The organism is Thalassospira sp. Z349TD_5 (assembly GCF_056173045.1).
In genome coordinates this window covers 1,228,893-1,286,563 of sequence record NZ_CM149654.1, presented here as the reverse complement: position 1 = coordinate 1,286,563, position 57,671 = coordinate 1,228,893, and the positions used below count along the sequence as shown (strand labels likewise).

At 54.1% G+C, this 57,671-nt stretch carries 51 protein-coding genes (1 of these 51 only partly in view); 26 read left to right on the top strand and 25 right to left on the bottom strand.

Annotation, left to right across the window (positions count from 1 at the left end):
• Positions 1 to 109: the 3' end of a hybrid sensor histidine kinase/response regulator gene (locus AC0VXT_RS05750; RefSeq protein ID WP_475547873.1), read on the top strand. 2,849 nt of this gene lie to the left of the window's left edge; the window shows 109 of its 2,958 coding nt (coding positions 2,850-2,958); the start codon falls outside the window, past its left edge; the stop codon is at positions 107 to 109.
• Between the two features lie 68 nt (positions 110 to 177).
• Here AC0VXT_RS05750 and AC0VXT_RS05745 read toward each other — a convergent pair whose 3' ends face one another.
• The 3 genes from AC0VXT_RS05745 to AC0VXT_RS05735 form a co-directional block, all read right to left on the bottom strand.
• A complete protein-coding gene (locus tag AC0VXT_RS05745) occupies positions 178 to 2,745 on the bottom strand; it encodes a response regulator (RefSeq protein ID WP_475547872.1) in 2,568 nt (855 codons plus the stop codon).
• 258 nt (positions 2,746 to 3,003) lie between these two features.
• Positions 3,004 to 4,563 carry a YbaY family lipoprotein gene (locus AC0VXT_RS05740; RefSeq protein WP_475547871.1) on the bottom strand — a complete coding sequence of 520 codons (1,560 nt, stop codon included), beginning with the start codon at positions 4,561 to 4,563 and terminating at the stop codon, positions 3,004 to 3,006.
• Between the two features lie 254 nt (positions 4,564 to 4,817).
• On the bottom strand, positions 4,818 to 5,708 hold the full coding sequence (locus AC0VXT_RS05735) for an SMP-30/gluconolactonase/LRE family protein (RefSeq protein ID WP_475547870.1): 891 nt from the start codon (positions 5,706 to 5,708) through the stop codon (positions 4,818 to 4,820).
• Between the two features lie 285 nt (positions 5,709 to 5,993).
• Here AC0VXT_RS05735 and AC0VXT_RS05730 point away from each other — a divergent pair, with 285 nt between their 5' ends.
• From AC0VXT_RS05730 to fhuB, 4 genes are read left to right on the top strand one after another with little or no spacing between them, the layout of a single operon-like run.
• Entirely contained in the window at positions 5,994 to 6,770 is a 777-nt protein-coding gene (locus AC0VXT_RS05730; RefSeq protein ID WP_475547869.1) for an ABC transporter ATP-binding protein, read from the top strand.
• 10 nt (positions 6,771 to 6,780) lie between these two features.
• Positions 6,781 to 7,704, top strand: coding sequence for an iron-siderophore ABC transporter substrate-binding protein (locus tag AC0VXT_RS05725; RefSeq protein WP_475547868.1), 924 nt, complete (start codon positions 6,781 to 6,783; stop codon positions 7,702 to 7,704).
• 3 nt (positions 7,705 to 7,707) lie between these two features.
• On the top strand, positions 7,708 to 8,652 hold the full coding sequence (locus AC0VXT_RS05720; RefSeq protein WP_475547867.1) for an ABC transporter substrate-binding protein: 945 nt from the start codon (positions 7,708 to 7,710) through the stop codon (positions 8,650 to 8,652).
• Entirely contained in the window at positions 8,649 to 10,670 is a 2,022-nt protein-coding gene (fhuB, locus tag AC0VXT_RS05715) for a Fe(3+)-hydroxamate ABC transporter permease FhuB (protein ID WP_475547866.1), read from the top strand. Before AC0VXT_RS05720 ends, fhuB begins: the two co-directional genes overlap by 4 nt.
• A gap of 61 nt (positions 10,671 to 10,731) precedes the next feature.
• On the opposite strand, the gene AC0VXT_RS05710 is transcribed toward fhuB, so the two are convergent.
• From AC0VXT_RS05710 to kdgD, 10 genes are all read right to left on the bottom strand, one after another.
• Positions 10,732 to 11,133: a GFA family protein gene (locus tag AC0VXT_RS05710; RefSeq protein ID WP_475547865.1), complete on the bottom strand. Its 402-nt coding sequence runs from the start codon at positions 11,131 to 11,133 to the stop codon at positions 10,732 to 10,734.
• Positions 11,134 to 11,236: 103 nt separating this feature from the next.
• On the bottom strand, positions 11,237 to 11,647 hold the full coding sequence (locus AC0VXT_RS05705; RefSeq protein WP_475547864.1) for a hypothetical protein: 411 nt from the start codon (positions 11,645 to 11,647) through the stop codon (positions 11,237 to 11,239).
• A 65-nt stretch (positions 11,648 to 11,712) separates the two neighbouring features.
• The gene (locus AC0VXT_RS05700; protein ID WP_475547863.1) at positions 11,713 to 14,127 is read right to left on the bottom strand and encodes a TonB-dependent receptor; all 2,415 of its coding nucleotides are present in this window, start codon (positions 14,125 to 14,127) and stop codon (positions 11,713 to 11,715) included.
• 86 nt (positions 14,128 to 14,213) lie between these two features.
• Positions 14,214 to 15,308 carry a FecR family protein gene (locus AC0VXT_RS05695; protein ID WP_475547862.1) on the bottom strand — a complete coding sequence of 365 codons (1,095 nt, stop codon included), beginning with the start codon at positions 15,306 to 15,308 and terminating at the stop codon, positions 14,214 to 14,216.
• A gap of 89 nt (positions 15,309 to 15,397) precedes the next feature.
• Complete coding sequence (locus tag AC0VXT_RS05690; RefSeq protein WP_475547861.1) at positions 15,398 to 15,922, bottom strand: RNA polymerase sigma factor; 525 nt, start codon at positions 15,920 to 15,922, stop codon at positions 15,398 to 15,400.
• A gap of 158 nt (positions 15,923 to 16,080) precedes the next feature.
• Positions 16,081 to 16,875, bottom strand: a complete 795-nt coding sequence (locus AC0VXT_RS05685; RefSeq protein WP_475547860.1) for an NAD-dependent epimerase/dehydratase family protein — start codon at positions 16,873 to 16,875, stop codon at positions 16,081 to 16,083.
• Positions 16,876 to 16,909: 34 nt separating this feature from the next.
• Complete coding sequence (locus tag AC0VXT_RS05680; RefSeq protein ID WP_475547859.1) at positions 16,910 to 18,199, bottom strand: TRAP transporter large permease; 1,290 nt, start codon at positions 18,197 to 18,199, stop codon at positions 16,910 to 16,912.
• Entirely contained in the window at positions 18,200 to 18,745 is a 546-nt protein-coding gene (locus AC0VXT_RS05675; protein WP_475547858.1) for a TRAP transporter small permease, read from the bottom strand. It abuts the gene before it with no gap.
• Positions 18,746 to 18,841: 96 nt separating this feature from the next.
• Positions 18,842 to 19,834 carry a TRAP transporter substrate-binding protein gene (locus AC0VXT_RS05670; RefSeq protein ID WP_475547857.1) on the bottom strand — a complete coding sequence of 331 codons (993 nt, stop codon included), beginning with the start codon at positions 19,832 to 19,834 and terminating at the stop codon, positions 18,842 to 18,844.
• Positions 19,835 to 20,088: 254 nt separating this feature from the next.
• A complete protein-coding gene (kdgD, locus tag AC0VXT_RS05665; RefSeq protein ID WP_475547856.1) occupies positions 20,089 to 21,015 on the bottom strand; it encodes a 5-dehydro-4-deoxyglucarate dehydratase in 927 nt (308 codons plus the stop codon).
• 292 nt (positions 21,016 to 21,307) lie between these two features.
• Here kdgD and AC0VXT_RS05660 point away from each other — a divergent pair, with 292 nt between their 5' ends.
• On the top strand, positions 21,308 to 22,072 hold the full coding sequence (locus AC0VXT_RS05660) for a 2-keto-4-pentenoate hydratase (protein ID WP_475547855.1): 765 nt from the start codon (positions 21,308 to 21,310) through the stop codon (positions 22,070 to 22,072).
• 97 nt (positions 22,073 to 22,169) lie between these two features.
• On the opposite strand, the gene AC0VXT_RS05655 is transcribed toward AC0VXT_RS05660, so the two are convergent.
• The 3 genes from AC0VXT_RS05655 to AC0VXT_RS05645 form a co-directional block, all read right to left on the bottom strand.
• The gene (locus tag AC0VXT_RS05655) at positions 22,170 to 23,069 is read right to left on the bottom strand and encodes an SMP-30/gluconolactonase/LRE family protein (RefSeq protein WP_475547854.1); all 900 of its coding nucleotides are present in this window, start codon (positions 23,067 to 23,069) and stop codon (positions 22,170 to 22,172) included.
• A 250-nt stretch (positions 23,070 to 23,319) separates the two neighbouring features.
• On the bottom strand, positions 23,320 to 24,036 hold the full coding sequence (locus AC0VXT_RS05650) for a FadR/GntR family transcriptional regulator (RefSeq protein ID WP_475547853.1): 717 nt from the start codon (positions 24,034 to 24,036) through the stop codon (positions 23,320 to 23,322).
• A gap of 95 nt (positions 24,037 to 24,131) precedes the next feature.
• Positions 24,132 to 25,118 carry an aldose 1-epimerase gene (locus AC0VXT_RS05645; protein ID WP_475547852.1) on the bottom strand — a complete coding sequence of 329 codons (987 nt, stop codon included), beginning with the start codon at positions 25,116 to 25,118 and terminating at the stop codon, positions 24,132 to 24,134.
• A gap of 162 nt (positions 25,119 to 25,280) precedes the next feature.
• On the opposite strand from AC0VXT_RS05645, the gene AC0VXT_RS05640 reads away from it, so the two are divergent.
• Positions 25,281 to 26,012 (top strand): FadR/GntR family transcriptional regulator, encoded by a 732-nt coding sequence (locus AC0VXT_RS05640; RefSeq protein WP_475547851.1) that lies wholly within the window; start codon positions 25,281 to 25,283, stop codon positions 26,010 to 26,012.
• A 59-nt stretch (positions 26,013 to 26,071) separates the two neighbouring features.
• Here the strand turns inward: AC0VXT_RS05640 and AC0VXT_RS05635 are convergent, their stop codons facing one another.
• Entirely contained in the window at positions 26,072 to 26,839 is a 768-nt protein-coding gene (locus tag AC0VXT_RS05635) for an HAD family hydrolase (protein ID WP_475547850.1), read from the bottom strand.
• Positions 26,840 to 27,032: 193 nt separating this feature from the next.
• Between AC0VXT_RS05635 and AC0VXT_RS05630 the strand changes: the two genes are divergently transcribed.
• Positions 27,033 to 28,631, top strand: coding sequence for an FGGY-family carbohydrate kinase (locus tag AC0VXT_RS05630; protein WP_475547849.1), 1,599 nt, complete (start codon positions 27,033 to 27,035; stop codon positions 28,629 to 28,631).
• A gap of 232 nt (positions 28,632 to 28,863) precedes the next feature.
• On the opposite strand, the gene AC0VXT_RS05625 is transcribed toward AC0VXT_RS05630, so the two are convergent.
• Both AC0VXT_RS05625 and AC0VXT_RS05620 read right to left on the bottom strand, forming a co-directional pair.
• Positions 28,864 to 32,010: an efflux RND transporter permease subunit gene (locus AC0VXT_RS05625; protein ID WP_475547848.1), complete on the bottom strand. Its 3,147-nt coding sequence runs from the start codon at positions 32,008 to 32,010 to the stop codon at positions 28,864 to 28,866.
• 11 nt (positions 32,011 to 32,021) lie between these two features.
• On the bottom strand, positions 32,022 to 33,176 hold the full coding sequence (locus AC0VXT_RS05620; protein ID WP_475547847.1) for an efflux RND transporter periplasmic adaptor subunit: 1,155 nt from the start codon (positions 33,174 to 33,176) through the stop codon (positions 32,022 to 32,024).
• Between the two features lie 182 nt (positions 33,177 to 33,358).
• On the opposite strand from AC0VXT_RS05620, the gene AC0VXT_RS05615 reads away from it, so the two are divergent.
• The 6 genes from AC0VXT_RS05615 (at position 33,359) to AC0VXT_RS05590 (ending at position 38,749) form a co-directional block, all read left to right on the top strand.
• Positions 33,359 to 34,027, top strand: coding sequence for a TetR/AcrR family transcriptional regulator (locus AC0VXT_RS05615; RefSeq protein WP_101302387.1), 669 nt, complete (start codon positions 33,359 to 33,361; stop codon positions 34,025 to 34,027).
• Positions 34,028 to 34,256: 229 nt separating this feature from the next.
• Positions 34,257 to 35,420: a hypothetical protein gene (locus AC0VXT_RS05610; protein ID WP_475547846.1), complete on the top strand. Its 1,164-nt coding sequence runs from the start codon at positions 34,257 to 34,259 to the stop codon at positions 35,418 to 35,420.
• On the top strand, positions 35,410 to 35,805 hold the full coding sequence (locus tag AC0VXT_RS05605; protein ID WP_475547845.1) for a VOC family protein: 396 nt from the start codon (positions 35,410 to 35,412) through the stop codon (positions 35,803 to 35,805). The genes AC0VXT_RS05610 and AC0VXT_RS05605 overlap by 11 nt, the downstream gene beginning before the upstream one ends.
• 118 nt (positions 35,806 to 35,923) lie before the next feature.
• The gene (locus tag AC0VXT_RS05600; protein ID WP_417824359.1) at positions 35,924 to 36,910 is read left to right on the top strand and encodes an ABC transporter substrate-binding protein; all 987 of its coding nucleotides are present in this window, start codon (positions 35,924 to 35,926) and stop codon (positions 36,908 to 36,910) included.
• 116 nt (positions 36,911 to 37,026) lie between these two features.
• Positions 37,027 to 37,812, top strand: coding sequence for an ABC transporter ATP-binding protein (locus AC0VXT_RS05595; protein ID WP_475547844.1), 786 nt, complete (start codon positions 37,027 to 37,029; stop codon positions 37,810 to 37,812).
• Between the two features lie 4 nt (positions 37,813 to 37,816).
• On the top strand, positions 37,817 to 38,749 hold the full coding sequence (locus AC0VXT_RS05590) for an ABC transporter permease (protein WP_417824361.1): 933 nt from the start codon (positions 37,817 to 37,819) through the stop codon (positions 38,747 to 38,749).
• Between the two features lie 94 nt (positions 38,750 to 38,843).
• On the opposite strand, the gene AC0VXT_RS05585 is transcribed toward AC0VXT_RS05590, so the two are convergent.
• From AC0VXT_RS05585 to AC0VXT_RS05575, 3 genes are all read right to left on the bottom strand, one after another.
• Positions 38,844 to 41,276, bottom strand: a complete 2,433-nt coding sequence (locus AC0VXT_RS05585) for a TonB-dependent siderophore receptor (RefSeq protein ID WP_475547843.1) — start codon at positions 41,274 to 41,276, stop codon at positions 38,844 to 38,846.
• 256 nt (positions 41,277 to 41,532) lie between these two features.
• Positions 41,533 to 42,714, bottom strand: coding sequence for a FecR family protein (locus tag AC0VXT_RS05580; RefSeq protein ID WP_475547842.1), 1,182 nt, complete (start codon positions 42,712 to 42,714; stop codon positions 41,533 to 41,535).
• Positions 42,715 to 42,853: 139 nt separating this feature from the next.
• Positions 42,854 to 43,369 carry a sigma-70 family RNA polymerase sigma factor gene (locus tag AC0VXT_RS05575; RefSeq protein WP_475547841.1) on the bottom strand — a complete coding sequence of 172 codons (516 nt, stop codon included), beginning with the start codon at positions 43,367 to 43,369 and terminating at the stop codon, positions 42,854 to 42,856.
• Between the two features lie 193 nt (positions 43,370 to 43,562).
• Between AC0VXT_RS05575 and AC0VXT_RS05570 the strand changes: the two genes are divergently transcribed.
• Both AC0VXT_RS05570 and AC0VXT_RS05565 read left to right on the top strand, forming a co-directional pair.
• Complete coding sequence (locus AC0VXT_RS05570) at positions 43,563 to 43,949, top strand: c-type cytochrome (RefSeq protein ID WP_475547840.1); 387 nt, start codon at positions 43,563 to 43,565, stop codon at positions 43,947 to 43,949.
• Between the two features lie 324 nt (positions 43,950 to 44,273).
• Positions 44,274 to 45,086, top strand: a complete 813-nt coding sequence (locus AC0VXT_RS05565; protein ID WP_475547839.1) for an alpha/beta fold hydrolase — start codon at positions 44,274 to 44,276, stop codon at positions 45,084 to 45,086.
• Here the strand turns inward: AC0VXT_RS05565 and AC0VXT_RS05560 are convergent.
• Positions 45,033 to 45,407: an arylamine N-acetyltransferase gene (locus AC0VXT_RS05560; RefSeq protein WP_475547838.1), complete on the bottom strand. Its 375-nt coding sequence runs from the start codon at positions 45,405 to 45,407 to the stop codon at positions 45,033 to 45,035. The two genes, AC0VXT_RS05565 and AC0VXT_RS05560, sit on opposite strands and share 54 nt — an antisense overlap.
• A gap of 353 nt (positions 45,408 to 45,760) precedes the next feature.
• Between AC0VXT_RS05560 and AC0VXT_RS05555 the strand changes: the two genes are divergently transcribed.
• The 3 genes from AC0VXT_RS05555 to AC0VXT_RS05545 all read left to right on the top strand — a co-directional run bounded on the left by AC0VXT_RS05555 (position 45,761) and on the right by AC0VXT_RS05545 (position 49,199).
• Positions 45,761 to 47,518 (top strand): autotransporter outer membrane beta-barrel domain-containing protein, encoded by a 1,758-nt coding sequence (locus AC0VXT_RS05555; RefSeq protein WP_475547837.1) that lies wholly within the window; start codon positions 45,761 to 45,763, stop codon positions 47,516 to 47,518.
• Positions 47,519 to 47,738: 220 nt separating this feature from the next.
• Positions 47,739 to 48,116: a c-type cytochrome gene (locus AC0VXT_RS05550; RefSeq protein WP_475547836.1), complete on the top strand. Its 378-nt coding sequence runs from the start codon at positions 47,739 to 47,741 to the stop codon at positions 48,114 to 48,116.
• Positions 48,117 to 48,404: 288 nt separating this feature from the next.
• A complete protein-coding gene (locus AC0VXT_RS05545) occupies positions 48,405 to 49,199 on the top strand; it encodes an alpha/beta fold hydrolase (RefSeq protein ID WP_475547835.1) in 795 nt (264 codons plus the stop codon).
• A 34-nt stretch (positions 49,200 to 49,233) separates the two neighbouring features.
• Here the strand turns inward: AC0VXT_RS05545 and AC0VXT_RS05540 are convergent, their stop codons facing one another.
• Positions 49,234 to 49,506 carry a hypothetical protein gene (locus AC0VXT_RS05540; protein ID WP_475547834.1) on the bottom strand — a complete coding sequence of 91 codons (273 nt, stop codon included), beginning with the start codon at positions 49,504 to 49,506 and terminating at the stop codon, positions 49,234 to 49,236.
• Here AC0VXT_RS05540 and AC0VXT_RS05535 point away from each other — a divergent pair.
• The 7 genes from AC0VXT_RS05535 (at position 49,493) to AC0VXT_RS05505 (ending at position 56,661) form a co-directional block, all read left to right on the top strand.
• Entirely contained in the window at positions 49,493 to 50,182 is a 690-nt protein-coding gene (locus AC0VXT_RS05535; RefSeq protein WP_475547833.1) for a substrate-binding periplasmic protein, read from the top strand. The genes AC0VXT_RS05540 and AC0VXT_RS05535 overlap by 14 nt on opposite strands.
• Before the next feature lie 319 nt (positions 50,183 to 50,501).
• Positions 50,502 to 51,224: a FadR/GntR family transcriptional regulator gene (locus AC0VXT_RS05530; protein ID WP_022732118.1), complete on the top strand. Its 723-nt coding sequence runs from the start codon at positions 50,502 to 50,504 to the stop codon at positions 51,222 to 51,224.
• Positions 51,208 to 52,407: a PLP-dependent transferase gene (locus AC0VXT_RS05525; protein WP_475547832.1), complete on the top strand. Its 1,200-nt coding sequence runs from the start codon at positions 51,208 to 51,210 to the stop codon at positions 52,405 to 52,407. Before AC0VXT_RS05530 ends, AC0VXT_RS05525 begins: the two co-directional genes overlap by 17 nt.
• A 49-nt stretch (positions 52,408 to 52,456) precedes the next feature.
• Positions 52,457 to 53,725: an ABC transporter substrate-binding protein gene (locus tag AC0VXT_RS05520; protein WP_475547831.1), complete on the top strand. Its 1,269-nt coding sequence runs from the start codon at positions 52,457 to 52,459 to the stop codon at positions 53,723 to 53,725.
• Positions 53,726 to 53,852: 127 nt separating this feature from the next.
• Positions 53,853 to 54,662 (top strand): carbohydrate ABC transporter permease, encoded by an 810-nt coding sequence (locus AC0VXT_RS05515; protein ID WP_475547830.1) that lies wholly within the window; start codon positions 53,853 to 53,855, stop codon positions 54,660 to 54,662.
• Between the two features lie 12 nt (positions 54,663 to 54,674).
• Entirely contained in the window at positions 54,675 to 55,526 is an 852-nt protein-coding gene (locus AC0VXT_RS05510) for a carbohydrate ABC transporter permease (protein ID WP_022732114.1), read from the top strand.
• Positions 55,527 to 55,539: 13 nt separating this feature from the next.
• Positions 55,540 to 56,661, top strand: coding sequence for an ABC transporter ATP-binding protein (locus AC0VXT_RS05505; protein WP_475547829.1), 1,122 nt, complete (start codon positions 55,540 to 55,542; stop codon positions 56,659 to 56,661).
• Positions 56,662 to 56,740: 79 nt separating this feature from the next.
• Here the strand turns inward: AC0VXT_RS05505 and AC0VXT_RS05500 are convergent, their stop codons facing one another.
• Positions 56,741 to 57,664, bottom strand: coding sequence for an arylamine N-acetyltransferase family protein (locus AC0VXT_RS05500; RefSeq protein ID WP_475547828.1), 924 nt, complete (start codon positions 57,662 to 57,664; stop codon positions 56,741 to 56,743).
• Between the last annotated feature and the right edge of the window lie 7 nt (positions 57,665 to 57,671).

Sequence of the window (57,671 nt, the reverse complement as noted above, 5' to 3'; positions counted from 1 at the left end):
GCTGGAACAGCTTGCCGCAAACGAAGACCTTGAAGCAATCAGCGCCTTGATGCCGGAATTCGATCAGGTTCTTGCCCGCACGCTTGAGGAACTTGATGCAATCGAATGACCACCACTTTCACGCGCCAATAAAACCGCATCATCACATGGGGAAAACCAAACTTCAGTCGGCACACCTCATACCGTTTCTGTATCGGTGGTTTCAATCTGTTCAAGAAGTGTTTCCACCGCAGAAATGCGTGTGCGCGTCAATGTTAGAAGCTGTTCAATGACTTCATGTGATGCAGGATTTTCTGCTTCGCTTTCATGAGCCAGAATATTTTCGACATTCTGGGCCAAGGCTTTAAACATTTTCGCATCTTTGGCAGGCCCAATGATGGAAACCATGCCGCTGATGGCCAGCGTTTCGCGAACAATATCAGGTAAAGCTTCACGGCTTGGCCCGTCCCTCAACGCGCCAAGCAACCGGTTCGCATCAGTCACGAATGCTTCAAGCGCATTGACATATCCGCTAATGCGCCCGCCAAAATGCTCGGTAACCGCATCGGTATTAAAGTCAAGGTTCTCGGCCAATTGCAACAATTCCGGTGACAGGTTTTCCGACGCCTGACGACTTTTCCTCTGTTTTGCCCGGATTACATGTCCAGACATTGCATTGACAATTTCGCGCATCACAAACGGTTTGATCACCACATCATTTGCCCCGGATTCAAGGCTACGGTGATGTAGTCCGGCGGTACTATTCGCGGTCATCATAAGAATGGGAATATCTTCGAAGCCGAGTTGACGAATACGTTGAACAGTATCAAAGCCGTTCAAATCAGGCATATGGACATCCATCAAGACAACATCGATCTTGTCTCTGTTCTTTTGAACTGCGCTGATTGCATCATAGCCTCCTGTTGCGGTTAAAACCCGTGCCCCGCTTCGGGACATGAATTCCTTGGCCACTTCGCGGTGCATCTGATTATCGTCAACAATCAGAACCGTATTCCCCGACAAGGGTTCAACCGTTTCATTTCTGGACGTCGGGTCAAACACCGGTTCGTGCATATGTGCTGTCGCATCGGCCACCGCATCCAATAACATTGTCAATGTAACCGGTTTGGTCAAAAACCCATTTAGGATGCGACCACGATCCTCTACATTTTTCGACAGGAAAGAACGGTTATGCGCCGAAATCATGACAATGATCGGTGTAGCCCCACCAACTTGCAGTTCACGTACCTGCTTACTGGTTTCCCAGCCATCCAGCCCCTTCATCCGCCAGTCGATCAGAAGCACATCGTAGGGCTCCCTTAACCCATGCTTGAACTGCATCATGTGCAAGGCCGCCTCACCAGAGGCGGCAACATCTGCGTTCCAACCGATCACGGTTGCCAATTGCTGAAACACTTCGCGCGACGCTTCATTGTCATCAACAATCAAGACCCGCAAATTTTTCAAATGCGATGGCACGACAAAACCGGTCTCAAAAGTCGCGATGCGTTCTACTGGAGCTTTGAAAACCGTTCCCGCAAATTGTTGATACTTGTGATCAACAAACAGCTCCCCGCCCAACTGGGTCGCAATCCTGCGTGCAATCTCAAGATCCAGGCTCATGTCGGGTATCGTCGTGCCCGCGCCTTTGTCTTTGGTCAAGACCTCGACGCTTAGTTCGGAACTTTCATCATCCGGCGTCAGAAGACGTACCCTGACAAGAACCGTTTTACCCTGTTCTCCTCCGACAGCATGAAGAACGAGATGGTAAACAATCTTGACCAGTAATTCCCTGTGGAAAGTAATTGATTTGGCAACGCTCTGGTCTGTGTCAAACAGGATTTCGTTATTTTCAATGTCATGGCTTTGGCCAAGGACAAATGAAATATCGTTCAGCAGCTCGTCCAATCCAAATGTGACGAGGTTTTCCTTCATATGTTTGCTGTCTATTTCCAGAAAAGAGACAAGAGAATCCAGCCTGGTAACGGCTTCGTGGTATATTTTCTGTAACGTGCGGACATGGGCATTTTCCTCAAGCTCGCTCCCCGGAGCACTTGCCAGATCCAGAATCCCTGAGGCATTCTGAAAACGTGTTCGCAAGTCGTAATTCAATTCCCGAAGAAGCAAACGATCATCATCGTGCAGACGCAATTCTTCGCGCGCTTCGATTGCCATGGGCACAGAATATGGTTTTGGCGCATCTGCATTGGGTGAGATAAGAACCAAATTGAAGACCTTCTCTGTGCCCTGCAACCCAATGGGCACAAAAGAAACATGCCCCGTATAAAGATGCTTGCCGTCAATAAAAATTCGTTGATCATCAAGCATGAGTTTACGAAAAATATCGCCTTCTGCATCGAGCATTCCGTTTGGCATAATGGGACGTGTTCCGTCGCCAACTGCGAATTCCGCCTCAACAATCCCGGTATCATCAAACCCGAGTATTTGCTGTGCCCGAAAGTTGCAGGATACAACCTTCCCGGACGCGTTCAAAATCAATGCAGGCGCAGGAATGCTTTCCGTGTAACGGTCAAACGCGCCGCTATCAAATAAATCATCCCATGTGGTCGTGTTCCTATCTGACGAACTGTTTGACAAGTCCAAAACGGTACACACACTTGCAATAAAGGCCAGAACCAGAACGCCCGTCACCGCCAATAACATTGCTCCATCAACACCAAACGATAATGTCGCGAGACAGGCACCGGCAACCAACGCCGCCAGCCAAAGAATCAGAACTTTTGTTTTTGTCAAACCGTTCAGCATGCGCTTCCTAAAAAGAAACCTGTACACCAGATCAGAAGAACAGAGCCTCAACCCAAGGATTTATTCTATCAGCTTTGGTAAACAATTTATCCCGCTCTAAAGAGTAGGTCCGTTTTAAAAGTGGCGAGGCTATATCTCCATCATATATGGTGTCGCGCCCCATTTGACGTCAACCAACATGAAACGGAAAACCCTGCACACGTTAGTGTACAGGGTTCTGTTTTGTATCCGTATTTCTATGTTTGACTTAAATCGTCTTTAACAAGTGTTCTCAGACAACCAGCCGATAAACACCCCATCCTGTTCAAGCCGCTCGTGACTGAAACAGTCCCCACCGGGATAGGCCCCGTTGGCCGGGGTAAACAGAACCTGATTTTCACCGGGCAGGATGTTGGTGGTGGCCTCGACCAATTCGGTGTGGGCCGTACCAAACCCGTCAGACGGCACTAGACAGTCATATCGTCCGCCATTGCCATTAACCGTACGCACCCCGACCATGCCATGGTTGGTCGGCCAGGCTTTCAGTACCGACACCAGATCCCCCGGATTCTCCACGATACATGCATTGATGGCCGGCCACAGGTCTTCGAAATAACGGGTCCATTCATCGTTCCCCGGTTTTTTCAAATCAACGGCCTTAACAAGTGGGAAGTTGCCCGGTGCCAGAGCAAGTGACATCGCATTCGCCGAAACCGCACAGCGCGTGCTCCCCATCGGGCTTTGCCATGTGGCTTCCTGGCCTTTGCCGCGCAAATCGTACTGATCATTGCCGTATTCATAGCCAGATGCTGTACGCTTCTGATCGAGTGCAATCGGTTCACGGCCGGGGAATTCAATCACAACCGTGTTTGCCTGATCGTCAAATCGGGCGGAAAAACGACCCTTGTCCTCACAGACAAAAATCTGCGGTCCGGCAAGGGGGACAGCACTGCTTTCGCTGAGTTTTGCGTCAATCCGTGACAATGCCACCTTGCTTTGGGCAAGTGCGCCGCTGATTTCATGTTCGTCAGGTTCACTTGCTTCGCCGTTGATGGTTTTGCTGCCGTCTGAAAAACGCCCCATCGCGAAATCAAGCTCAAGCGTGTATTGCAACGCGCTGTCTGATGTATTCCCGCCGAAATTGGTGCGTTCGGCGTCCTCGGCAAACCGCAACAAGGTGCCATTGCGATAATAAAACTTCACATCCGAACGACCATATTTCCCAAGGTCGCGATGCTCTTCGACATAGACCGGGACATCATCGGTCGTGACGTATGCCTGATAGCTGACCGTATTGTCGCCATCGCGGTATTGACCGGGGATGACCCGCAAATCGCCAAGTCGGCTTTCGATTGCGGCCACATCGCGCGATACATCCGATCCATTCGTTTTGCGCGCGCCGTCTGACATCGGTCGGGCGATCTGCTTGACCATGATCTCGACGTCACTTGGGGCATTGCCGGTAATGACGCGGTATGCCTGATCATTGCGAAACACAAGATCGCCGTTCTTGTTTATGATCGACGCTTCGACAACATAGGTGAAGCGCGCATCAATCTTGGCAGGATCATAGGGCAGGACAAAGACCATCGGCGGGTTTGAAACCGGATTGGACACGGACGCAATTTCTGTTGCCGGTGCGTCGGCGCGCGACACATCCAAAAGCCGGACAACAAGGCTATTGCTGTCGGGGGATAAGGCAATGCGTTCCCGGTAGGTCACCGTCCCGGTCACTTTTGCTGTATGAGATTGCATCCCCGCGCACCCGGCCATCAGCATCACCATGCTGATTGCACATATCGTGCGCAGCGATCCCCAAGTAAAAGAAAGTCGTTTCATTCTGGCCCCAGTTTGCTCGTATTTTGCTGGCGATTTTTTTTAAGTTCGTTAATCGTGCCGCCAAACATACGTAAAACCAAGGCTAAAAATAGGCAGAGCACCGAAATCAGCCAAATTACATCAATTGGTCATGTAGCAAGACAGAGACAAAGCATCTGGCGATCTATCAGGAAAGGATCCCTGACTTTCAAAACATGCCTAAAATCAGAAATCGGGATATTTAATCCTCATACAATTTCCTCGACCAGTTTGCCTTACCCGGCAAACCGCGTGCAGGCCTGCCCGGCAACATCAGTCCGGATCGACAGAAGCGCCCCTTCCAGCGGATTGCCATTGCCCTCCAACCCGACTGCGGCCGAGGTGATATAAAGCGTTTTAAGGTCCGGACCACCAAACACGCAACTGGTGGGCTGTGTGACCGGCAGTTCGATAATCCGGTCAACCTCCCCGGCCGGGTTAAACCGAATCAGGCATCCCCCGCCCCAGCGCGCATTCCAGATATAGCCATCTGCATCCATCGCCGATCCGTCCATATTGCCGCGGTCCTGCGGGCCAAAGAATCCGCGCGGGTTGGATGGCACGCCGGTTTTCATGTCAAAATCATAGACGTTCAGCGTGTTTTTGATGGTGTCGCCAAAGAACATCTTCGTCCCATCATCCGACCACAGCAAGGTGTTCGAGATACCGATATAGGATTCAAATCGCGTTACATCGCCATCGGCCGTAATCTGATTCAAGGTTCCGGTTGAAACCGTCACTGGCAAATCTTCACCGTTCGGGCCAATGTTGTTTTGCATGGTGCCGTGCCAAAAACGCCCCATCGGATCAACCCGGCTTTCATTCGAACGGTTGCCCGCATGATCGGAATCCGGGGCGACAAACGGCGTGGTTTCCCCACTTTCGGCATCCAGAAACGCCAAGCCATCCGCCAAGGCGACCAAAAGTCCGTCATTTTCACGCGGGACAATTGCGGCCACCGGCTGGTCAAACGTCCAGCTGCGCGAACCACCATCATTGGGGCGCAGTGCATAGGCCGTCTTGCCAACAATATCGACCCAATACAAAACGCCATCCTTGGCATCCCAATGCGGCCCCTCGCCCAAGCTGCAGCGTAAGTTCGGCAAGACCGTTTTAACGTCGGACATGGTGTCTCCCTGATCATTCCTTGCGGTTTTCCGCTTTGTTTTATCGTCTGCGCCCCTGCCCGTCAGCATGGAAAACAAGATCGACAATCATTGACCCATATTGCTACCCGGAATGGGAATTGCTGAAAAGTCATTTTGTATGATGATTGGCATTTTTCAATTTGCAATCGCAACTCGGTTGCATTTACTGCGAGTAATTGATAGGCATTCTCATATTGGGAAGGCGCGCGAGCCATGCTTCGCTGATCGTCTTACCCCATTCCCGTTTTTGCGAGTTCCCGGCACATGTTCGATCTGAAAGACGTCACCTTTAAAAGTGATGGAAAACATCCCAAAACGCTGCTTGATGACATCACGGTCAGCTTCCCGACCGGGGCATTTAGCGCGATTGTCGGCCACAACGGATCGGGCAAAAGCACGTTGCTTAAACTGCTGGCGCGCAAAAACAAACCGGCATCGGGCGACATCACGCTTGATCGCGCCGCCCTTGCCGGGCATGGCACACGCGACTTTGCACGCAAGGTGGCCTATTTGCCGCAAAACCCGGTGGTCCCACCGCATTTAAGTGTGCGCGAACTGGTTGCGTTTGGCCGGTATCCATGGCGCGGCGCATTTGGCCGATATCGGACCGAAGACCACGCCATAATCGACCGCGCCATGGAAATGACCCATGTCACCGAATTTTCCGACCGCCTGGTCGCCAGCCTGTCGGGGGGCGAACGCCAACGGGTTTGGCTGGCGATGCTTCTGGCGCAGGACGCACCCGTCCTGTTGCTGGATGAACCGACATCGGCCCTTGATGTCGGGCATCAGCGCGACATCCTGCATCTGATTGCCACGCTTAAAGACGACATTGGCCTGACGGTGATTGCAGTTTTGCATGACATCGACATGGTTGGGCGGTTTGCCGATCATATTCTGGCCCTGTGCGGCGGACGGACCTGCTGGCAGGGGGATGCCCAAAACTTCATGCGCGGCGATATCCTGCGCGACATTTTCCAAACTGAAATCGACGTCATCGCGGTGCCGGGCAGCACCCGTTTCGTCAGCTATGTTGCATAGGAACGCTAGCATGCAAAAGTTCTTTGCGGCCACCTGCCTGTTTGTGCTGGGCGGGTTTGCCCCGATTTCTGCCGGGGCGGAAACATTCCCCCACGAACTGGGCAGCGCCACCTTTGACGTCACACCAACCCGCTTTGCCACATCGAACTGGTCGCTGACCGAAAGCCTGTTGGCACTGGGGATTGATCCGGTGGCCATCCCCGAAGCCGATGGCTATCGCACCTGGGTGGTCGAACCCGAACTGCCCGAAACATTTGCCGATCTTGGCACCCGCCGCGAGCCCAATTTCGAGGCCCTTCGCGATGCCAAACCCGACGCCATCCTGATCAGTTCGGACGTTGCGATGGCCTATGACAAACTGTCGGGCTTTGCCCCGACACTGGTCTATTCGATTTATAATACAAATACCGGCGAGCCTGCCATCGACCGGGCCGAGGCATTGCTCCGCAACCTTGGAAAACTCGCGGGAAAATCCGACACCGCCGAACAGGTCATCGCATCCGCCAATGACCGGATCGCGGCTGCGGCGACCCGCATACGGACATCGGTCGGCGATGATGCGACATTTGCCATCGTGCGCATTCTCGATGACGCGCATTTTCGCATCCATGGCAAAAATTCACTGTTCGGGTCTGTTTTAAACCGGATGGGATTTGCCAATGCCTGGACCGGGGACGTCAACAGTTGGGCCTTTCGCAATGGCGATGTGTCCGACCTTGCCAAGCTGGGCGATGTGCAATTTGCCCATGTTGAACCGGTCCCGCCCGCCGCCAAGGCAAAGCTGTTTAATTCCGCCATCTGGAAGGCCATGCCGTTTGCGCGCAATGGTCATGTCTATGACGTTCCGGCAAGCTGGTCGTTTGGCGGGGTATTGTCTGGTGCACGGTTTGCCGAACAGCTTGCCGATGCGGTTACTGCTGCCAACGGATCCTGAGTAATGAAAATCCTGCGCCTGTTTGTTTCCTGCCTTGCCATTCTTGGTGTTTTGGGCGTCTTGCCCGTGTTCCTTACTGGCCGCGCATCCGCCGAACCCATTGTCATTGAACATGAACGCGGGATGCTGACCCTTGATCACCCGGCCAAACGGATTGCCGTAACCAACTGGGCCTTTACCGAAACCGTGATGGCGCTGGGGCTTGATCCGGTCGCGATTGCCGATCCGGCCGATTACCGTGAATGGGTTGCCAAACCTGACTTGCCGGAAAACTTCACCGATATCGGACAGCGCGGATCGCCAAACCTTGAAGCCCTGCGTGCGGCCAAGCCCGACCTGATCCTGATCAGTCAGGAACTGGAAATGGCCTATGAAAACCTCTCGGACATTGCGCCGGTGATGGTTCTGTCGGTTTATGACGACGGCAATGTCGCGTTTGATACCGCCAGCGATATGATGCGTAAAGTTGCCAAGGCCATCGGGCGTGAGGCAGAAGGCGAGGCATACCTTAAACAAGTTGATGAAAAACTTGCCGAGTATGGCGCGCGGGTGCGTGCGGTTCTTGGCGACGGCAACAAGATTACAATTGCCAGCTTCTATTCAGAAACCAACATCGGCGTGTTTGGTGCCCCATCCCTGCCCGGTTCAGTCTTAAAGCGTATGGATGTCCCAATGTCCTATGACGGACCGGTATCAAAATGGGGCTTTGCCCGTGGCGGGCTTGAAATCCTAGCCCCGCTGGCCAAAACCACCTTGGTCTATACCAACCCAATCCCCGACGTGATTTATCAGAAAGTCTGGTCATCCCCGATGTGGAAAGTCATGGATTTCGTACGCAACAATCGGGTCTATGAGCTGCCGGTCGTCTGGGCCTATGGCGGGGTGGCATCAGGCTTGCGCTTTGCCCGGCTTTTGGCCGAAAGCCTTGAAAGCGGCCCCGTGCAATGAGCCCGACCGCCCATCTGGACATGAAACGTGCATTTCCCCGCACGCCGACCATCTTGCTTGGCGTTCTAGCGCTGTGTTGTCTTGGCGTGCTGATTGCTGATTTCTGGCCGTTTTTGCAACGCGGTCTTGCCGGTCAGGTGATCCTGTCACCCGATGAAACCGACTTTGACCAGATCCTGTTTCATTACAGCACCCTGCCGCGTCTTGCGATGGCGTTTCTGTGCGGCGCTGGGCTTGCCCTTGCCGGGGCGGCAATCCAGACGGTTTTGCGTAATCCGCTGGCATCGCCGACCACCCTTGGTGTCGGGGCCGGTGTTGAATTTGCCCTGACGATCTTCATCCTGATTGCCCCGGCCTCCGCCGCGATGTTTCAGGAGGCCTTCGCGCTTGCCGGGGGGATGATTGCGCTTGGGGCTGTGTACCTGATCGCAGCCAAACGCGGCAATGCGACTTTGTGGCTTATTCTGGCGGGGATGATTGTTAATCTGTTGCTGCAATCGGGCACGCAGGTTTTGCTGTTGTTTAACGAACAGTATTTGCAATCGGTCTTTATGTGGGGGGCCGGTGATCTGGCCCAGAATGGCTGGGATGCCACCCTGTTTGTGCTGCCGCGTGTTGCGGTTGGCATGATTGCGGTATTGGCGCTGTCACGCCCATTGGACCTTTTGGCGCTTGGCGATGATACCGCCAGTTCACTGGGGGCCAAGGTCACGGTTTTGCGCCTGTTGATCCTTGGTTTTGCCGTGTTCATCACCGCATCGGTGATTTCAGCCGCTGGCATGATCGGCTTTGTCGGTTTGGCTGTGCCCGCCGCCTTGCGGATTGCCGGATTGACCCGGTCGCGCGATCTTATGATCTATTCGGTATTTACCGGTGGATTTGCGTTGCTGTTCATTGATTTCATTGTGCGTCAGTTTAACGGGTTAGGCGGTGACATCTTGCCGACCGGGGCGGCAACGGCCTTGTTTGGCGCACCGTTTATCATCCTGATCCTGCGCAAAGCCCGGATCATGCCCGGAAACCAAAGCGACGATCAGCACAGCGACCAACAGATCATTTCCAAAACCGGGTTGAGCATCCTTTTGACCGTCACCCTTATTGTTGGTGTGGTGTTCTCGCTGTTTACATCGCTTGACGGGAATGGTTTTGCCGTTCTGGGCTGGACCAGCCCATGGGGCGATAGCAGCTTTGATATCCTCACAGGACGGGCGGAACGGACCTTTGCCGCGATGATTTGCGGGGCCGCCCTTGCCGTCTCAGGCACCCTTATTCAACGCGTTGGACGCAATCCGCTGGCCAGTCCGGAAATCACCGGGGTCAGTTCGGCCACCGCATTGGCGATTATCATCGCACTGGCCATTTTCGGGGTTGGACAGCGCGCTGATCTGATGCTGGTCGGGGCGTTTGGCGGGATCATTTCGTTGATCGTGTTACTCGCCCTATGTCGTAAATTCACCCATGCGCCGCATTACATGTTGCTGAACGGCCTGGCACTCACCGCTATTCTCGGGGCCATCGTGCGCATTGTGCTGACCCGCAGTGGCACACAGACATCAATGCTGCTGTCGTGGCTGGCGGGTACGACCTATTTCACCAATATGGAGGAGGTGATGATTGTCGCGGGTGTTACCGGTGTCTTGCTGATTGTTGCGATTGCCCTGCGCCGTCCGCTTGAGTTGGCATCCCTTGGCACGGATCAATCGGTGTCGCTTGGCCTTGGCATTTCAACGTTCCAGTTCGCCATGATGTTGCTGGCCGCCATTCTGGCCGCCGCGGCAACGCTTCTGGTTGGGCCGCTCAGCTTTGTCGGGCTGATGGCACCGCATCTGGCGCGCGTGGCCGGATATAGGCTGGCAGGTGGGCATTTGCTGGGATCGGTTTTGATCGGGGTCAATGTAATGATGGTGGCCGAATGGCTGGCACGCAACATGCTGTATCCACAACAATTGCCAACCGGCCTGATTGCCGCATTGATCGGGACCAGCTATTTCCTGATCCTCGCCGCACGCAAACGATAGTTGCCGACACAGGCGTCTCCGGTTTCCCTAACGCCTGTGTCGCCGGATCCGTACGTCGGCATCAATTTGACGGGATGTAGTCACCGTCAAACTTGATCAAGTCATCCTTGATCTCATACCAATCGGGTTTGGATGCGGTATGGATATGAACCGACGGACGAATTTTCGGATCATCATCCAGTGCTGATGCCGCAACCACATAGATTTTCTCCGGCGACATATCGCCCAAAGATGTCCCGCATTCCTTACAAAAGCAACGTTCAAACTTTCCATCCGGCCCTTTGTAAAGGCCAATCAACTCTTTACCCGACAGGAGATGAAAATCATCGGCCTTGCCAATCACCACCGCAGAAAACACCCCGGCAGCCTTACGACAGCGTGAACAGTGACAGTAACTCAGCGATGACGGTTCACCGGAAATCTCGAACCTGACATTCCCGCACAGACAGCTTCCCTTGATCATTTCACATCCCGATTTTATGCTTCAAAGGAAAAGAACATATCATGAACATTTAGCGCCTGCCAGCAACAATACCCCTGATGCGCGTCCATCATCCTTTTTGGTTTCACTCACCCAATTCAGGCGGCCAATTCTTTGCCATCTCGAATGCGCTATCCAGCGTTCGTGCATATTTCATTGGAAATGGCAGAATGCGGGCGAAGTTGCTGTTCTCAACTTCTTCGGTATGATCATGCACATGGCCATCACCGTGATGATGGTCTTGTTCGACACGGATCACACCCTTGGCAAACACCGTCAAGCGATCGTGGTTTTGCTTAAACCATGCAGCGGCCTGTTTGCGGGTTTCGTGATCCTGTTCCGTCATGCCTTTGACCAGCATGATCAGAACGGCCGGTTCGCTGCGTTTTGCAAAATCATCAAGCGCTTTGATATAGGCAGCCCCATCAGCGGGGCTTTGCGCATCAATCATTTCAAACAAAACGATATCGGTTCCATGGGTACTTGATCTGAACATCTGCTCCCTTAATGCCAATGGCCCGGCAGATTTCCCGCCGGGCCTGAATTCAAATGGAATAGGACTTAAAATTCGCGCCGGAACCCCAACATAACGGTTCGGCCATGTCCGGCGACGGAATAGCCACGCAGGGCGGTTGCCGCCGGGTTTTCATAGCTGGCGTCAAAGATGTTTTCGACCCCAAACCGCGCCGTCCCACCCAGCATCGGATAATTTGCCGACAGGTTAAAGACGAGGCTGGATTTGATCTTTGCATCTTCGATTTTATTGCGCGGGGCGGTGTATGTGCCGTCAAACCGCATGTTCAGATCATCCCAGACGTAGCTGTCAACATAGCCGGTAAAACGGAACGGCGATGGAATGCGGTTATTGGGCAACCAGTCATCAAGATCGCCGTCCTCGTCGGTGTCATAACGTCCTTCAACATAGGATGCCAAGGCACCGACAAAGGTCTCTTCGCTGATGTCGTATTCGGCACTGAGTTCGGCGCCAAGAATGCGTTCTTTTTCCTGACTGAGCTTGTTGGTTGACGAATCAAAGTTATCGCCGCGCTCATTGGTACTCATATAAACAGCGCCCGTGGTGCGAAAATCGGTCCCAGCATAGCGTGCGGCCAGCTCATAGGTTTTGACCTTGGACGCCTCAACATCGATATCGGCGAAATCAAGCGGAATGCCGGTCAATCCGGCCCGGCGGGTATAGGCCCCAACATCGGGAACAGAGAACCCTTCGCTGTAACTGAGCGAGGTATCAATTTTATCAGTCCAGTGCACCACTGCCGAGGCGTTATAGGTCACCGCATCATAGGTCGTGTTGCCACCAGTAAAATCGGCTGTTCCGAAATAGGCCTGCCCGACACCGCCGACATAGCGCATATAGTTCGGGCGGGTGAAATCCTTGACCGTCAGGTTATATTTTTCATAGCGCACCCCACCCGACAGGTCGAGGTATTCGGTCACCGGCGCGGACAGTTGGGCAAAGACCGCCTTGCCATCCTGCGTCATTGGGGCACCAATATCGCGCCCACTGACCGCGCGGTATTTGACATCATCATATGTCAGGTCCCCACCCCAACTAACCGTCATGCCGTCATAGATCATATCAAGCGACGTATCAGTCGAAAGCTTGACCCCGGTTTTCACTGTATCGATCACCGACTGGCCCAGCGGGTCTTCGGTTGCGGGGCTACCGGGCAGTGCGACCAGCGCAAAGTTATAGGTCGCGTGATATTGCGCGCTCGCGGCCTGTTTATAGCTGTCATTGTAAAACAGCTTAAGATCGCCAACGCCAAGCTTGCCAAAGTCATATTCATATCCGGCGGTGAAATACTGGCTTTCATCCTCAAGCGGCTGGGCATTATACGGCGCGTTATAATCAACTGAAATCGGATCGGTGGTCAGATCAGGATAATATTCAATGTCCTGACGAAACCGAACAACTTCGCTCGACAGAAACAGACGATGCCCATCAGCCAGCGTCAGGCCAGTTTTTGCAAAAATATTGAGGTCCTCGGCATTATCAAAACCGCCCTGCCCCAGCATTGCATCGGACGGCATCTGATTGCCATAGCCATCGTAATAGTTTTCTGATTTGGCGCCGGTGATGCTGGCAGCGTAATCCACCGCACCAACACCGCCACTTCCCGACAGGGTCAGGGATGGGGCAAGACTGTCACCAACATCTTCGGTAAAGGCCTTGATATGACCATCAACCGAAAAGGTGTTTACCCCGGCCTCGCCGGTTTTGGTGATGATGTTGATGGTTGCCCCGGTGGCACCATCACCGTTCATGGCGTTTGATCCGGGGATGACTTCGATGCTTTCGATCTGGGCGACATCAATCATCGACAGAATGCGGCTTGAATTACGAAGCGGCGTATTGCGCGAAATCCCGTCGACCAGCACCTGCACATCACGCCCCCGGAATGTTTCGGTACTGCCAATCAGGCTTTGATCATCAAACATAAAGCCCGGAACGGAATTGCGAATGACGTTGGTGATATCGCTTGTTTTCGCCAGCTGGGCGTCAATCTGATCGCGACCAATCACCACAACGGATGGCGACATCGATGTGATGGAACGGCGCGACCGCGTGGCACTTACGACGATGTCAGGAAGGACCATCGAGCTATCGGTTTGCTGTGCCGCCAGTGGGAAAACCCGCACGCTGTCTTCGGTAACGAATTCAAAGCTATGCCCGGACCCTGCCAGCAAAGCCGTCAAGGCGGCTTGTGCGTTGAACTCCCCGCTGACCGACGGGCTGTTAAGCCCCGAAAGGTTGCCCTGAACAATCAGTTGAAGACCGAACTGCCCGGTCAATTGATCAAGTGCCGTCCGCAAATCGCCCGCAGTGATCGCCACCACTTGCGGTGTGCTTGCGCCAGATTGCGCAAATGCGTTTGGTGTTGAAATCCCCAGCACGGCGGCAACCAGCGCACTGGTACCCAGCATGCGTGCTTTTGTCATTTTCGTGTTTTTCACGCGTTTTCCCCAAGATCAGAAATAATAATGCAACTCACTATTATCCTCATGACGCATGGGGACGGGGTTTGAGGATGTCGGTTATGCTATTTTTTTGAAATTATTTCGAAGCCACCCGGAAAGGATTGCTTTTTAAGTGCGTAAGCACCGAGCACTGCGGCAATTGCACTTTGCGGTTTGCTGAGGTCAAAGCTGCCGGTGACATAGACATCGCCCAAAAGTGGATCAAGAACATAGGTTTCATCGGCGATCAGGGGCGTGATTTTTGCCAGAAGTTCTTCAAGTGGCATGTCTTCTGCGATCCATCGGCCATCGCGCCATGCGGCCAACCGATCAATGTCGTAGGCGCCATAGCGCATATCGCCCTGTGCGCCCTGCCATGCAGCATGTCCGGCGGACAATTGCGCCAATCGAAGATCGCCGCTTAGAACATCAACCACACCTTCGCGGACTTCGACCCGCGGATGACCCGCCCAGTTTGACGCGGCAAATTCCGTACCCACCGCACGCGCCACCAGATCACCGACACCAACGCGAAGCGGACGTGATGTGTCCTTTGTCACCTTGATATAAATACCGCCCTGCAGCACCGTGATATCGCGGAACTCCGGCGTATAATCGATGTTTAACCGTGTGCCCGGTTCCATCCAGATTTGCGACCCGTCGGGCAAGTCATGGATTTGCGAAATGGCATTGGCCGACTTTTCCGCCATCAGGTCGGGATCAGGGCGCACCGCACCAAAAACAAACAATGCGACAATCACCATCAAGGTCGCCACCGCGATAACGGGTCTGAATTTCCGGTTTACCGGACGCATGCCCGGCAACCGCCCCGGCCCACCACCCAGAGCACCAAGGCGTTCAAGATCATCGCGAATGCCATCAAGATCCGTTTGATCAAGCGCACGCGGCATATCTTTTGATACGTTATGTGATGATCGGTTTTGATCAACCGCAAGCGGCCCGGCAGGGCCTTTGGCGTCGGCGGCCACAATTTCCATACTGCGCCATGTCTGGCGCGCCCGGTCGAGCAACCCCAAATTTTGCGGCGATGCCGCCAGCCAGTGATCAAACGCAACCTGCTCGGCGCGGTCAAGATCACCGCCGTCAAACCGGACGGCCCAAAAATCGGCAATGTCCTTGTCGCATGTGCAATCGTCAGGATAACGGAATTCTGTCATGGCAATTTTGCGGCCCGGCCTTTGATAAAGTGTCTTATTGGTTAAATGACGTTCGGAACGGGGAAATGAGGATATCAAGGAACAATCCCCTAATTCTCATGTCTCGCCAAGACTTCCCGACAATGCTTTAACGCAGTTCGCAAATGCTTTTCCACCATATTACGACTAACCCCAAGCTTTTCTGCCGCCTCGGCCGGGGTCAGATGGTCACGTTTGCACAAAAGAAACGCTTCGCGACAGCGTGGTGGCAAACTTTCAACCGCCGTTGCAATGATATCAAGCCGTTGACGATCTGAACTGATTTGTTCGGGTGTCGCGTAAAGATCACCGCTGCCCGTCATCTCGGAGATGTCGGCAGGATCGCTAAATTCCAGCGGGTTGCGGCTTTTCCGGCGCAGAACATCAATCGCCAGATTGGTCGCCATGCGCATCAAATAGGCCGGCGGATTTTCGACTTCTTTGGGGTCAACATCCCGGCGGCGCAATTGCACATAAAGATCCTGCAACACGTCCTGGCTTTCCTCACGCGTGGGCAGGTATTTTTCCACCTGACGCAGAAGACGCGGATGATATTGTTGGTAAATTCCATCCCAGAAACGGTCACTGGCCGCCATACTCATACACCGGCATAATCAATAATGATAACGGTTATCATTTTCAATGACGGTTATAGTCGATGAGAAACAATCGTCAATCCCAAAGATGAAAGGCCCGCACATGCGGGCCTTTCAGGCATCTTACCAAATCAGATTATTGGTGCCGTTTTCTCAACTCAGTCTTCGAAATGACCTGTCGAAGCAAAAGGTCCACCTTGATAAATCACTGCCGGGTCATGGCGGTCTTCGGCCTCAGAGGCGGCTTCAATTTCCGCGCGAAACTGCTCGGAGCTGTCTTGGGGGTTCCATCCCAAAAATGCGGCGTGGTCGTTGCTCCACCATTTTGCTGCGTTGTTTGAAACGCCATACATCACCAAATGGCCGGTCATCGGTGCATCAAATACCGCCTTCATCAGAGAAATGAAATCGCGCGGGCTCATCCAGGTTGACAGCATCCGGCGATTACGCGGCTTTTCAAAGCACGACCCGATACGAAGCGACACGGTTTCCACATCGAACTTGTCGTTATAGTAACTCGCCAATGCCTCGCCGTAGCATTTGGTCACGCCATACAGGCTATCGGGGCGCTGTTCGGAGGCCTCATCAAGTTTGGTGGTGCGCTTGTGAAAACCAATGGCATGGTTTGAACTGGCAAACAGGATGCGGGGTTTGCCATTCTTGCGCGCCCCTTCATACAGGTTATAGGTGCCCAGCAAATTGGCCTGAAGCAGGTCATCAAACGCGGCTTCAATCGAAATACCGCCCAGATGAACGATACCGTCAACATCCTTGGTCAGTTCATGCACGGCAGCACGGTCGGCAAGGTCACACTGAACGACTTCCTCGTTCGGCCCGGCCGGGTCCATCGGGGAAAGGTCCGACAGGCGAAGCACATCGGCATAGCCTTTAAGGCCTTCGCGACAGATTTTACCAAGGTTGCCGGCGGCACCGGTAATCAGCAAACGTTTCATCGTATTCCTCTTTGATATGCGTCTTGATCCGCGATCAGTTACCGCCAAACACAAGGTTGGGCAAGGTCATTGAAATCGCTGGAATATAGGTTGTCAGGATCAGGGCTGTCAGGATCGCCAGATAAAATGGCCAGATCGAGCGCACCGCGTGTTCGATTTTAACCCCGCCAATCGCACAGCCGACAAACAGGCAAGACCCCACCGGCGGCGTGCACAGGCCAAGGCCCAAGTTCATCATCAGCACCATGCCAAACTGGATCGGGTCCATACCAAACTGCACCGCCAACGGCAGGAAGATCGGCGTACAAATCAGGATCAGGGCCGCCATATCCATGATCATGCCCGCCACAAGCAACATGACATTGATCATCAACAGAACCATGATCGGATTGTCCGTGATCGCTGTGATGGCATAGGCCAACTCATCGGGCACCCGGTAAAATGCGAGCATATAGCCATAGGCCGAGGCACAGCCAACCAGCAGCATCACAAGCGATGTGGTCTTGGCCGACTGTTTGACTGCGGCGATAAACCCGTCCCAATTCAATTCACGGTAGACAAAGCCGGTAATGATCAGCGCATAGGCCACCCCGATGGCACCAGATTCCGTCACGGTGAACACACCGCTTAGAACCCCGCCAACAATGATCACGGCAGTAAAAAAGCCCGGAAGAGCACGCACCGCTGTGCGCCAAACCACCGACCAGCCAGGGAAGGGCTGCGACGGGTAACCATGTTTGATCGCGACAAGCCACGTCGCTAAGCCTAGCAACAGGCACATGATAATGCCCGGCACCACACCGGCCATAAACAGCTTGGAAATTGAAATCCCGCCACCGGCCGCCACCGCATAAAGGATCATATTGTGGCTGGGCGGGATCATGATCCCGGCGATGGAGGATGTGACCGTCACGTTGACCGCGTAATCGGCCCGATACCCTTCCTTTTTCATCACTGGAATAAGGATAGAACCAAGGGCGGAGGTATCGGCAACGGCGGATCCCGAAATACCACCAAATAGCATGGATGAAAACACGTTCACAATGCCAAGCCCGCCCCGGCGACTGCCGACCAGTGCTGTGGCAAATTGCACCAGCCGGTTGGCGATCCCGCCATGAAGCATCAGCTCCCCGGCAAAGATGAAAAACGGAATGGCCAGCAATGAATATGAACTAACACCTGAACCGATCCGCTGAAAAGCAATCAGGCTCGGAAGACCTTCAAAGAAAAACGCGCCAAGGGCGGCAACACCAAGCGCGATGGCAACGGGCATGCCAATGATAATACCAATCGCAAACACGCCCAACAGAATGGTCATGCCCATTTATTCAACATCCTCGTTCAAAATTTTCTCGTTGTAGAATTTGGCATTGGAAATTGTTTTCCAGTGGCAAAGGATTTTAAGGATATGGACAAGGCTGTAAAACGCGATACCGGCCCCACACACAGCCATCGGTACCGAACGCCAACCGTCGGAAATATGGATGATCGGCATCTTCTTGGCCCAGTTAAAGGCCATTAAATCCACCCCACCGATCAGCATCCAGTAGCCAAACCACGCCATCGCACAATAGCTAAAAACAGCAATCCCTGCCGCCACCCTTGATGGCAAAGCGTCACGGAAAAACGACACCGCTAAATGGCTATTGTCGCGCATGCCAGCAGCAGCGACCGGAAATGTAATAAGAACAATAAGGATCAGGGAAACTTGCTCAACCCAAGTTGGCGTAGCGTTAAGGACATAACGCCCAAACACAAGCCAGGCAAAGGTAGGGATCAAAGATATCAGCGCCAAACCACCAATTAGGTTAAGCACGCCAGCAAGACTGCCGCCCAGTCGGTCAAGCCCGTTAACAAGCCGAAAAAACATCGAACCGCCGCCAGAATGTAGTTAATTAAAAACAGAAGTAAGCCATCGGGCAAGAAAGGGCAGCGAAATGCTCGCTGCCCTTATTGATACGATCTCTTACTTCTGCGCATCCTGAATGGCTTTGACCAGATCTGCAAGATCCGGGTTCGCCTCAATGAAGCTTGCGTAAACTGGTTTCATTGCGTCTTGGAAGGCAGATTTATCTGCGATTTCGTTGACTTCGATACCTGCGTCGATGACTTTCTGCTTGGACTGTTCTGCACGTTCTGCCCAAGCTGCACGCTGTACGGTGACCGATGCATCAGCTGCTTCTTGGACGGTTTTCTTCTCATCGTCCGACAGGCTGTCATAGAGCGCCTTGTTGATGCACAGGCATTCCGGAAGGATCAGGTGCTGGGTGACTGAGTAGAATTTCGCTGCTTCGAAATGGCCCGAGCTGTCATAGGACGGATAGTTGTTTTCCGCCCCATCGATCACGCCGGTCTGCAACGACTGATAGACCGCGCTGTAAGCCAGTGGAGTTGCATTCCCACCAAGGGCTGCGACCATCTGAACATACAGATCGTTGCTCATCACACGGAACTTAAGACCTTTAAGGTCAGCCGGGGTGTTGATCGGGTGCTTGGTGTTATAGAAAGAACGCGCACCAGAATCATACCAACCAAGCGGCTGCAGGCCGACAGCGGCAAGACCGTCAGCAATCTGCTGACCGGCAGGACCATCCATCACCTTATGCATGGAATCGACATCTTTGAAGATGAATGGCAGCGAAACAACGTTTGCTTCGGGGGCTACTTCACCCAACGGACCGAGGTTGAACACAGCCCAGTCCAAACCACCAAGACGCACCTGCTGGATCGCATCGGGCTGATCACCCAAAACGCCGCCATGGTAAACCTTGGCTTCAAGGTCACCACCGGATTTTTCATTGATCAGCTTTGCAAATTCTTCCATGCCGGTCGAAACCGGGTATTCCGGCGGATGAATATTCCAGCCGCGCCATTCGTTTGCCTGCGCACCTGATGCAAGCGCCATCGATACGGCCGCTGCCGCAATCGTAAGGGTCGTGGTTTTCAAAAAGTTATTCATTGGAGTCCTCCCGAGACTTTTTGTTGTGCTACGTTAAAGCCTTATTTTCCCTTACAGGAACTTATTGTTGTTAGATAACATTACAATTTGTAACTTGTAATTACAAGCGCAAGGTTAATTAACAACTAGTCTAATAGTTCTACTGTCGTTTGCTGCGCACCGATTGTTATTGTGGTGTCGCAAATAGCCACCCCGGCAGAACCACCTGCCGGGAACAGGAAGGGTCCGTTAAACCAACGGACCCGCCCCCTGACCTAGGCTGCGCGCAAAGCCCCATCGCCGAACGCCTTGCGGATGACCTCTGCCAGCATATCGTGTTCTTCGACGTTCAGGTCCGTCAGTGGACTGCGCACCGGGCCAGTATCGCGTCCGATGACGCGCATGCCCGCCTTGACGATGGAAACGGCATAGCCCCGTCCACGATTACGGATATCAAGATACGGATAGAAGAAATCCATCGTGATCCGATCCATGGTGGCATGATCGTCGCGCGTCAATGCGTCATAGAAGTCCAGCGCCTGTTGCGGCAGAAAATTGAAAATTGCCGATGAATAGGTTGTCATGCCCGCGGCCTTATAAGCCTTGGCAAAGACTTCTGCGGTCGGCATCCCACCGATATAAGAAAGACGATCACCCATCGTGGTGCAGACCTTGGTCACCATTTCGATATTACCGTGACCGTCCTTGAACCCGACAAGATTCGGACAGACATCACACAACTTCGAAAGCGTCTCAGCCGAGAGAAGCGAATTATCGCGGTTATAGACAATCACCCCGATATCGACCGCATCACAGACCGCCTTGACCCGGTCATACATGCCGATCTGTTCGGCCCCGATCAGATATTGCGGTAACAAGAGCAATCCGTCCGCACCGGCCCTTTCACATGCCTGTGCAAGTTCAACCGCCATCGCCGTACCATAACCGCACCCGGCAATGATCGGCGTATCACCGGCAACTTCTTTCGCCGCACGGACTGTTTCGACAACCTCAGCCGGGGTCAGGGAAAAGAATTCCCCGGTACCGCCTGCGGCAAACAATGCTGTTGCCGGGAATTGCGACAACCAGCCGACATGTTCGCGATAGGTCGCAAGGTCAAGCGCGCCCTGTGTGTCAAAAGGCGTCACCGGAAAGGATAATAACCCGGCGCCAATCGCCTTTTTCATCTCAAGATAATGCATCAACGGTCCTTCAATTCTTTAATACGGCGTAATATCTATGACGAATCTATAAATTCATCATATTACTTTGTCAAACATATTACCAAAATATCTATTCCAACGCAGAATACCTTGAAATTTGCGGTATTTTCAGCGGTCTCAGGGCCATTCTACTTTGGTATGATGACTGGAATTTTACCACCAACCGCCCGAATCGACAAAATTGGTATGATGACTTTAATGTCGATTCCCTTTAAGCTCCGTCACCCCGCAACGCCCTGAAGAAACAGCGAAAACAGCGAGAACAACTGGAATGACCAACATCACCGAGGCAAGCCGCATCCTTGCCACTGCCTTTACCGCGCACCAACTGATTGATCCGTTGCCAGCCGATCTTGCCCCCGACAGTTTTGACGCGGCCTATGACATTCAAAATGAAACCCTGAAACAGACCGGCGCCAAACAGGCGGGCTGGAAAATTGCCGTCGCCACCCGTGCGGCACAGGAAAAAATCGGAAGTGACGGCCCGTTGATTGGCCCGCTGCTTGATGGACGTATCCTCAAAGACGGTGCGCAGCTGACCACCAATGACCTGCATTTCCCCAACATCGAGGCGGAAATTGCTGTGGTCATGGCAAGTAGCCCCGCAGCAGGCACCACGCCCGATAGCATCCTTGATCACATCAAAAGCGTGCATCTGGCGATTGAGATCGCCGACCGGCGCTTTCACGAAAAGCAAAACCCGCTGCAAACTTTGGCCGATCTAAACTCAACCGGCTATTTCGTGCTGGGTACGGAAATTGAAAACTGGCGCGATATGAACTTTATCGGCGGCACCGTCACCACCAAAAGCAACGGCGAAATCCTTGCGACCAACAGCGATCCCGCTGCCTGGCCGGAAATCTTTAATGGCTTGGCGTATCTTGTGAACTTCCTTGCCGAACGCGACAAGGTGCTGAAACCCGGCGACGTCATCACGACCGGCGCCTGTGCCACCCCCACCATCAGCCCACATGGCAAAATCGAAGCAATCTTTGATGGTTTGGGAACGGTCACAGCCGAGATTGCAAAAGTCTGATTATTTCAGAACCACACACAGAATCGACAAAGGCCATGCAGCATTCCCTGCATGGCCTTTGATTTTGATACCTTTGCACGTCGTGCGCGTTGGTGTTTTAGCTTGCCTCAACAAAGCGATGCACGGGTACACCCGGCACATCAACACGCAATGTCACGATCTTGCCCGCATCGGGGAACTCCGCACGTTTTTCCGCACTGTAGTTTTCCTGATGGCTGGTGACATACAGCGTTTTCATATCCGGCCCGCCAAAGCACGGCATGGTCGGGTTGGGCATGGGCATCGCGATTGACAGCAGCAATGTGCCATCCGGGGCAAACCGGTTCAGATTGCCTGCCGACACACCCGCCGACCAATAGCAGCCTTCCATATCAACAGCACCGCCATCCGGGCGCCCCAGCGTATCATCAAGATCAAGATACCGCTGACAATTGCCAATCGCGCCGGTCTTGGCATCAAAGTCCCATCGATTGACCCATGGACCACGGGAATCCGAATGGTACATTTTTCCGCCATCAGGTGACCAAGCCAAACCGTTGGAAATCTTGAAACCTGTGACTTTCTCGTCAACGGCGCCATCGGCAGTGATGCGATACAGCGATGCAATTGCCTGCTTGTCGGCATTGTCATCCATCGTGCCAACCCAGAACGCCCCGTCCGGGCCTATCTTGCCATCGTTGGTGCGACTGTGAATGCCGTCTTCGATCCGCGCGAGCGGGGTACGCACATCCGTCTGCGGATCAAGGAAAATGATATCCTTGCGCAGGGCGACGATGATGCGGCCCCGATCGGTCAGGCCAAAACAGCCCAATTCACTTTCGAATTTCCATGTCTTGCGCGCACCGGTTTCGACATCAAGCGCATGAAGCGCACCATTAAGGATGTCAGTCCAATACAGCCGGTTGTTTGCAGCGTCCCAGTTCGGGCATTCGCCCAGTGTAAATGTCTCATCAAGCAGAATGCGCGGCTCGTTGAGCCCGCCAGTTACACCTGACATCTGTTCCCTCCCCGGAAATTCATCATATCACATTGACGCCATCCGGTTTGCCGGGGCACCCCGAACTTGTCAACAAAATTAGCAATTTTTATTTACAGGAATTCTGACACGTCTGACTTTAAAGACACCCACCTGACACAGGAAAAACAGATGCCATTTTGCCGTCGCGCACGATACTGTTGATGCCCGGGAACGGTGTATAATATCTGATTTCAAGATGATGAACCGACGTTATGCGGCGAAATGCCGCTTAAATATCGCGGGCGTGATCGGTGACACGCTGGCGGGCCTGATGCAAATGATAGCGCATCAAAAGTTCGGCACTATCGCCATCCCCACCGACAATCGCATCATAAATCTGGCGATGTTCGTTGAGCACTTTTTGCGCGCGCTCTTTCGATCCGCCGCGCGTGATGTTTAACGCCACCATCATGCTTTTGCTCATGACGTCATGAAGCGACGTCAGGATGGTGACAAAGATTTCATTGCCGCTGGCGCGCGCAATTGTCATATGAAAATCAAGATCGGCCTTGTCGGCGATATCGCCTGCGGCAATGCCATCTTCAAGCATTTTCAAGGCGTTCTGAATGTCACGATGATGACGCAGACTGGCACGATTGGCCGCCATGCGCGCGGTGACACCCTCAATCGCAATGCGGGCTTCAAAACAGCGCAGCAACCCTGCAACGTCACTGACACCACCAAATTCGATCAATCCTTGTGGCGGGCGTCGCTTGACAAAGGACCCAACCCCTTGGCGAGCATACACCAACCCGTCCGACTGGAGCTTGCGCAAAGCTTCGCGCACAACAGGGCGCGACACGCCAAAGGATGCGCAAATCTCGTTCTCGGACGGAAGCTTGGTCCCCTCGCCCAGATTGCCAGAGACGATCTGTTCCAAGATCTGACCATAAAGCTGGTCTGCAAGTTTTTCACGCTTCTGAAGTTTAAGTTGCAAACCGTTCATCCCCCGAACCACCCCTATTGAACTTGTTATCTTGTCATTTTCACTTGTAAGTTTTATCGGTAAATGACAGGCGGGTAAAGGGCCGTTCGCACCGATCAATCCACCAGTGAATAATCACGGTTTGGCGCAACACCGATATCATCGTCATCAACAAGACCACTGTCGGGACGTTCAATCAGGCTTGGGGTCAGCGTCATGGCACCAATCAATGTTTCATTTTTATCAAGAACCATCACATCCCCAAGTTCCTTGAATTCCGGATAATTATGGACATTGGGCACATGTGATACCGGCTCAACACAGAATGTCTTGCCGTCTTCGGGGATGTAAAATTGCAGGTTAGATAAACTGTCACTGGCCGACAGATGCAAACGATACCCCGCATTATCCCACATCATCTTGGCCTCGCCCTCCCAGCCGGAATAATGCACATCCAGCCCCATATGGTGGCGGATCATTTTACCGTCGGAGAAATCCCGACCAAGGTCGATCACGGTGCGTGTGGTCGGCAACATGTCGTCGTCAGTGGAAAAACAATCAGTCGCGACAAATGCGACCGATGCGCCCTCGCCGCCCGGGAACCACGGGTGCAATCCGATGCCATAGGGCATTGGCGTTCGGCCAAGATGACGCACACCGATTTCAATCGTCACATCGTCCTGCGTGACTTTGAATTCCTGCCACGCGACATAGACAAACCCGCTGCTGGGATCGTCATGCTTGTGATTGAGCCGCAAGGCATCAACGGTCGGACGTTCAATTTTCCATTCCGTCCCGCGACCGAACCCATGAATGGCATGCGGGCTGGGCGGACGGTTGGCCGGAACATTGACAATCCGGCCATCAAATTCAAACTGCGAAAATGCCAGCCGATTGGCAAAGGGCACCATCGGGAAACAGCCCAAAGACGACGGATTGCCAGACTTAAGGGCTTGTTCTGTCACCGGACGCAAAAGATTGATCGTGCCATTCCCGTCAGGACGGATCCAGTCAATCCGCGATATCGCACCGCCATTGGCAACGATCCCGATCTGAAAAGGTCCACTGTTCCAACGATATTCCGGCGCGTCCTTTTTGGACATGGCAGATGCCTTTATTCTGTTTAAAATCATATGATGACTTTACATCACCGATGACGTTCGACTATTTGAAGATGGTAAAACAAATCGCGCCAAGCAAAGATTAACGTCAGACCGTCATTTTACATCCGGTTGTCTTTACACCGGATTTACCGGACACGCAAAATGAACAAGACCCGTGCGTCAAACACGCCCCGCAAAGTTTCGCTGACCGAAAAGGTCATTGCAAGCCTGCGCCACGAAATCGAAAGCGGTCAGCGCGAACCGGGCAGCAAACTGCCGACCGAACCGGTCCTGACCCAGACATTTGGCGTCAGCCGAACCGTGGTTCGCGAAGCCATCGCGGCGTTAAAGGCTGATGGATTGCTTGAACCGCGCCAAGGGGCCGGTGTGTTTGTCCTCTCTCCCGAACCGCGCGGCAATGACAAATCAATTTTTGCCGTTGACTACGCACAGGTATCTGACGTTCTTGAAGTCCTAGAACTGCGCATGGCGGTCGAGATTGAGGCTGCGGGCCTTGCCTGCACCCGAAGCTCGGTCGCACAGCAGGCAAAAATCTACGAAGCCATGCAAAAAATGGAAGATGCCGCCACCCGCGGCGAGCCAACCGAACTGGCCGATTTTGAATTCCACAGCGCGATTGCAGCAGCCACCAACAATCGCCGCTATGCCGAGTTTCTCGAACATCTTGGCGATAAAACCATCCCGCGTGCGCAGCTGCGCCGTCGCCCACCCGAAGTCGAAGATCAGAAAAACTATATGCAGATGATCCTGGGGGAGCATCGTTGCATCTATGATGCCATTGCCACCCGCGATGATGACAGTGCCCGCAAAGCAATGCGCGCCCATCTTAGCCAAAGCCAGACCCGTTATCAGAAACTTCTGACCCAGCGATAAGGCGGCGCTCCCAAATCGACGTGATCGGGAATGGGGTATATAGCCTTCAGATGATGCGGCTAAGCATCACCAAGGGCATTGGAAAGTTCCATCATATCGGACAACACAATATCCGCCCCGGCATCATAAAGCCGGTTGGCTGCCTCTGCCCGATCATCGGCATAATGGCCACCGCCGACAAAGCCGATGCATTTCATGCCCGCAGCAACCGCCGCCGTCACACCGGCAACGGAATCTTCAACAACAATCGCCTGATTGGGAGCATACCCCATGTCATCGGCGGCATATAAAAACAGGTCCGGTGCCGGTTTGCCGTTGGCAACAAAGTCGGCACTGTAAATCCGCCCGTCAAACCACGGACCAAGTCCGGTGACATCCATGGTTTTTCCCAGACGTTCGATGGAACTGCTTGATGAAATGCAAAACCCAAGCTGGCGTTTCTTTAACGCCGCCAGAACGCTATCAATCCCGTCGATTTTAACAAGCTCATGATCATAGCGGGCAAACAGCAGGTCATAGTAGAACGGCTTGAACTGATCGCGAATGTCCTTGCCGGTTTCATCGCGAATATGATCAATCGGGGCTGAACTTGACCGCCCGGTAAAGCGGGCGGCGACTTCCGCCAATGTCAATGGCGCGCCAAAATGGGCAAGCACATCGACAAGTGTCGCAAGCGAGATCGGCTCACTGTTGACAAGAACGCCGTCGCAATCAAACAGAACGGCATCACAATCGGCAAACAGCTCTCGGATCGCCGCCCCCGAAGGAGCAGATACATTTGCGTGATCGTTTACAGTCTCGTTTACAGTCTCATTTTCTGGGGCCATGTTAAACCTGGCTTGTTACATTTATATGATAGCCATGAGCCTATCGAATGATCCGATTGACCGTCAACAAAAATGAACATTTGACCATTAACTGAACTTTTGATCAAATCAGCTACCAAATGCCAAACCAAAAGAATAACCGGCGGCCGTCAAAACGTCTGTCAGCCGAGAAAAGCGGAGGAAAAAGACCCACATGAGCCACAACGAAACCTGTTTTATTGGTGTGGATGTTGGCACCGGAAGTGCGCGCGCAGGTGTCTTTGACGCCAATGGCAAGTTGCTTGGAAGTGCAGCCCACCCGATTGCCATGAACCGTCCAAAGCCCGATTTTGTCGAACAGGATTCGGAAAATATCTGGCAGTCAGTCTGCAATTCGGTCCGTGATGCCATGACCCAATCGGCCTCCTCCGCCGACCAGATTGCCGCCATCGGGTTTGATGCGACCTGTTCACTGGTCATCCGCGATCAGGGCAACCGCCCGCTTGGCGTAACCCCGAATGGGGCCGATAACTGGGACGTCATTGTCTGGATGGATCACCGTGCGGTGCGCGAGGCCGAGGAATGCACCGCCACCGGATCACGGGTCCTTGAATATATCGGTGGCACCATGTCCCCGGAAATGGAAGTGCCCAAACTGATGTGGCTTAACCGCCACCACCCCGATCACTGGAACAAGATGGGCGCGGCTTATGATCTGGCCGATTTCCTGTCATTCCGTGCAACCGGTAATACCGCACGGTCGTGTTGCACAGTAACCTGCAAATGGACCCACCTTGCCCATCAGGATGATCCGTGGGACCGCGATTTCCTGTCGGTTATTGGACTTGATGATTTCAACAAAAAAACCGGGATCGATGCCAAGGCGCTTGCGGTTGGCGACCGGATCGGCACGTTGTCGCAACAAGGTGCCGATGATCTTGGTCTAACCACGAACTGCGTTGTGGGTGCCGGACTAATTGATGCCCATGCCGGTGCGCTCGGCACGCTTGGTGAGTATCTTGATGGCAACCTTGATCAGCATTTTGCGATGATTGCCGGCACATCGACCTGCCACATGGCACTGTCATCCGAACCGCGCTTCATCAAAGGTGTCTGGGGTCCTTATTTCGGGGCGATTGCGCCGGGGCTTTGGCTGAACGAAGGCGGGCAGTCGGCCACCGGTGCTTTGCTTGACCACATTGTGGCAATGCATCCGTTTTCCCATGACATGGGCCGTGATGCCCATAAGCTGGCCGGTGAAAAGCTGTTGCCGATGATGGGACATCAAACCGATCTGGCGCCGCGTCTTCATGTTTTGCCTGATTTTCATGGCAACCGGTCGCCACTGGCCGACCCCGAAGCACTTGGCGTGATTTCCGGGCTGACACTTGATCAAAGCGAAGAAAGCTTTTTAAAGCTGTATTGGGCAACGGCCTGTGCGATTGCCTATGGCACGCGCCACATCATCGATGCGCTAAATGACACCGGATATGACATCACCCACATCCACCTAAGCGGCGGACATACGGCAAGTGCCGTTCTGGTCAAACTTTATGCCGATGTCACCGGATGCACGGTTGTGATGTCTGATTGTCAGGAACCTGTATTGCTGGGATCGGCCATGCTGGCGGCGGGTGCGCTTGATGATGCCGATGGCATCGACGGCCTTGCAAAGGCGGCGCGCAAAATGGCGGGCAAGGAAACATCCTACACCCCCGACCCAACGGCCAAGGCCGATCATGACCGTCGATACACCATTTTCCACATGATGCACGCGCAGCGTCAGGCGCTTGACGAAATCAGTAAAAACTAAAGTAAAACCGGGGTATTAGGCCCCATGGGCTGCTCATTGATCCTCCGGCCTATCCAAAAGCTGCTTGACGGCTCTTTTGGATAGGGTCAAAACAAAAGGGCCGATGCGTTTGCATCGGCCCTTTCTTTCGCACGCGCAACGGCGGGGTCGGGGGATCATGCAGATTTAAATATCTGCACCGTCACGGCGCGATGCCTTTCAGGGCCGGTCTTAATAAGACCGGCCCTGAATTTTATTCAGCCGGATGTTCGTGGGCGGCTTTGACATCACCGCGTTTCGAACGGCTTTTGGCAAAGGTCCCGACAATCAGCACGAAGAACAGCGGCACAAAGAAGATCGCAAGCAACGTCGCCGCAATCATCCCGCCCAGCACCCCGGTGCCAACTGCGACACGCGCAGCCGCACCAGCACCGGTACTGATCGCCAATGGCACGACACCAAGGGTGAAGGCCATCGAGGTCATGATGATCGGACGCAGACGCTGACGTGCGGCTTCGACCGTTGCCTCAAGAAGCCCCATGCCCTGATCGTAAAGTTCGCGGGCGAACTCGACAATCAGGATGGCGTTCTTGGCCGACAGACCAATCGTGGTCAGGATCGCAACCTGAAAATAAACGTCATCTGGCAACCCACGCAGCAAGGCTGCGATCACGGCACCAAGGACGCCCAAAGGCACGACCATCATCACGGAAATCGGGATTGCCCAGCTTTCATACAAAGCCGCCAAGCACAGGAAGACGACAATCATCGACAGCGCATACAATGCCGGTCCCTGCTCGCCTGCTTCGCGTTCCTCATACGACAGTCCCTGCCACTCAAGGCCGATACCGCCCGGAAGCTTGGCAACCATTTCTTCCATCGCCAGCATCGCATCGCCCGATGCCACCCCCGGAGGTGCCGATCCCTGAATGTTCAACGACGACAAGCCGTTAAAGCGTTCAAGACGGGGTGAGCCATAATCCCACTGGGTCGATGAGAATGCCGAGATCGGCACCATTTCGCCCAAGCCGTTGCGAACGTACCAGAAATCAAGGTCTTCCGGCATCATGCGGTATTTCGCATCTGCCTGCATGTAGACCTTTTTGATCCGCCCGTTTTCAATGAAGTCGTTGACGTAGCTCGACCCCCACGCTGCTGCCAGCGTACGGTTTACATCGGCCAGATCAACGTTAAGCGCACTTGCCTTTTCCTGATCAATATTGATCTTGAACTCCGGCATGTCATTGAGGCCGTTCGGACGAACACCCACAACGCGCGGATCCTGTGCTGCCATCCCCAGAAGCTGGTTACGGGCGGCCATCAGGGCGTCATGGCCAATACCGCCACGATCCACAAGCTGCAAGTCAAAGCCGTTTGCCGTGCCAAGTTCAACAATGGCTGGCGGCGCAAAGGCAAACACCATTGCTTCACGGATTTGGGCAAACGCACCATAGGCACGGCCAATCACCGCAGCAACAGCCTGATCAGGACGCGTACGTTCCGACCAGTCCTTCATGTTGACAAAGGCAATACCGGCGTTCTGACCACTCCCGGCGAACGAGAAGCCTGCAACGGTGAAGACACCGTTGACGTTTTCCTTCTCGTCTTCCATGAAGTGGGTTTCGAGCTTTTTCAGAACCTCAACCGTACGTTCCTGCGAAGCACCAGCGGGAAGCTGAACCATCGAGAACATGATGCCCTGATCTTCTTCAGGAAGGAACGATCCGGGCAGGCGTATGAACAACGCCGCCAAACCACCAACCAGAATGACATAGACAAACAGATAGCGCCATTTGCGGTGCACGACATGGTCTACACTGCCCTGATAGAACCGGTTGGTCTTATCAAAGCCGCGGTTAAACCAGCCAAACGGACCTTTCTTTGCGCTCGGGTCCGCGTGCGATGGTTTAAGCATCGTCGCACACAATGCCGGTGTCAGAACAATTGCCACCACAACCGACAGTGCCATTGCCGACACAATCGTGATCGAGAACTGGCGATAAATCGCCCCCGTTGACCCGGCAAAGAATGCCATCGGCACAAACACTGCCGACAGAACCAGCGCAATACCAATCAAGGCACCGGTAATCTGGCTCATGGATTTCCGCGTTGCTTCGCGCGGCGGAAGCCCGTCTTCATGCATCACACGTTCAACGTTTTCGACCACAACAATCGCGTCATCGACCAGAAGACCAATGGCCAGAACCATGGCAAACATGGTCAGCGTGTTGATCGAATAGCCAAACGCAGCAAGAATACCGAACGTACCCAGCAAAACCACCGGCACCGCAATCGTCGGGATCAGGGTTGCCCGCCAGTTTTGCAAGAACAGGAACATCACCAGGAAGACGAGAACAATCGCCTCAAACAGGGTGTGAACCACTTCCTCGATCGATACTTCGACGAACGGGGTGGTGTCGTACGGATAGACAATTTCCACACCCGCCGGGAAGAACGGTTTGAGTTCTGCCAAACGGGCTTTGACGGCCTCGGCGGTATCAAGTGCATTCGAACCGGTCGCAAGGTTGATCCCGATACCGGTTGCGGACTGCGCATTATAGCGCGCAACAACCTCATAGCTTTCGCCACCGATTTCGATGCGGGCCACGTCGCCAAGACGCACCTGCGATCCATCGGTATTGACCTTCAGCAGGATGTTGGCGAATTCATCAACCGTTTGCAGTTTGCTTTGTGCGGTGATGGTCGCGTTGATCTGCTGACCGGGGATCGACGGCGCACCGCCAATCTGACCGGCGGTGACTTCGGTGTTTTGCGACTGGATTGCCGAACTGACATCCGACACCGTCATATTATAGGAAATCATCTTGTTCGGATCGAGCCAGACGCGCATCGCGTGCTGTGCGCCAAACACCTGAACCGAGCCAACACCGTTTACACGGGCAAGCGGATCTTCAACCGTGGAAACCACAAAGTCAGACAGATCTTCTGCCGACATCGATCCGTCGCCCGACACAAAGCCAACAACCATCAGGAACGATCCCGATGATTTGGTGACCGTTACACCCTGCTGCTGCACTTCGCTTGGCAGCGACGACATCGCCCCTTGCAGTTTGTTCTGCACCTGAACCTGTGCGATATCGGGGTCTGCTTCGGGTTCAAACGTCAGTGAAATAGACGCCTGACCATTGGCCGATGAGTTCGAAGACATGTAGCGCAGATAATCGATGCCGCTCATCTGCTGCTCGATCACCTGTGTGACCGTGTTTTCGACTGTCTCGGCGGACGCACCCGGATAGCTTGCCGAAATCTCGACAGATGGCGGTGCAATAGACGGGTACTGCTCGATGGGCAATTGCCACAACGAAAGTCCCCCCGCCAACATAATCACCAGGGCGATAACCCAGGCGAAGACAGGGCGGTCAATAAAGAATTTTGCCATTGAATACGTCCCTATTCGGCGGCTTTGGCGGTGTCATCGGCGGGTTTAGCCGATCCATCGTCGGCGGCAGTCTCGACCGGCTGCGGCGCAACAGCGGCACCCGGTCCAATGCGTTGGATACCGTCAACAATCAGTTGATCGCCATCTTCCAAACCAGCAGAAACCAGCCAGTTTTCACCCTGCGATTGTTCGATCTGAAGGTCCTTTGACACGACTTTTCCATCGACAGCGACATAAGAATATGCCGTGCCATCAGGACGGCGCATCACAGCTTTCTGCGGCACAAGGAAGGCCCCTTCAAGACGCCCCTGACGCACCTGACCACGAACAAACATGCCCGGCAGAAGTGTGCCATCCGGGTTCGGGAAAACTGCGCGCAACCGAACCGTGCCGGTGGTTTCATTCACCGTTACGTCGGAAAACTGCAAAGTTCCTTTTTGCGGATATTCCGCACCGGTCGCATCAATGATCAATGACACTTCGATATTACCGGCATCAACACCCTTGATCCGACCGTTCTTGACAGCCTGCTTGATTTTAAGCAGACGACCACCGGCCTGCGTCACATCGACATAAATCGGATCAAGCTGGGTAATCGTGGTCAGTTTCGCCGCCTGATTGGCAGTCACCAACGAGCCTTCGGAATAATCCGATGAACTGATCTGACCGGAAATCGGTGCAGTCACCGTCGTATATGCAAGATCAATCCGGGCCTGTTCAAGCTCCGCACGGGCGGACGCAACGGACGCCTTGCCCTGTGCCTCGGCGGAAACCGCGTCGTCATAGGTCTGACGGCTGACCGCCTGGGATTTCACCAGCGGGTCATAGCGCGTGCGGGTTTTAACAGCCTGATCAAGACTTGCACGCTGGCGCGAGAGTTCAGCCTGTGCGGCATCAACCCGGGCCAGATAAACATCTTGATCAATCATATAAAGTTGCTGGCCGGCTTCAACGATACCGCCTTCGGTAAAGTTGCGCTCCTTGATGATACCATCAACCTGCGGACGGATGTCCGCCTTACGGAAAGCAACGGTACGGCCCGGCATTTCTTCGACCAGCCCGACAGTCTGCGCTTCAAGGGTTACGGTGCCAACCGGTGTTGCCTGCGGTTGCGCATTGGCCTGTTGCTGACCACCTTCATTTTGCTCGCTACAAGCAGCTACCATAAGGGTAAGCGCTGCGACGCTCGCAAATTTTAAACAAGTTCGCATGGACAAATTGCTGTTCCTTCTAAGTCCCGTCAGCAAAGCATACCACGCGCTTTGCCGTTGCATTTCAAAATACTGTACGGTACAGTACACATTGTGCACTGCACGATCAAGAGCCAATAACAAATGAATTGGAAACGATGAAAGAAACATCGGAAAAGCAAGAGAACCAGTCCTCTAGAAGGTCTGCACGCCGCCGTGCCATGATGGATGCGGCATGGGAACTCCTCCTTGAAAAAGGGTTCTCTGGTGTGACGCTTAATGACGTTATTTCCCGTTCTGGCGGTTCGCGCACCACTGTGTACGAAGCTTTTGGCGGAAAGGATGGCTTGCTCGCTGCCGTGATGGAAGAGCAATGCATGGAGTTTTCCGCAGAGCTTCATATTTCGCTTGAATCCGATCTCCCTCCCCGTGATGCCCTGACAGACTTCGGTAAAAAACTGGCCAAAAAGATACTAACCGAGGAAGCCATTCGCTTCACGCAGATTCTGTTTTCTGAAGGCCAACATTTTATACCTTTGGTTGAGAAGTTTATGAAAGTCGGCCCCGATAGCACGCGGGCACGCCTGTCCCGGTATCTGCGACGCCAACATGACCTTGGTCACATTGTGGTTGATGATCCGGTTCACGATGCCGAACTGTTCAATGCGATGATCATTGGCGACTGGCAAAAACAGATCCTAAAAATGATTGATCCCCCAACATATAGTAACGCCGAGATCGAAAAACGCGTTTTACGTGCGGTTGAGGTCTTCTTATGTGGTGTCGGCAGTGAAAATTACCGCAAAACAGCGGATGATAAAAACTGACCATCCCCTGCTGGTCAGCGACTTGATATCCCCGATCCTAAAGCCCCCCTCCTGACAGCATCCTGTCAGTTAGGATCTGAACTCAATTGATCCGTTGCGCAATATCTGCCCTATGATTACCAAAATTGAGGTAAACGTTAGGGCAACGCTTTTGGGCCGGTATGGAATAAGCTTCATGCCACGCCAGCCCTGCAAACCCCGGCAACGGGCCCGCAACGGAGATATCTGCATGCGCATTCGTACGGCTTTTTCATTGATTGGCTTATGGGCACTTTCCCTGCCTGCCTTAACAGTGCAGGCACAAGCCATCACCACCGATGAAGCACGCGATGTCATGGATGCCATCCTGATGCAAAGCGGCATTTCAGCAACCCTGTCGGATGCCACGATCACTTCAGACGGTGCCGCAGCACTGACCTATGATGACATCTCGCTGGGCCTGAGCGGCTATTCCACTCCGCGCACGCTCCGCATGAATGGCGTCCATGTCACTGTCCGTGACACCGATCAGGCCAATCAGGTCGATCTCGACATCAAACTGCCCGAACGGGCGAAAATGAATGCCGAGGCAACCTCGGACCAACGCGATCTCACCATGCGCAATGCCGGTGGATATCTTCGCTGGGACACGGTGAAAAATGCCCCGGTAACCTTTGACGGGTTTGCCGACTTTTTGATTGGTGATGAACCGGTCACGCGCAAACACTGGCTGATGAACGGCCTTGTCTTGCAATGGTTGCCCCAACAAGCCCGTGTTTCGTGGCAAAGTGCCGAATGGACCGGCGCAAACCGGGAAAAGCGCGGCTCGTCCAAGGCCGCCAGCCTGATTGTCTATCCCGGCGACAACGGTGAAACCCACCTTGATTACGCCCATGATGGCCTATGGCTGCCCAGCCTTTTGCAGCCGCGCACCGTGCGCATCAAAAGCAGCAGCGAAGGCCTGCCCTGGACCGAGGCCAAGCCGATCATTGAAAAAGGCTTCCTTGACATGCTGACCGGCACCGCCCCGCGTATGGCCCGCAAGCAAATCGGCAATGCCCTTTGGCAAAAGGCCGCCGATAATGGTGCGCCGGTCAAAATCGATGAATTTTATATTGAATCACGCGGTCTTGAGGCACTTGGCACAGGTGAACTTCTGGCCCAACATGCCGCCCGATATGGCTTTACCGGCGAAATGGACTTTAACCTTCTGGGCAAGGACCTTTTGCAAAATTTGATTGGCACGCCGGAAAGCCCGACCCTTCTGGGCGCGCTTGTCCCATTTGCCGTCAATGGACTGGCATCGGGCGAACCCGGCCCTGGCGGCACGACGCAGTATGGCACGCGCCTTCTGGCCGATGGCCGCATTGTGGTGAATGGTGTTACGGTCTATCAGGCACCAAATGGTGGTTAAAACCGAACCCGCCATGCCCCCGTTCTCGCCCGGCCCATGCAACCGCATTGTGATCTATTGCAAGAATATCGATGCGATGGTGCAATTCTATGCCGATCACTTTGGCTATCAGCCCTCCCAAAAAGACGGGGATCGAATTCTTGAACTGATCGCACCTGATGGCGGTCTCATCCTCATGCTCCATCAGGCAGGAAAGGGACAGCGCAACGGCCAGTCGCTGATCAAGCTGGTATTTGACGTGCGCGACGTCGAACATACCCGCCAGAATTTGCTGGAACGCGGGATCAAGGTCGGACCACTCCATCAGGCGGACAGCTATTGCTTTGCCAACATGAAAGACCCGGCGGGCAATTCGGTTTCGATCTCAAGCCGGGCGTTTGCGTAACGTGTAAGCGCATTTCAATCATACATCTTGTTGACGCCCCCACCGGAACTTCGCATGATCCGCAAACGAGACTGGCCACCAAAAGTGCCGGTCCACGCAAATCAGGGAGTTTCTCAGAATGAAGATCAACAAAACCGGCCTCCTTTCCGGACTGGTCGTCGCCGGTAGCCTTTTTGCATCAATCAGCAGCGCATCGGCCGACACCATCAAGGTCGGCATCGCCAACTTTGGCGAGCATCCCCAGCTCAATGCCGCGATTGCGGGCTTTAAGGAAGCCATGGCCGAAAACGGCTTTGTCGAAGGCACCGATGTCACCTATTCCGAAAGCCACACCAACTTTGACGCATCTCTGGTGCCCCAGATGATCACGAAGTTGCAGGCCGAAAATCCCAAGCTGATCTATACCGTAACCACCCCTGTTTCCCAGATCGCCAAACAGATTTTGGCCGGTTCAGACATTCCCATCGTGTTTTCGGCTGTGACCGACCCGGTTGCTGCCAAGCTTGTCCCGTCGTGGGACGCTGGTGACACCAACATGACCGGTGCCTCGGATTTGCAGGACATCGCAGCGGTTCTGGAATTTACCCGCAAACTCCTGCCCGATGCCAAACGTCTCGCCATCCCCTATAATCCGGGTGAGGCCAACGACGTTGCCCTGCTTGAAAAGGTCAAAGAACTCGCACCGGCTGCCGGTTTTAGCGTCGTTTCGGTGGGCATTGATAACGTCAATGACATCTTGCAGCGCATCACATCGGTCGCCGGTAAGGCCGATGTCATCTATACCCCGGCATCCAACCTGATCCAGCCGGCGATTGCAGCCGTGTCGGCTGCTGCCCGCCAGATCGGTGTGCCGATTGTCAATTCTGACAGCTCGGCGGTTGCCAACGGCACCGTTCCGGCCAGTTTCTCAGTCGATTATGGGCAGGTTGGCCTGAATGCCGGTAAAATTGCCGCTGAAATCCTTAAGGGCAAATCACCGGCAGACATTCCTCCCTCCGCCCCGACCTATGAAACCCACGCGCCGATGATTTCAAAATCAGCCGCGGCGGCCTTCGGGATCGAAATCCCGGCATCGTTTGACGATTGCGGCTGCATTGTCGAATAACTTCGCCCTGACGTGAACACCCATTGGCGCCGCGCGGGTCCGCCCCCGTCGGCGCCAATGACATTCGGGCATTATGCCATCGCGAATGACGGCACAATGCCCCAAGGAGAAGACGGATGCTTGAAATCCGATCTGCACGAAAAGTCTTTTATGCCGGTCAACCGGATGAAAAAGTCGCACTTGATAACCTTGACCTGACCCTGCAAACCGGGGAATTCGGGGTTGTCATCGGCTCAAACGGGGCCGGAAAAAGCACCATGCTCAATGCCGTATCAGGCGCACTTCCCCTTGATAGCGGTCAGATCGCCATCAACGGCGATGACGTTACCGATACGCCGGTGCACAAACGCGCCAAACGGATTGCACGGGTGTTTCAGGACCCGATGCTGGGCACCGCCGCCAGCATGACCGTTGCTGAAAATATGCTTTTGGCCGATCTGCGCAGCACCGACAGGACCCTTGCGCGCGGGCTCAATGCCAAACGACTTGCCGATTATAAGGACCGCCTTGCCGCCCTTGGTCTTGGGCTTGAAAACCGGCTCGACACCAAGGTCGAATTGCTCTCAGGCGGGCAGCGTCAATCGCTATCCCTGATCATGGCGGTCGGTGGATCGCCCGATTTATTGTTGCTCGATGAACATACCGCCGCCCTTGATCCGCGCACCGCCGATCTTGTGATGCAGGCCACCGTGCGCGCCGTTGATACCTTTAAACTGACGACATTGATGGTGACCCACAATATGGCCCACGCGGTTGATTACGGGCACCGGGTGATCATGCTCGATGCCGGGCGCGTCAAACTTGAAATCGGCGGCGCCGAAAAAGCCAATGTCACCGTGGCAAAACTGGTTGACCATTTCGCGGTCAAGACCGATGCCATGATGCTGGGGGCTGGGGCTTAAAACCATGATGGAATTCATTTCTTCGACCTTTACAAGTTACGTGGCGTTGGTGCCAGTCACACTCTCGCAAAGCTTTATTCTGGCCTTTGTGGTGATGGGAATCATGATCCCGTTCCGCACCCTGCAGTTCCCCGATCTCACCAGCGAAGGCGCCTATCCGCTGGGCGGCTGTGTCTGCGGCGTGTTGATTGCGGCCGGGGTTAATCCGGCACTGGCGATTGTTGCGGCCCTTGCGTGTGGTTTTTTGGCCGGGTGCTGTACTGCGCTTATTCATCTGCGGTTTCGCATCCACACGTTACTTGCCGGGATCTTGATGATGACGATGCTCTACAGCATCAATCTGCGCATCATGGGGAAATCCAACCTGTCGATCTTTGGCTCTGACACGGTTTATAACTGGGCACCGTTTGTTACGCCGGGCTTTCCGGTTAGCAAGATCATCATTGCCGGGCTGATTGGTGCGGGCGTGTTTTTGGCGCTCAACTGGTTCTTTAAAACCGAAAAGGGCACCGCATTGCGCGCGGTTGGCTCCAACCCGGCGATGGCCGAGGCACAGGGCATTTCGGTCTGGGTATCGACGATTGTCGGTGTCGGCCTTGCCAGCGGTTTTTCCGCCACCAGCGGGGCACTGATGGTGCAGGCACAGGGCTTTGCCGATGTGAACATGGGCCTTGGCATTCTGATTAATGGCCTTGCCGCCCTTATGATTGGCGAGGCGGTTGTCGGCAAACAATCGGTCTGGCGTCAGTTGCTCGCCCCGTTTGTCGGTGCGATCATTTATTATCAGCTGGTGTCGCTTTGTCTGGCGGCGGGCATGCCCCCACCCGACCTTAAACTGGCAACCGGGCTGTTTGTTCTGGCGATGCTGGCCCTGCCCAGCCTGAAACGCGGCCGCGGTGCCGGTGGCACCCCGGCCCGTGAAAAGTTCCGCGAGTAAGTTTCGCACAGATATCATCCACAGACGACAAACGGCCGCCCATTGCTTAATCGGGCGGCCGTTTCTTTTGTATCAAGCTGCGTGAACCTTGATCTTACCAAGCGTATTTCAGCGTCGCCAGAACAGTGCGGCCGTCGCCAAAGAAACGACTGCCAAACGTGTTGGACGACACATACTCGCGATCAAACAGGTTGGTGGCATTAATCGCTACGCTGACATTGTCGGTCACCATATAGTTGACCATCGCATCAACCACCGTGTGCGACCCCAGAAGCGACGCATTGGCATTATTGTTGTAACGCGATCCGACAAAGCGCAAACCACCACCAAAGGTTAAATCACCAAACACACCATGTTCGGGGATCGTATGATCAATCCATGCCGACGCGGTATGTTCAGGCACCATTTCCGGCTGATTACCGATATTGGTCGTAACAACGTCCTCTGTGATTTCGGCATCAAGATAGGTATAGGCCAGAGTAAGGTTGGTGCGGTCATCAAGCGACATTTTGCCTTCCAGCTCAACCCCGCGTGAATTGATTTCACCGACTTGACGATGGACAGAATAATCCGCATTCCACTGCGAAACATTTTCCTGCGTCAGGTCAAACAGGGCTGCTGTGAACATCGCATCCATACCGGCAGGCTGATATTTCACGCCAACCTCGTACTGCGTGCCTTCCTGTGGCTTCGCGCCCCCTGGAAGCGACGAGGTGCTGGAATAAACCGGCTGGAAAGATTCCGAATAGTTCCCGTAAACCGAAACCTCGTCAGTTGCCTTGTACGTCAGGCCAAGGCGCGATGTAAATTTGTGGTCATCACGCTCTTCGACGGTGCCGCTGCTAATCGTATCAACATCACTTTGGACATAATCAAAACGTCCGCCAACCGTCGCGATCCAGTCATCGGCAATGGTCAATTGTTCCTGTGCATAAAGACCATAGGATGACTGCGTAATTTCCGTATCTGAACTGCTGGAGAAATTGATGCATGACGTTCCGCAATACACCGGGTTGTAGGGATCAATTGGCGATGCCGTGCCGTCAAAGCGCTTTTCACGGTTCTGATCGCGGTTAAAGTCGATCCCGACCAAGGTCTTGCTATCAAGATTGTCGTTAACTGCGGTGTCATATTCCATCTGGTTGTCGACGGCAAACCGGTCAAGTTCGCCATAAATCGCGAACGCAGACCGATTGCCAAGTGGTGTCGTATCGTTCAGATAAACCGTTTCATAATCCAGATCGACATGGGTATATCGCGCATTCTGACGAAATTCGAGTTTGTCCGTAATCTGATGGGACAGCGCATAGCCAAGGTTGGTTTCTTCGGTATCGAAATTGTTGAAATCCGGCTCCCCAAAAAAGGCATCCCGGCTGGTTTCAATCCCGGTAGGAAAACCGTACCCAAGGTTACTTTCGCGGTTGCTATAGCTGGTCAGCAACGTCAGTTCCGTCCCGGCCTTGGGCGCATAGGTAAAGGCGGGTGCTATATAAATACGATCATCCTGCGAATAATCCTGAGCACGTTCGGCATCCTGCCAAAGCCCGGTCAGGCGATAGGTCCAGTTGCTGTCTTCGGCCACCGGGCCGGTAACATCCCCACCACCGCGCAGATGATTTTCGCCAAACGTGGTAAAGACCTCGCCACTGGCTTCATCTTTTGGACGTTTCGTCACCAGATTGACCAGACCACCGGGTCCATTCATGCCAAACAGGCTGGAGGTTGACCCTTTCAGGATATCAACCTGCTGCAAGCCGTAAGGTTCCTGACGTGCTGTCGTGAAGTTATAGGTACGCGATGACAATCCATCGCGGTACGTCGAAAGCGACGAATAGAACCCTCTCAGGCGGACATAATCATACCGCACGTCCGAGCCATACTCGCCCGCCTGCACGCCTGCTGTATAGGCAACAGCCTGCTGCACATCCTGTACATTGCGGGTTTCCAGTTCCTTCTGCGTGACAACCGACACCGCCGCAGAATCATCTAAAACCGGCGTATCGGTTTTGGATGCCGTGCGGCTGCGATTGGCAACGAAACTGTCGGTGATTGCATCATTCGGACCTGAAAGCTCAACCCCGGTTGCCTCAACCCGTACAGGATCAAGCACCTCGCCATCGGCCGCAGCCCCGGTCTGAAGCGCTTCGATCACCACCGTACCATCGCCAGTCACATCATAATTCAGCCCCGTCCCGCCGAGCAGCACTTCAAGCGCTGTATCCGCCCGCATGGCCCCGGTAACCGCGCGGCCCTCAAGACCCCGCACCAACGCGCCATCCACCGTCACCTGCAACCCCGACTGCACGCCAAACTGCGCCAGCGCCCGGGTCAGCGACTGGGCCGGAATGTCAAATTCATGCTGTCCGTCAATGCCGTTCTGTCCGTCAATGCCGTTCTGTCCGGCTTGCTGTGCCTGTGCCGGTGTTACCAGCACGAAAGGCACCAATGCCGTCGTCATCATCAAAGCACTCGCGACAAGCGCCACGCGACCACGATTACGCATCGCGGTTGCTCCCCCATTCGTCATTCTTTTGTCTCCGGTTTCACATCATATGCCTTAGTTGAATTGAGAATGCAAACGCTTCTCAATTTCGCATACAAAACAAAACGACCGGGGATATGGCTTTTTCAAAAAAACTTTTGGAAAATCATTCTTTTCTGGGAAAATCGGCAAAATCCTGCGGCTCGAACCGGGGAAAACAGTCTCTCCCCATTGGTGAAAAGGCGGTTTTATCGCCCTTTTCCCGTCACGAGACAGACAGCATGGCTCGGATCATTTTTGCTTATGACGGGGATACAACCAAAACCCACGGCGTCACTTCACGCACCACCGCATTTTGCGCACGCGCAATTGCGCGCAAGGCCAAGACCGGATCGGTCAGGCGATACACCCCGGTGACGGCCTGCCCGGCAAGGGCTTCATCGCTGATGATGATTGCGCCCTTGAAGTATCCCCGAAGACGATCAACCACATCGCCAAGCGGCTGATCCTGCGCAATCAGTTGATGATTGCGCCATGCCGCCACCTGACCTGTTGGCGTATCGCCGCGCAGAACATTTCCATCGCCGCGCACCTGTAAACTTTGCCCCGGCTCCAGAAATTCCGAATGTGCGACAAGATGGGCGGCGTTATCCACCCGCACCCGGCCATGTTCGACGGCAACCTGCGTCACCCCGGCCCCCTCCGACACATCAAATCCAGTGCCAAGGACCGTAACATCGGCCAAACGAGCCGCAACCTTAAACGGGCGGGACGGATCAGGCGTTACCTCAAAAAAGGCTTCGCCACCCAGCAATTCAACCGCCCGCACGCCATCTTCGAACGTCACACGAAGGGCACTTTCCGGCGCAAGCGTCACCCGGCTGTTATCGGCAAGGGTGATGGTGCTGATCTGCCCGGTGCCCGTACTGTAGTCGGCCTGTAACTGGGTGGCGATTTTCGGACCAAACAGGGCGGCAAACAACGATGCCGCCACCGCCAGCCCGCCAAGACCAATACCGCGCCACGACCCATTGCCTCGACGGGCAAAGCGTCCCTGTGCCTGAACGACCTTTGCCGCATTCCCCGGCACGGTATTTTCGACGGGCACATCCTGTATTTCAGGCCCGGCAACCGTATTTTCTGCATCGGAACGATGGGCCGAACTGGCCGCACGAACCAGGTGGCTATCCTGTCCGGTCACAACGTCATGTGCCCGCGTGTCTTTCAAAAAACGCTGCCAATCGGCGGGATCATCCGCGGTACCGTTGCGCGAAGATGTCATCTGCTGCGCGGTCACCTGCCCCATCAATCGGGCCGTCTTTTGGGTTGTGTTCCAGGCATTCTGATGGGCTGGACTTTGCGCATACCAATCATCAAACCGCGCGCGCAGGTCCGCATCATCGGGTGCATCCTGCAACAGGATCAACCAATTGGTAGCGTCTTGTGCCACCTGTTTGCTGGATGGCTCGCGCGTTCCTGCCATCACGTTCCCTTTGCTAGGCTCTGCACAACCAACCCCATTACGGCATTTTTCCCCGACACCTGTGTCGCGCCATATCCCCAAATGGATGAAGGCCAATTGCCTGTCACGCCGAAAACCCGGCGATGGTCATGGTTGCGCGTCATGGCCATCCCCCCAGTCGTTCGCGACAATGATCAATGCCTTCTGCCACAAGTTTATGGGCCAAGGGAACCGAGACATCTAAAAACAGTGCAATTTCACGCAGTTTGGCCCCGCCAAAACGATGCATTTCACAGGCAATGCGGGTTCGGTCGGGCAATTCTGCCATGGCCTGCATCACCTTGGCATAGTCATCCTTGTAAAGGGCGATGGTTTCCGGATCGGGACTGTCGGCCGCAGACGTCTGCACCGCGATGTCATAGTCCGCGCCGCCGGTTACACTGCGTTCGCGCGCCGCACTGCGTTTGCTATCCAGTGCCAAGTTCCGCACGATCCGATACAGATATCCGGTCGCATCCTCAAGGAATTTTCCTTTCGACGCCTCATCAAAGCGCAGCCATGCTTCCTGCACCAGATCTTCGGCCTGCACACGGTTGCCGATGATCGTACTGGCATAGCTCACAAGCGCCGGGCGCTGACGCATAAACAGGGTTAACGATGATGAATTTCCGGCCAAGCCGCATCTTCCTTTGGGCGACGCAATCACTGCCTGAACCGGCAGCGATACGAGACTTACCGAAAATGAGACTGATTATCAATATCTATTAATTCCCCATCACAAAAGAGACGCTCAGCTTAGGGAATTGGTCACAATGCTCTGCTATAGAAGGACTGATCAAACAAGAAACCACCATCCGGGGGAACCACCTTTGCAAAAAATCAGCCTTGTCATTCTTGCCACCGGCGTTGTCGCCGCAGGCCTTTGGGGTGTTGGCGATTATATGTCGCGCAAGGGCGAAGCACATGGTGATGTGGTGCGCGGTCAATCGATTGCCGAACAAACCTGCCTGCGCTGCCACACCAAATTCGAAGGCGACCCGCTGCCCGATCCGGCCATCACTGACGCCCCGGCACTGGCAAGCTTCGGGCAACGCTGGCCGCTTGAAAACCTTGAAGAAGCGCTGGCCGAAGGCATTTCGGTATCCCACGACAGCATGACCATGCCGGAATTCACCTTAACGCCTGAAAGCATTGCCGATCTTCTGGTTTATCTTGGTGAACTGACCCGCGAAGCCAACACCCGCGACAATGGCTAACGCCCGCGCTTAAACCGCCCGACCTTCTGCCGACAAAGATACCAGCCTGAAAACGCCGCCCAAAATCATCATGCCCGCGAAGGCGGACATCCACACAGCCGTGACATAAACAAACCTTCCCCTCACATCGCGCGGTTCCCGCGTCACATCTCCAAATCCCGGTCCTACGCCACTCCTTTTGGTCGGCGTACCGTGCTCACGTTTATGTGATTGCGCGTGATTAAATCGCACACGATTTAATATTGTGCGATTTAATTTTGCCCCCTATAAGCATTTCATCGAAACAACGTTTAGCCGATCACCGGCAAAACCAGGAAAAGGAAGATGAAAATGCTGAATGTGAAAAAACTGTTGAAAGCCACGGCTTTGGCCTTCGGTCTGATGGCTGCTCAGTCTCCGGCTTTTGCAGATGAAAATGCTGCTGCCGCCAATGCAAAACCGACCATCCTTCTGGTCCATGGTGCCTTTGCCGCGTCCGACAGCTGGGACGGTGTTGCCCCGATCCTTGCGGCCGAAGGCTTCCCGGTCATCAGCGTTGCCAACCCGCTGCGCAGTGTCTCAGGGGACGCTGCCTATACCCGATCCCTGATCGATAGCATCAAGGGTGACGTTGTTCTGGTGGGGCATTCCTACGGCGGGCCAGTCATCAGCAACGCTGCCACGGGTGCGGCAAATGTTAAATCGCTGGTCTATGTGGCTTCTTTCGCCCCGCAAAAGGGTGAAACCATTGCCGAACTGGCCGGAAAATTCCCCGGCGGCACACTGGGCGAAGCCCTGGCTGCTCCGGTTCCGCTCGGCAACGGTGTGAATGACCTCTATATCGATCCGGCGAAATTCCATGGGCAATTTGCCGCCGACGTCCCGGCTGAGAAGGCCCGCCTGATGGCAATCGCACAACGCCCGGTCACTGATTTTGCACTCAACGAACCGTCTGGCGATACCGCATGGAAAGATGTCCCGTCCTACCACATCTATGGCACGGCCGATAAAAACATCCCGCCAGCAGCCATGGAATTTATGGCAAAACGTGCCAATTCGAAGAAAACGGTCGTAATTGACGGTGCCTCACATGTGGTCATGGTGTCACAGCCCAAAGCCGTTGCTGACCTGATCATCGAAGCCGCAACAGCCAACTGATCCGCCAACATTTTCCCTGCCCCTCCCTCCCTGAACGGCAAACTTCCTTGCGCACTGCATCCGCCATGCAGTGCGCTTTTTTATCACCGCAAACAGGGCAAACGGGGCAGAACGTGTGGCCATTAAAACCGTTTTAAAGCCACTGTCGGGATGATTTGACGCATACCAGTTCATGACCTCGTAATCGACATCAGCAACCGGGGCAAAATCAATGTCATGCACGGCCTTCCACACCCCGTCACGTTCAAGCTCAACCCGGTAGCTGTGCTCGGACCGAAGTACCCGATAGGTATCATTCCCGCCCTTTTGGCCGGAAAACAATAAAATCTTTTAGGCAGCCCTGAACCTAACCAAACATAGCTTCTGCAGTCAGAGAATGCATAATGGAAGACCCTATCTTGAGATAAAATTGAAATAACTGTTTATAAAACAACCACTACTGTATAATAATGCCTTTCAAAATATAATGTTATTCTAAAGTTTAGTTATGCTCCAGGTAGGGGGAATTGGAAATGGCGGCTGAGACATCAGGATGTTTTTCTACTGTCGTGCAAAAATCGTTCATTGAGAAAAGACGACAAAGCGTTTTTGATCATTCTTCGGATCACACCACCCGTATCAAAAGCACCGCGACCATAAAGACAATTCTGAAACGTTTTGTCCTTGCGGGCGGTATGATGTTCGTTGCGCATTCTTCTGCACATGCATATCAAATCACCGTCGAAGGTGGTGCTGGCGCAGCGGCAACACCAACCGAAACAATTACAAACGAAGCAACCAAGAACGTTGCCGCGAATAATCTATCCTTTAACCGGGCCTCAGACGGATCTACCGCCTTTGCGGCCGGTGATACACTGCAAATTTCGCTTAGCGGCGGCGCGACCTTTGGCAACACGGCTATATCTCTTGAAGCTGTCGCCGGCGGCGCTGGAATCAACAATGTTGACTATACCACTGCAAAGCCGAACCCATCCGGACAATCAAGCGTTACCTTCACCTTACAAGAAGGAGGGGGCGGAACAACCCTTAATGCTCTTCAAGGGTTGATTGTCAGTGGCAGCGCAACTCCCGGTCAGGTCACCACAATAAATCTACCGCAGACTGCGGGGGTAGACATCAACATCACCTTCACCTTGAAGGATTCTGGCGGCACCCTGAAGGGCACTGCAACGCTTAAGCTTTTTGACAATACGTTAACCCCGGCCGCAAGCGCAGCAACCGAAGAACAGTCACAAACGGCCGTTAAAAATACCCTGAGCACTCATATTCGAAATATTACCGCTCAAAGTGTCGGGTTATCCGGGCTAATGACAGGCCGTGGGTTTGGAACCGGCGGCGGAGCCCTGGGGGGCCTGTTTGGACAAAACGCCGTAATAGGTAATGCCTTGACCGAGGCAACCGGCTTGACCCTGCCGGTTAAAGTCCAACTCCTTGAAGGCAGCGGAAATTTCGCGACCAACCTCAACAGCGTGCTTCGCTGGAGCGGTGAACTTGCTGCAAGCGAACAAGATGCTAGCAGTATGCCACCAAGCCAGTTCGCTGATTTTGAGAGTCCGCTTAACATGTGGGCCAAGGGACGTTGGCAGGGGGTCAATGATGATCGTGGCGGCACATCGGGTGAAAGCGATTTCGGACTGTTTATGACCGGTGCGGACTACCGCTTGAACAAAAACACGCTGATTGGCGTCCTCGCCCAGTTTGACATGTATAAACAAACAAGCACCGGCGAAGCGAGTAAAGGCAAAGGCAAGGGGTGGATGGTTGGCCCATATATGGTTTCCCGCCTTGACGAAAACCTGATTTGGGACGGCCGGGTTGCGTGGGGCCAATCAAAAAACAAGGTTAACCCCCAAGACCTTGGCTGGGAAAAGTTCGATGGCGAACGCATGCAGGTGGAAACCAATATGACTGGTGACCTTCGCTACGAAAAATGGGAAATTTATCCTCAGCTTGGTCTGAACTATTTCCGTGAAGAGCAAAAATCTTACACCAATTCCGGCGGCACTCGGATCGCATCGCAAAGTGTTGAATTTGGCAGCATGACCTTTGGTCCGGAAGTTGCCCGTGCGTGGGAGCAAGATAACGGCATAATCCTTCGTCCGTTTGTTTCGCTAAAAGGCACATGGGACTTCATGGCACCTGAGATCACCCATACCAATGGCAGTAAAGTTAATACGGAAAAGGTTCGCGCGCGGGCCGAATTCGGGGGCGATATTACCTTTGAAGGCGGCGGAACCATCTATGCCAAATATGCATATGACGGTATCGGGCTGTCTGGCTATGAAGCCCATAGCGTTGAATTGGTTGGCAGTACGCCAGTAACATTCGGATTTCTGCCCGATGGCAGCAACCTTTCAAGCGCGTTCGGGCAAACCGTCAACACTGCAAGCTCTTCTAAAGCAAGCCTAAATCTGACCGTGCCTCTAAATTAAGTTAGATTGCTTGTCAGATAAAAAGGGCGGGGGAAACCCCGCCCTTTTTTTGTGTTTTCCATGCTGACTGAACCCACCGGTTTCCCAGTTGTCTCAACAGGACCAAAAAATGCCTGAAACGAATATCTAAGGATAGCTTACAGAACTTAGGAAATTCGTCACCAACCTTTGATATTGTTCTCTCATATCAACAAGAAACAATCGCCTTGGGGAAATCGCCATGCAGAAAATCAGCCTTGTCATCCTTGTGACCGGCATTGTCGCCGCAGGCATGTGGGGAATTGGCGACTATATGAACCGCAAGGGCGAAGAACATGGCGATGTGTCGCGCGGGCAATCGATTGTCGAACAAACCTGCCTGAAGTGCCATACCAAGTTCAAAGGCGACCCCCTACCGGATCCGAACGTCACCGATGCCCCGTCCCTTGCCAGTTTCGGCCAACGCTGGCCGCTTGAAAACCTTGAGGAAGCATTGGCAGAAGGCATCACGGTTTCGCATGACAATATGACCATGCCGGAATTTACCCTCACCCCTGAAAGCATCGCCGATCTTCTGGTTTATTTCGAAAGCCTGACCGACGCGGCCAACGCCAAGTAGACCGCCCGCCGGGTGGCCCGGCGCCGTCGGCGCAAACATTGGTCATCGGCCAAATCCTCCCCAATCTGCTTTTATCCTTGATGACGCTCATCGGTGATGACGCCCCGGGCAAGCCAACCGGGGCGTTGGCGCGTCTTTTCCGCATCTTCACGCTGATGTGATCGCGCATAATTAAATCGGACACGATTTACTATTGCACGATAATTATTTCATCACTACAAACCATTCATCGCAACAACAGACAGCCAGCGCAGCCGCCCCCGGCGCCCCGGCACAAGGAGAGATGAAATGTTCAATCTGAAAAATCTGGCCAAAGCAGCAGCCATCGGTGCGGGCCTGATGGTCGCACCGGCCCCGGCGTTCGCCGCCGACACAGACGCCAAACCAACCATTGTTCTGGTTCATGGTGCATTTGCCGCCTCCGACAGCTGGGACGGCGTTACCCCGATCCTTCAAGACGAAGGCTATCGGGTCATCAGCGTTGCCAACCCGCTGCGCAGCGTATCTGGCGATGCCGCCTATACCCGCTCCTTGGTCGATAGCATTGCCGGTGATGTTGTTCTGGTTGGTCATTCTTATGGCGGCCCGGTCATCACCAATGCCGCAAAGGGTGCCACCAATGTCAAATCACTGATTTATGTCGCCTCTTTCGCCCCGGCAAAGGGTGAAACGATTGCTGAACTGGCGGCAAAATTCCCCGGCGGCACATTGGGCGAAGCCCTGGCGGCCCCGGTTCCACTGGGAAATGGTGTGAATGATCTGTACATCGAACCGACCAAATTTCATGCCCAGTTCGCCGCCGATGTCCCGGCCGACAAGGCCCGTCTGATGGCAACCGCGCAACGCCCGGTCACTGACTTTGCGCTCAACGAACCGTCTGGCGATGCCGCATGGAAAGACATCCCCTCGTTCCACATCTTTGGCACGGCTGACAAAAACATTCCGCCTGCCGCCATGGAATTCATGGCTGAACGCGCCAATTCGAAAAAAACGGTTGTCATTGACGGCGCATCCCATGTCGTCATGGTCTCAAACCCCAAAGCCGTCGCCGACCTGATCGTTGAGGCCGCAACCGCCAACTGATCAGCAACACTTTACTTGATACCTTCCGCCTCCCTCAACGATGCCCCACTGCGCGCTGCATTCCTGATGCAGCGCGCTTTTTTTTTGCACGAAGCTGATGGTGCAACTGCTGATACCACCACGTTTCGGACATCACGGGCGCATCCCCGGCGCATCCCCCTAATAAATGCGTCAAACTTGCCCATATGTCATAGATGACACCGCACGCAGGGTTTACATATGCTTGCAGATTGCTGGCAATTTTACTGGTGACTTTTAGTGCCATCCGCACACTGAGCGCCAAAGAAATACTGGTGATCGCAACCAATGATGACTATCCGCCTTTTACCCTCAAGGATCAGAAACACAGCTTTCTGCCCGATCTGTTTGATGAGATCGGTGACCAGATGGACGTAACGTTTGAGTTTCGCTATCTTCCATGGCAGCGGTGCGCACAAGCTGTTCAGAGCCATGAGGCGTGGGGCGCAATTCCCTATACCCGAAATGAAGAGCGCGACAAAATCCATGACTTTTCCGACCCGATCTATTTTAGCGATGCCAAGTTTTTCGCCTATGATCCCAAGGGCGAAGCACCGCCGGTCCCCTATCAAAATCTAAGCGACCTTGACGGTTGGGCCATTGGCGGCATTCAGGGGTATTATTACGTTCCGATGTTTACCGACGCCGGTCTGGATGTTGATTACGCACATTCAGAAGAACAGAACATCAAACGTCTGCAGCTCGGCCGGATTGATCTCACCCCGCTGCCCAGTACAATTGGATGGTATCTGATCAACAAACTGTTCCCGCACGAGATCGCAAAGAATTTCTATACACTTGAAAAACCACTCCATGCCAGTGCGTCTCTGCATGTTATGGCGTCAAAAAGCTATCCCGATAATGCAAACCTTCTGACACGCTTCAACGCCGCACTCGCGGAAATCAAGAACAACGGGACCTTCGCAGAACTCGTTAACAGGCATGGGCTGGTGCTGAGCTTTTAAGGGCTGACAGCCTCAATCAATGCTGTGGGTCTTCGTCGACTGTCCCCGCCTCCACACCGATTCTCAACCATATCCGCTGACATTTGACCAAACTGTCGGCTCATACCGCGCAGGATGCAGTGCAAAGTCATGCCCGGTCACCGAAACCGCAAACGCCCGGATAAAGCCGGGTCTTCGCCATTCGCGGTTGCAAAACATATCCCGAAATTGAATTCTTTCTTGACTTGAACCGATTCAATCTCAAAATTGGTCTGACGTCTGATGGCTGACCAAATAAATGGCCGGTCGGACGATTTGGAAAATCAGATAAAGGTGTGATGTGTCGCAATCGGCAGGTGCCACTATCCGACCCATACAAACATCCGGGCGTCGCGATGCGATCCTTGAATCCCTGACGCACTTCATCGTGCAGTCAGATTTGAAACCCGGCGATCAACTGCCCCCGGAACGTGAATTAATGGCCGGGCTGAAAGTCGGCCGGTCCAGCATCCGCGAGGCCATCGGCCATATGCAGGCGCTCGGCATTGTCGAAATCAAGCGCGGCTCGGGCACCTATTTGAAACGCCCGGTTTCGGAAAAAACCCTGTATATGCCGCTGTCCATCGCCACCCAGCGTGACGGCCTTTTACAAACCCTTGAAGTCCGCCGCGGGCTGGAGGTCGAAGCCAGTATGCTGGCCGCCAAACGCGCCACCCCCGACGACATCGCCGAAATGCGCACCGCCCTTGATGCGATGGAGGCCGAACATCTTGAGTTCGGCACCGCCGGTCAGGCCGATCTGGTTTTTCACCTGTCGATCTACAAGGCATCGGGAAACCCCCTGTTTGAACAACTTCTGGGCCAGATGCGCGAAGCATTCGAAAGCTTCTTTGCCCAGCCGTTCAACCGCCCTGATTTCGCCGGTGAATCGTTTGAATTTCACCGCATGCTGTTTGACGCGATTGTTGCAGGCAACGCCGAAGACGCCCGCCAGCAAACCCTTGCCATCCTTGAAATCGTCGAACGCGATATCGTGAGAATGTCTGATGAAGAACAACAATAATTCCACCACGCCCAAAGCCCCCGTCATGGCACCCGTCACTGCCCCGGAAAGTGTCGTCGCCTATGACGAAAGCCACTTTGCCAATGCGGTCGTGCCACCGATTTTCCAAAACTCGTTGTTTACCTTCGAAAATTGCGCCGAGATGATCGAAACCTATGCCGGGCGCAAAATCCGCCCGGTCTATTCGCGCGGCCTAAACCCGACCGTGCGCGCCTTCGAAGACAAAATCGCCGCCCTTGAAAAAACCGAAGACGCCCTTGGCCTTGCCAGTGGCATGGCCGCCATCTCGTCAGCCGTGCTATCCGTCGTCAAACCGGGCGACCGCATTGTTTCGGTCGAACATTGCTATCCCGATGCCTATCGGTTTTTTGAAATGTTCCTGCGCGACATGAATGTCACCGTCGAGTATGTCGATGGCCGTGATATTGATGCGGTGCGCGCCGCCCTGCCCGGTGCCAAGGTTCTATACCTTGAAAGCCCGACAAGCTGGACCTTCCACACCCATGACATTGCCGCCCTGTGTGACGCCGCACGCGATCATGGTGCGGTTTCCATGATCGACAACAGTTGGGCATCCCCGATCTTTTGTCAGCCAGCAACCCTTGGCTGCGATGTGGTCATTCATTCCGCCTCAAAATACCTTGGCGGGCACAGCGATGTGGTGGCAGGCGTGATTGCCGGGTCAAACGAATTCATCGGGCGGGTTCGCTCCAACGTCCTGCCTTATCTCGGTGCAAAGCTATCGGCCTTTGACAGTTGGCTGTTGCTGCGCGGTTTGCGCACCCTTCCCGCCCGCATGCGCGAACATCAACGCTCCGCCCTGATCATTGCGCAAAACCTTGCCGACCACGCACAGGTCACCGCGGTTCACTACCCCGGACTGATGACCCCCGCCGCACCGGGATTGAGTGGATCGTCCGGACTTTTCTCATTCGAGTTTTCGCCAAAGGTCGATATCCCGACCTTTGTTGACGCGCTGCGCTTTTTCAAGATCGGCGTGTCATGGGGCGGACACGAAAGCCTGATTGTCCCCGCGTTGGTAACGCGGGCGCAAGTGGGCGGACCCAATTCGGCGATGCGCTTTGGCGTGCCGGAAAATCTGGTCCGTCTGCACATCGGCCTCGAAAGTGCCGAAGACCTCTGGTCTGATCTGGCCACCGCAATCGAGGCGAGCCTGAAGTAATACCAAGGCAGAAGAACACCAAACGTTTAAAAAAACAGGGAACTTCACAATGAACTGGAAAACAACGCTACTGGCAGGTGTGACCTCTATTGTACTAACAGGTCAGGCATATGCCGACACAACCTTAAAGCTGGTCGAAGTCATCACCAGCCCGGAACGCACCGAAACGCTTAAAACCCTTGTGGCACAATACGAAGAAGCCCATCCCGGCGTGACGGTTGAAATCACCTCCCTTCCATGGGGACAGGCGTTTGAAAAATTCGCCACCATGGTCTCGGCCGGGCAAACCCCCGACATCGTTGAAATGCCCGATACGTGGCTGACCCTTTATGCCAACAATGGCGCGCTCGAAAGTCTTGAGCCCTATATCAAGGACTGGGAAGGCGGCAAAACGCTTAATGACCGCGCGCTTCAATTCGCCCGCTCGGCCGACGACACCGCCTATATGCTGCCCTATGGCTTCTATCTGCGTGCGATGTTCTATAACAAAAAACTGTTCAAGGAAGCCGGTGTCACCGACGTTCCGGTCACCCTTGAAGATTTCCGCAACGCCGCCCAAAAAGTATCTGCCCTGCCCGGCAAATCGGGCTACTGCATGCGCGGCGGTCCGGGGGGCTTGAATGGCTGGGTAATGTTTGGCGCCACGGCGGCAGGCTCGAACGAATTCTTTACCGAGGACGGACAAAGCACCTTTAATTCAGACGGCTGGCAGGACGGCCTTGAGTATCTGGTTGATATTTACAAGGACGGTCTGGCCCCAAAAGACAGCCTGAACTGGGGCTTTAACGAAATCGTTGCCGGTTTCTATTCAGGCACCTGTGCGATGCTTGATCAGGACCCAGACGCCCTGATTGCGATTTCCAGCCGCATGAAGGAAGAGGACTTTGGTGTCACCACCATGCCCAAAGGCCCATCGGGCAAGGCATTCCCGACCATTGGTTATGCCGGTTGGTCGATGTTTGCCAACAGCGAAAACAAGGACGAAGCATGGGATCTGATTGCCCATCTTGAATCCAAGGAAAGCAACCTTGCGTGGAACAAACGCATTGGTGCCCTTCCGATCCATGATGGTGCCGAAAGCGATCCGTTCTTTGCCAGCCCGCAATTCGAAGGCTGGTTTGCCGAGCTGTCTGACCCGGATGTCCATCCGACCGTCATGCCGACCCACCTTGAAGAATTCGCCTTCTTTAAGGACAGTCTGGTCATCCGCACCAGTCAGGAAGCCATGCTGGGCCGGATCACACCTGAAGAACTCGCCAATCAGTGGGCGGAATATCTGACCGCCGCACAGCAAAAATGGATGCAGGCAAAGCAGTGACTTTGGCAACGCAAACCGGAAAACTCCCCGTCGAAAGACGGGGGGATTCTCCAAAAAACTTTCCGGTATTCTCGAACCCTATCTTTATGTCTCGCCGGCACTGGTTCTGATCATTGCGGTCATGTTGATGCCGCTGATCCTGGGCCTAAGCTATGCCTTCCGTGACATCCGCATCCTCAATCCGTTTAGCGGCGGCTTTGTCGGCATGGCCCATTTCCAAACCCTGATGTCTGATCAGGCGTTTTTGGGCGCACTGGCCAACACCGCATGGTGGACGTTTGGATCGCTGGTGTTTCAGTTTGGCCTTGGCCTTATCCTCGCCCTTCTGCTCAACCGGGCCTTTTTGGGCCGTGGTCTCATTCAGGCCCTTGTGTTTCTGCCGTGGGCGGTGCCGACCTTCCTGTCTGGCCTCAACTGGGCATGGATGTTTAACCCGGTGGTCGGTCCCTTGCCCCACTGGATGACATCGCTTGGCCTGATGGCCGAACCTTACAACATCCTCTCTGACCCTGATCTTGCGATGTGGGGACCGATCATTGCCAACATCTGGTTTGGCATTCCGTTCTTTGCCATCACCATGCTGGCCGCCCTGCAATCCATCCCCAAGGAATTGTATGAGGCCGCATCGATTGATGGCGCAACCACGCGTCAGCAGTTTATCAGCATCACCTTGCCCTTCCTCGCGCCCACCATCGCGATCACCTTGATGCTGCGCACCATCTGGATTGCCAATTTCGCCGATTTGATTGTCGTCATGACCAAGGGCGGCCCGGCTGATTCCACCCAGATTGTCGCCTCCTACATCTTTACCCAGGCCTTCCGCCGACTTGATTTTGGCTATGCCTCGGCGATTGCCGCAGTCCTTCTGGTCTTGTTGCTGGCCTATGCGCTCAGCGTGATTGCGCTGCGTCGTGCCATGACGCACTCAGATAACTAGGGAAATCCCCAAATGACCCTGACCGGACACACATCAACGCGTAAAATGCTCTATTGGGGCAGTCATTATCTGATGATTGCCGCCTTTGTGATCTTTGCGCTGTTTCCGCTTTACTGGTTGCTTAAGGTGTCCGTGACGCCAAACGACATCCTCTATACCGAAGGTGTGCGTATGTGGCCGTCACGCACCACGTGGGACAATTACACATTCGTTCTGACCCAAAGCAACTTCCCCCATTACTTCATGAATTCCGTAATTGTCGCGGGCACAACGGCGGCGGTGACAACCGTAATCGCCGCCCTGACCGGCTATGCCTTTTCGCGCTTTGCGTTTCGCGGCAAGGTGATCATCGTCGCCCTGATGCTGATCACGCAGATGTTCCCGCTGGTCATGCTGATTGCGCCGATCTTTAAAATTCTGGCCCCGCTTGGCCTGACCGACAGCCTGACCGGGCTGATCATTGTCTACACTGCGTTTAACGTGCCGTTTGCCACCTTCCTGATGCAGTCTTTCTTTGACGGCATCCCCAAGGATCTCGAAGAAGCCGCAATGATTGATGGCAACACCCGGTTCGAAGCCTTCCGTGCGATTATTCTACCGCTGACCCTTCCAGGCGTGGCGGCAACCCTTGGCTTTGTCTTTACCGCCGCCTGGAGCGAGCTTTTGTTCGCCCTGATGCTGGTCAGCAGTGAGTCTGCCTCCACCTTCCCGGTTGGACTTTTGTCGTTCGTTTCGAAATTCAGCGTCGATTTCGGCCAGATGATGGCTGCTGGCGTGCTGGCACTTATTCCCGCCTGTCTGTTCTTCCTGCTGATCCAGCGTTATCTGGTGCAGGGCCTGACAGCAGGCGCGGTCAAAGGATAAGAGGACAACTTTTATGGCTTCTATTGAAATTGCAAATGCCCGCAAAAGTTATGGCGCGGTCGATGTGCTGCACGGCATTGACCTGACCATCAGCGACGGTGAATTCATCGTCCTTGTCGGCCCGTCGGGCTGTGGCAAATCAACGCTTTTGCGCATGATTGCCGGGCTCGAAGACATCACATCTGGTGATATCTCAATCGCTGGCAATGTCGTCAATGACCTGCAACCGAAAGACCGCGACATCGCCATGGTGTTTCAGTCCTATGCGCTCTATCCGCATATGTCGGTGGCCGAAAATATGAGCTACGCGCTCACCTTGCGCAAAACCGCCAAGGAAAAAATCGCTGATGCCATCACCAATGTCGCCGACATCCTGGGTCTCAGCGCATTGCTTGAACGCCGGCCCAAGGCACTTTCGGGTGGGCAGCGCCAACGTGTTGCCATGGGGCGTGCGATTGTCCGAAAACCACAGGCATTCTTGTTTGATGAACCGCTGTCAAACCTTGATGCCCGCCTGCGTGAACAGATGCGCACCGAAATCCGCAAACTCCACCGCCGTCTTGGCGCGACCTCGGTCTATGTCACCCATGACCAGATCGAAGCCATGACCATGGCCGACCGGATTGTCGCCATGCATGACGGCATCATTCAGCAGGTCGGAAGCCCGGTCGAAATCTATGACCACCCCGCCAACATCTTTGTCGCCAGCTTCATCGGCTCGCCTGCCATGAACTTCCTCGAAGGCACTTATGAAACCAAGGACGATAATGGCGCTGATGGCGCAGGGATCCGTCTGTCAGATGGATCATTGGTTGCGGTTCTACCCGCACGCGGGGCAACAAACAATCAGGCCGTCACCCTTGGCGCACGCCCCGAACACATTACCATCGTGCCCGACGCCAATTCGGGTTTAGCCGCCCGTGTCGATCTGATCGAACCGATGGGTCTTTCGACCCTTGTCCATGCCACACTGGCAGGCAAACCGATCAAGATTTTCACCATGGACCGCCCGGACTATGCCGTCGACAGCACCATTCACGTCAGCTTTGACATGGAAAAGGTGCATGTCTTTGACACCAAATCCGAATTGCGCCTGCCCCCGGTCGTTGAACCGCATCCGGGCCACCGCGACTAAGCCACGCAAAACCAAGGCGGAGCGCCATAAACGCCCCGCCCCTGATCATTCACAATCGCGATAAACACCGCACAACCGTTTATCCGTGACTGTGATTGATCATCCTTGCAAAGGTGCCCTGCCACCGCGGATCCGGCTCGATCCCAAAAATGTCTCTCAGCGTTTGCGAAATATCGCCCACGCTTAAGGTATGTTGCTCTTCCTCGCCCGAAACAAGCCGGATGGTCAGGCGGTTATTAAGCAAGGTAAACCGCGCAAACGGGGCCGAACGTGCGACCATCAGGGTCTTGCAAAACCCGCTTTCGGGGTGATCGGACGCATACCAGTTCATGACCTCATAATCGATGTCTGCCACCGGGGCGTAGTCGATCTCATGCACCGCTTTCCACACCCCGCCGCGTTCCATCTCCACACGGTAACTATGCTCACCCTTGAGGACCCGGTATGTGTCATGCGGGGTGACTTGCGGCGTCGCAATATCAAGCAAAAGCGGGGCTGTGGGCACACATCCGCCAAGCCCGACATCGGCAAGCCACGCTTCGCCATCAATCATCACCCGGTTGGCCATGTGGCAGCGTGGACGCGGCATATCGGCTTCGCCATAGCCCCACAAAACCCGGCCTGCCAGTCCTTCGACCTCAAAGCCAAGGCTGCGCAACACCCGGCCAAACAACGAATTATGCTCAAAACAATATCCGCCGCGCCCGGCATGGATCAGTTTCTGGTCGATCTTTTCTGGCGCAATGCTGATCGGTTTGTCGTTAAACACATCAATCGCTTCAAACGGAATATTGGCCGGATGCAGCGCATGCAGGCTCTGCAAAACCTCAAGCGTTGCATTGCGTGGGCCGTCATAGCCAATCCGCGCGAAATAGGCATCCAGATCAACGTGCTGTTTGGGCCGACGGGTCGGCATGGCCCAGCTGGCATTGATCCGGCTTTGCAATGCGTCGCGGTCGTTAACAACCGACATTTGGTTCACGACTGGCAGGGGATTGTTCATTACAGGG

Bases quoted from the DNA above. Each gene is read 5' to 3' on its own strand.
- AC0VXT_RS05650 (WP_475547853.1), bottom strand. From the start codon at position 24,036: ATGAACGGTTTGCAACTTAAACTTCAGAAGCGTGAAAAACTTGCAGAC.
- AC0VXT_RS05590 (WP_417824361.1), top strand. From the start codon at position 37,817: ATGATGGAATTCATTTCTTCGACCTTTACAAGTTACGTGGCGTTGGTG.
- AC0VXT_RS05630 (WP_475547849.1), top strand. From the start codon at position 27,033: ATGAGCCACAACGAAACCTGTTTTATTGGTGTGGATGTTGGCACCGGA.
- AC0VXT_RS05605 (WP_475547845.1), top strand. From the start codon at position 35,410: ATGGTGGTTAAAACCGAACCCGCCATGCCCCCGTTCTCGCCCGGCCCA.
- AC0VXT_RS05515 (WP_475547830.1), top strand. From the start codon at position 53,853: ATGCCGCTGATCCTGGGCCTAAGCTATGCCTTCCGTGACATCCGCATC.
- AC0VXT_RS05640 (WP_475547851.1), top strand. From the start codon at position 25,281: ATGAACAAGACCCGTGCGTCAAACACGCCCCGCAAAGTTTCGCTGACC.
- AC0VXT_RS05735 (WP_475547870.1), bottom strand. From the start codon at position 5,708: ATGTCCGACGTTAAAACGGTCTTGCCGAACTTACGCTGCAGCTTGGGC.
- AC0VXT_RS05555 (WP_475547837.1), top strand. From the start codon at position 45,761: ATGATGTTCGTTGCGCATTCTTCTGCACATGCATATCAAATCACCGTC.
- AC0VXT_RS05675 (WP_475547858.1), bottom strand. From the start codon at position 18,745: ATGTTTTTTCGGCTTGTTAACGGGCTTGACCGACTGGGCGGCAGTCTT.
- AC0VXT_RS05695 (WP_475547862.1), bottom strand. From the start codon at position 15,308: ATGACAGAATTCCGTTATCCTGACGATTGCACATGCGACAAGGACATT.
- AC0VXT_RS05620 (WP_475547847.1), bottom strand. From the start codon at position 33,176: ATGGTAGCTGCTTGTAGCGAGCAAAATGAAGGTGGTCAGCAACAGGCC.
- AC0VXT_RS05725 (WP_475547868.1), top strand. From the start codon at position 6,781: ATGCAAAAGTTCTTTGCGGCCACCTGCCTGTTTGTGCTGGGCGGGTTT.
- AC0VXT_RS05510 (WP_022732114.1), top strand. From the start codon at position 54,675: ATGACCCTGACCGGACACACATCAACGCGTAAAATGCTCTATTGGGGC.
- AC0VXT_RS05685 (WP_475547860.1), bottom strand. From the start codon at position 16,875: ATGAAACGTTTGCTGATTACCGGTGCCGCCGGCAACCTTGGTAAAATC.
- AC0VXT_RS05545 (WP_475547835.1), top strand. From the start codon at position 48,405: ATGTTCAATCTGAAAAATCTGGCCAAAGCAGCAGCCATCGGTGCGGGC.
- AC0VXT_RS05720 (WP_475547867.1), top strand. From the start codon at position 7,708: ATGAAAATCCTGCGCCTGTTTGTTTCCTGCCTTGCCATTCTTGGTGTT.
- AC0VXT_RS05680 (WP_475547859.1), bottom strand. From the start codon at position 18,199: ATGGGCATGACCATTCTGTTGGGCGTGTTTGCGATTGGTATTATCATT.
- AC0VXT_RS05740 (WP_475547871.1), bottom strand. From the start codon at position 4,563: ATGAAACGACTTTCTTTTACTTGGGGATCGCTGCGCACGATATGTGCA.
- kdgD (WP_475547856.1), bottom strand. From the start codon at position 21,015: ATGCATTATCTTGAGATGAAAAAGGCGATTGGCGCCGGGTTATTATCC.
- AC0VXT_RS05610 (WP_475547846.1), top strand. From the start codon at position 34,257: ATGCGCATTCGTACGGCTTTTTCATTGATTGGCTTATGGGCACTTTCC.
- AC0VXT_RS05580 (WP_475547842.1), bottom strand. From the start codon at position 42,714: ATGGCAGGAACGCGCGAGCCATCCAGCAAACAGGTGGCACAAGACGCT.
- AC0VXT_RS05615 (WP_101302387.1), top strand. From the start codon at position 33,359: ATGAAAGAAACATCGGAAAAGCAAGAGAACCAGTCCTCTAGAAGGTCT.
- AC0VXT_RS05565 (WP_475547839.1), top strand. From the start codon at position 44,274: ATGAAAATGCTGAATGTGAAAAAACTGTTGAAAGCCACGGCTTTGGCC.
- fhuB (WP_475547866.1), top strand. From the start codon at position 8,649: ATGAGCCCGACCGCCCATCTGGACATGAAACGTGCATTTCCCCGCACG.
- AC0VXT_RS05550 (WP_475547836.1), top strand. From the start codon at position 47,739: ATGCAGAAAATCAGCCTTGTCATCCTTGTGACCGGCATTGTCGCCGCA.
- AC0VXT_RS05595 (WP_475547844.1), top strand. From the start codon at position 37,027: ATGCTTGAAATCCGATCTGCACGAAAAGTCTTTTATGCCGGTCAACCG.
- AC0VXT_RS05600 (WP_417824359.1), top strand. From the start codon at position 35,924: ATGAAGATCAACAAAACCGGCCTCCTTTCCGGACTGGTCGTCGCCGGT.
- AC0VXT_RS05660 (WP_475547855.1), top strand. From the start codon at position 21,308: ATGACCAACATCACCGAGGCAAGCCGCATCCTTGCCACTGCCTTTACC.
- AC0VXT_RS05655 (WP_475547854.1), bottom strand. From the start codon at position 23,069: ATGTCAGGTGTAACTGGCGGGCTCAACGAGCCGCGCATTCTGCTTGAT.
- AC0VXT_RS05745 (WP_475547872.1), bottom strand. From the start codon at position 2,745: ATGCTGAACGGTTTGACAAAAACAAAAGTTCTGATTCTTTGGCTGGCG.
- AC0VXT_RS05635 (WP_475547850.1), bottom strand. From the start codon at position 26,839: ATGGCCCCAGAAAATGAGACTGTAAACGAGACTGTAAACGATCACGCA.
- AC0VXT_RS05520 (WP_475547831.1), top strand. From the start codon at position 52,457: ATGAACTGGAAAACAACGCTACTGGCAGGTGTGACCTCTATTGTACTA.
- AC0VXT_RS05730 (WP_475547869.1), top strand. From the start codon at position 5,994: ATGTTCGATCTGAAAGACGTCACCTTTAAAAGTGATGGAAAACATCCC.
- AC0VXT_RS05500 (WP_475547828.1), bottom strand. From the start codon at position 57,664: ATGAACAATCCCCTGCCAGTCGTGAACCAAATGTCGGTTGTTAACGAC.
- AC0VXT_RS05690 (WP_475547861.1), bottom strand. From the start codon at position 15,922: ATGGCGGCCAGTGACCGTTTCTGGGATGGAATTTACCAACAATATCAT.
- AC0VXT_RS05670 (WP_475547857.1), bottom strand. From the start codon at position 19,834: ATGAATAACTTTTTGAAAACCACGACCCTTACGATTGCGGCAGCGGCC.
- AC0VXT_RS05710 (WP_475547865.1), bottom strand. From the start codon at position 11,133: ATGATCAAGGGAAGCTGTCTGTGCGGGAATGTCAGGTTCGAGATTTCC.
- AC0VXT_RS05705 (WP_475547864.1), bottom strand. From the start codon at position 11,647: ATGTTCAGATCAAGTACCCATGGAACCGATATCGTTTTGTTTGAAATG.
- AC0VXT_RS05585 (WP_475547843.1), bottom strand. From the start codon at position 41,276: ATGACGAATGGGGGAGCAACCGCGATGCGTAATCGTGGTCGCGTGGCG.
- AC0VXT_RS05645 (WP_475547852.1), bottom strand. From the start codon at position 25,118: ATGTCCAAAAAGGACGCGCCGGAATATCGTTGGAACAGTGGACCTTTT.
- AC0VXT_RS05625 (WP_475547848.1), bottom strand. From the start codon at position 32,010: ATGGCAAAATTCTTTATTGACCGCCCTGTCTTCGCCTGGGTTATCGCC.
- AC0VXT_RS05505 (WP_475547829.1), top strand. From the start codon at position 55,540: ATGGCTTCTATTGAAATTGCAAATGCCCGCAAAAGTTATGGCGCGGTC.
- AC0VXT_RS05525 (WP_475547832.1), top strand. From the start codon at position 51,208: ATGAAGAACAACAATAATTCCACCACGCCCAAAGCCCCCGTCATGGCA.